General features: G+C 46.8%; 48 protein-coding genes (2 of these 48 running past the window's edge). 29 read left to right on the top strand and 19 right to left on the bottom strand.

The genetic code is table 11. The annotated features are described in order from the left end of the window. Both ORJ00_RS06485 and ORJ00_RS06480 read left to right on the top strand, forming a co-directional pair. Nucleotides 1-77, top strand: the 3' portion of a protein-coding gene (locus ORJ00_RS06485; RefSeq protein WP_306139333.1) for a hypothetical protein. 796 nt of this gene lie to the left of the window's left edge; the window shows 77 of its 873 coding nt (coding positions 797-873); the start codon falls outside the window, past its left edge; its stop codon occupies nucleotides 75-77. A 189-nt stretch (nucleotides 78-266) separates the two neighbouring features. Further along, complete coding sequence (locus ORJ00_RS06480; protein WP_027670038.1) at nucleotides 267-1,172, top strand: hypothetical protein; 906 nt, start codon at nucleotides 267-269, stop codon at nucleotides 1,170-1,172. A 3-nt stretch (nucleotides 1,173-1,175) separates the two neighbouring features. On the opposite strand, the gene ORJ00_RS06475 is transcribed toward ORJ00_RS06480, so the two are convergent. Then, nucleotides 1,176-1,808: a trimeric intracellular cation channel family protein gene (locus ORJ00_RS06475; RefSeq protein WP_027670039.1), complete on the bottom strand. Its 633-nt coding sequence runs from the start codon at nucleotides 1,806-1,808 to the stop codon at nucleotides 1,176-1,178. Between the two features lie 158 nt (nucleotides 1,809-1,966). Here ORJ00_RS06475 and ORJ00_RS06470 point away from each other — a divergent pair, with 158 nt between their 5' ends. Both ORJ00_RS06470 and ORJ00_RS06465 read left to right on the top strand, forming a co-directional pair. After that, nucleotides 1,967-2,917, top strand: coding sequence for an aq_1923 C-terminal domain (locus tag ORJ00_RS06470; protein WP_306137149.1), 951 nt, complete (start codon nucleotides 1,967-1,969; stop codon nucleotides 2,915-2,917). Nucleotides 2,918-3,072: 155 nt separating this feature from the next. Continuing rightward, nucleotides 3,073-3,573 carry a thioredoxin family protein gene (locus ORJ00_RS06465; RefSeq protein WP_306137148.1) on the top strand — a complete coding sequence of 167 codons (501 nt, stop codon included), beginning with the start codon at nucleotides 3,073-3,075 and terminating at the stop codon, nucleotides 3,571-3,573. A 92-nt stretch (nucleotides 3,574-3,665) separates the two neighbouring features. Here ORJ00_RS06465 and ORJ00_RS06460 read toward each other — a convergent pair whose 3' ends face one another. From ORJ00_RS06460 to ORJ00_RS06450, 3 genes are all read right to left on the bottom strand, one after another. Further along, nucleotides 3,666-5,672 carry a patatin-like phospholipase family protein gene (locus ORJ00_RS06460; protein WP_306139332.1) on the bottom strand — a complete coding sequence of 669 codons (2,007 nt, stop codon included), beginning with the start codon at nucleotides 5,670-5,672 and terminating at the stop codon, nucleotides 3,666-3,668. Between the two features lie 223 nt (nucleotides 5,673-5,895). Continuing rightward, nucleotides 5,896-7,050, bottom strand: coding sequence for an iron-containing alcohol dehydrogenase (locus tag ORJ00_RS06455; RefSeq protein ID WP_027670043.1), 1,155 nt, complete (start codon nucleotides 7,048-7,050; stop codon nucleotides 5,896-5,898). Nucleotides 7,051-7,148: 98 nt separating this feature from the next. Then, nucleotides 7,149-7,991, bottom strand: coding sequence for a type 1 glutamine amidotransferase domain-containing protein (locus ORJ00_RS06450; protein ID WP_306137146.1), 843 nt, complete (start codon nucleotides 7,989-7,991; stop codon nucleotides 7,149-7,151). A 140-nt stretch (nucleotides 7,992-8,131) separates the two neighbouring features. Between ORJ00_RS06450 and ORJ00_RS06445 the strand changes: the two genes are divergently transcribed. Further along, nucleotides 8,132-9,037 carry a LysR family transcriptional regulator gene (locus tag ORJ00_RS06445; protein WP_306126408.1) on the top strand — a complete coding sequence of 302 codons (906 nt, stop codon included), beginning with the start codon at nucleotides 8,132-8,134 and terminating at the stop codon, nucleotides 9,035-9,037. 12 nt (nucleotides 9,038-9,049) lie between these two features. Here ORJ00_RS06445 and ORJ00_RS06440 read toward each other — a convergent pair whose 3' ends face one another. Beyond that, nucleotides 9,050-10,414: a M24 family metallopeptidase gene (locus ORJ00_RS06440; protein WP_306139331.1), complete on the bottom strand. Its 1,365-nt coding sequence runs from the start codon at nucleotides 10,412-10,414 to the stop codon at nucleotides 9,050-9,052. Between the two features lie 149 nt (nucleotides 10,415-10,563). Here ORJ00_RS06440 and ORJ00_RS06435 point away from each other — a divergent pair, with 149 nt between their 5' ends. From ORJ00_RS06435 to ORJ00_RS06395, 9 genes are all read left to right on the top strand, one after another. Next, nucleotides 10,564-11,790, top strand: coding sequence for an adenosine deaminase family protein (locus ORJ00_RS06435; protein ID WP_027670047.1), 1,227 nt, complete (start codon nucleotides 10,564-10,566; stop codon nucleotides 11,788-11,790). A gap of 350 nt (nucleotides 11,791-12,140) precedes the next feature. Further along, nucleotides 12,141-12,329: a hypothetical protein gene (locus ORJ00_RS06430; protein WP_027670048.1), complete on the top strand. Its 189-nt coding sequence runs from the start codon at nucleotides 12,141-12,143 to the stop codon at nucleotides 12,327-12,329. A 132-nt stretch (nucleotides 12,330-12,461) separates the two neighbouring features. Next, nucleotides 12,462-13,880 carry a sensor histidine kinase gene (locus ORJ00_RS06425; protein ID WP_306139330.1) on the top strand — a complete coding sequence of 473 codons (1,419 nt, stop codon included), beginning with the start codon at nucleotides 12,462-12,464 and terminating at the stop codon, nucleotides 13,878-13,880. After that, nucleotides 13,877-14,479 (top strand): hypothetical protein, encoded by a 603-nt coding sequence (locus ORJ00_RS06420; protein ID WP_305974874.1) that lies wholly within the window; start codon nucleotides 13,877-13,879, stop codon nucleotides 14,477-14,479. Before ORJ00_RS06425 ends, ORJ00_RS06420 begins: the two co-directional genes overlap by 4 nt. Further along, complete coding sequence (locus ORJ00_RS06415) at nucleotides 14,466-15,815, top strand: sigma 54-interacting transcriptional regulator (protein WP_027670051.1); 1,350 nt, start codon at nucleotides 14,466-14,468, stop codon at nucleotides 15,813-15,815. Before ORJ00_RS06420 ends, ORJ00_RS06415 begins: the two co-directional genes overlap by 14 nt. Nucleotides 15,816-15,821: 6 nt before the next feature. Beyond that, on the top strand, nucleotides 15,822-16,169 hold the full coding sequence (locus ORJ00_RS06410; protein ID WP_306137928.1) for a DUF2288 domain-containing protein: 348 nt from the start codon (nucleotides 15,822-15,824) through the stop codon (nucleotides 16,167-16,169). Between the two features lie 112 nt (nucleotides 16,170-16,281). Continuing rightward, a complete protein-coding gene (locus tag ORJ00_RS06405; protein WP_306126412.1) occupies nucleotides 16,282-16,836 on the top strand; it encodes an acyl-CoA thioesterase in 555 nt (184 codons plus the stop codon). A gap of 303 nt (nucleotides 16,837-17,139) precedes the next feature. Beyond that, nucleotides 17,140-18,282 (top strand): porin, encoded by a 1,143-nt coding sequence (locus ORJ00_RS06400; protein ID WP_305974884.1) that lies wholly within the window; start codon nucleotides 17,140-17,142, stop codon nucleotides 18,280-18,282. Between the two features lie 10 nt (nucleotides 18,283-18,292). Further along, on the top strand, nucleotides 18,293-18,691 hold the full coding sequence (locus ORJ00_RS06395; RefSeq protein ID WP_027670576.1) for a type 2 periplasmic-binding domain-containing protein: 399 nt from the start codon (nucleotides 18,293-18,295) through the stop codon (nucleotides 18,689-18,691). 46 nt (nucleotides 18,692-18,737) lie between these two features. Here ORJ00_RS06395 and ggt read toward each other — a convergent pair whose 3' ends face one another. The 4 genes from ggt to ORJ00_RS06375 all read right to left on the bottom strand — a co-directional run bounded on the left by ggt (nucleotide 18,738) and on the right by ORJ00_RS06375 (nucleotide 23,996). Further along, nucleotides 18,738-20,462 carry a gamma-glutamyltransferase gene (gene ggt / locus ORJ00_RS06390; protein WP_306139329.1) on the bottom strand — a complete coding sequence of 575 codons (1,725 nt, stop codon included), beginning with the start codon at nucleotides 20,460-20,462 and terminating at the stop codon, nucleotides 18,738-18,740. A gap of 93 nt (nucleotides 20,463-20,555) precedes the next feature. Further along, nucleotides 20,556-20,951: an acyl-CoA thioesterase gene (locus ORJ00_RS06385; protein ID WP_305974886.1), complete on the bottom strand. Its 396-nt coding sequence runs from the start codon at nucleotides 20,949-20,951 to the stop codon at nucleotides 20,556-20,558. 70 nt (nucleotides 20,952-21,021) lie between these two features. Beyond that, nucleotides 21,022-21,702, bottom strand: a complete 681-nt coding sequence (locus ORJ00_RS06380) for a Fe2+-dependent dioxygenase (RefSeq protein ID WP_306126414.1) — start codon at nucleotides 21,700-21,702, stop codon at nucleotides 21,022-21,024. An 86-nt stretch (nucleotides 21,703-21,788) separates the two neighbouring features. Further along, complete coding sequence (locus ORJ00_RS06375) at nucleotides 21,789-23,996, bottom strand: TonB-dependent receptor (protein ID WP_305974890.1); 2,208 nt, start codon at nucleotides 23,994-23,996, stop codon at nucleotides 21,789-21,791. A 232-nt stretch (nucleotides 23,997-24,228) separates the two neighbouring features. Here ORJ00_RS06375 and ORJ00_RS06370 point away from each other — a divergent pair, with 232 nt between their 5' ends. The 7 genes from ORJ00_RS06370 (at nucleotide 24,229) to ORJ00_RS06340 (ending at nucleotide 29,975) form a co-directional block, all read left to right on the top strand. Next, nucleotides 24,229-25,047, top strand: coding sequence for a DUF3450 family protein (locus ORJ00_RS06370; RefSeq protein ID WP_306126415.1), 819 nt, complete (start codon nucleotides 24,229-24,231; stop codon nucleotides 25,045-25,047). After that, nucleotides 25,044-26,354 (top strand): MotA/TolQ/ExbB proton channel family protein, encoded by a 1,311-nt coding sequence (locus ORJ00_RS06365; protein WP_306126416.1) that lies wholly within the window; start codon nucleotides 25,044-25,046, stop codon nucleotides 26,352-26,354. Before ORJ00_RS06370 ends, ORJ00_RS06365 begins: the two co-directional genes overlap by 4 nt. Next, nucleotides 26,351-26,752 (top strand): MotA/TolQ/ExbB proton channel family protein, encoded by a 402-nt coding sequence (locus tag ORJ00_RS06360; protein WP_027670581.1) that lies wholly within the window; start codon nucleotides 26,351-26,353, stop codon nucleotides 26,750-26,752. Before ORJ00_RS06365 ends, ORJ00_RS06360 begins: the two co-directional genes overlap by 4 nt. After that, complete coding sequence (locus ORJ00_RS06355; RefSeq protein WP_027670582.1) at nucleotides 26,737-27,141, top strand: ExbD/TolR family protein; 405 nt, start codon at nucleotides 26,737-26,739, stop codon at nucleotides 27,139-27,141. The genes ORJ00_RS06360 and ORJ00_RS06355 overlap by 16 nt, the downstream gene beginning before the upstream one ends. Before the next feature lies 1 nt (nucleotide 27,142). Beyond that, entirely contained in the window at nucleotides 27,143-27,772 is a 630-nt protein-coding gene (locus tag ORJ00_RS06350) for an energy transducer TonB (protein ID WP_306126417.1), read from the top strand. A 17-nt stretch (nucleotides 27,773-27,789) separates the two neighbouring features. Beyond that, a complete protein-coding gene (locus ORJ00_RS06345; protein ID WP_306126418.1) occupies nucleotides 27,790-29,145 on the top strand; it encodes a tetratricopeptide repeat protein in 1,356 nt (451 codons plus the stop codon). Between the two features lie 125 nt (nucleotides 29,146-29,270). After that, a complete protein-coding gene (locus tag ORJ00_RS06340; protein ID WP_306126419.1) occupies nucleotides 29,271-29,975 on the top strand; it encodes a 2OG-Fe(II) oxygenase in 705 nt (234 codons plus the stop codon). Nucleotides 29,976-30,114: 139 nt separating this feature from the next. Here the strand turns inward: ORJ00_RS06340 and ORJ00_RS06335 are convergent, their stop codons facing one another. Further along, entirely contained in the window at nucleotides 30,115-30,570 is a 456-nt protein-coding gene (locus ORJ00_RS06335) for a GNAT family N-acetyltransferase (RefSeq protein ID WP_306126420.1), read from the bottom strand. A 269-nt stretch (nucleotides 30,571-30,839) separates the two neighbouring features. Between ORJ00_RS06335 and ORJ00_RS06330 the strand changes: the two genes are divergently transcribed. Beyond that, nucleotides 30,840-32,849, top strand: coding sequence for a PhoX family protein (locus tag ORJ00_RS06330; RefSeq protein WP_306126421.1), 2,010 nt, complete (start codon nucleotides 30,840-30,842; stop codon nucleotides 32,847-32,849). Nucleotides 32,850-32,852: 3 nt separating this feature from the next. Here the strand turns inward: ORJ00_RS06330 and ORJ00_RS06325 are convergent, their stop codons facing one another. The 4 genes from ORJ00_RS06325 to ORJ00_RS06310 form a co-directional block, all read right to left on the bottom strand. Further along, a complete protein-coding gene (locus ORJ00_RS06325; RefSeq protein WP_305974903.1) occupies nucleotides 32,853-35,291 on the bottom strand; it encodes a putative bifunctional diguanylate cyclase/phosphodiesterase in 2,439 nt (812 codons plus the stop codon). A gap of 5 nt (nucleotides 35,292-35,296) precedes the next feature. Continuing rightward, nucleotides 35,297-36,445, bottom strand: coding sequence for a hypothetical protein (locus ORJ00_RS06320; protein WP_306139328.1), 1,149 nt, complete (start codon nucleotides 36,443-36,445; stop codon nucleotides 35,297-35,299). 31 nt (nucleotides 36,446-36,476) lie between these two features. Then, nucleotides 36,477-36,884, bottom strand: a complete 408-nt coding sequence (locus ORJ00_RS06315) for a type 2 periplasmic-binding domain-containing protein (RefSeq protein WP_306126423.1) — start codon at nucleotides 36,882-36,884, stop codon at nucleotides 36,477-36,479. A gap of 162 nt (nucleotides 36,885-37,046) precedes the next feature. Next, the gene (locus ORJ00_RS06310) at nucleotides 37,047-38,303 is read right to left on the bottom strand and encodes a DEAD/DEAH box helicase (RefSeq protein ID WP_027670590.1); all 1,257 of its coding nucleotides are present in this window, start codon (nucleotides 38,301-38,303) and stop codon (nucleotides 37,047-37,049) included. A gap of 278 nt (nucleotides 38,304-38,581) precedes the next feature. On the opposite strand from ORJ00_RS06310, the gene ORJ00_RS06305 reads away from it, so the two are divergent. The 3 genes from ORJ00_RS06305 to ORJ00_RS06295 all read left to right on the top strand — a co-directional run bounded on the left by ORJ00_RS06305 (nucleotide 38,582) and on the right by ORJ00_RS06295 (nucleotide 42,169). After that, complete coding sequence (locus ORJ00_RS06305; protein ID WP_305974907.1) at nucleotides 38,582-39,397, top strand: Npun_F0296 family exosortase-dependent surface protein; 816 nt, start codon at nucleotides 38,582-38,584, stop codon at nucleotides 39,395-39,397. A gap of 181 nt (nucleotides 39,398-39,578) precedes the next feature. Beyond that, nucleotides 39,579-40,667 (top strand): methyl-accepting chemotaxis protein, encoded by a 1,089-nt coding sequence (locus tag ORJ00_RS06300; protein WP_027670592.1) that lies wholly within the window; start codon nucleotides 39,579-39,581, stop codon nucleotides 40,665-40,667. Between the two features lie 128 nt (nucleotides 40,668-40,795). After that, complete coding sequence (locus ORJ00_RS06295) at nucleotides 40,796-42,169, top strand: hypothetical protein (RefSeq protein WP_306139327.1); 1,374 nt, start codon at nucleotides 40,796-40,798, stop codon at nucleotides 42,167-42,169. Nucleotide 42,170: 1 nt separating this feature from the next. Here ORJ00_RS06295 and ORJ00_RS06290 read toward each other — a convergent pair whose 3' ends face one another. Genes ORJ00_RS06290 through ORJ00_RS06280 form a run of 3 tightly spaced genes read right to left on the bottom strand, consistent with a single transcriptional unit; the run spans nucleotide 42,171 to nucleotide 44,575 of the window. Then, nucleotides 42,171-42,323, bottom strand: coding sequence for a DUF5989 family protein (locus ORJ00_RS06290; RefSeq protein ID WP_169338543.1), 153 nt, complete (start codon nucleotides 42,321-42,323; stop codon nucleotides 42,171-42,173). Continuing rightward, on the bottom strand, nucleotides 42,323-42,721 hold the full coding sequence (locus ORJ00_RS06285; protein WP_027670594.1) for an SxtJ family membrane protein: 399 nt from the start codon (nucleotides 42,719-42,721) through the stop codon (nucleotides 42,323-42,325). The genes ORJ00_RS06290 and ORJ00_RS06285 overlap by 1 nt, the downstream gene beginning before the upstream one ends. Nucleotides 42,722-42,730: 9 nt before the next feature. After that, nucleotides 42,731-44,575: a carbamoyltransferase family protein gene (locus tag ORJ00_RS06280; protein ID WP_306139326.1), complete on the bottom strand. Its 1,845-nt coding sequence runs from the start codon at nucleotides 44,573-44,575 to the stop codon at nucleotides 42,731-42,733. Nucleotides 44,576-44,675: 100 nt separating this feature from the next. Between ORJ00_RS06280 and ORJ00_RS06275 the strand changes: the two genes are divergently transcribed. Further along, a complete protein-coding gene (locus tag ORJ00_RS06275) occupies nucleotides 44,676-46,394 on the top strand; it encodes an SGNH/GDSL hydrolase family protein (protein ID WP_306139325.1) in 1,719 nt (572 codons plus the stop codon). Here the strand turns inward: ORJ00_RS06275 and ORJ00_RS06270 are convergent. Both ORJ00_RS06270 and ORJ00_RS06265 read right to left on the bottom strand, forming a co-directional pair. Next, on the bottom strand, nucleotides 46,391-47,899 hold the full coding sequence (locus ORJ00_RS06270) for a tryptophan halogenase family protein (protein ID WP_305974914.1): 1,509 nt from the start codon (nucleotides 47,897-47,899) through the stop codon (nucleotides 46,391-46,393). The genes ORJ00_RS06275 and ORJ00_RS06270 overlap by 4 nt on opposite strands. Nucleotides 47,900-47,977: 78 nt before the next feature. Next, the gene (locus tag ORJ00_RS06265) at nucleotides 47,978-50,992 is read right to left on the bottom strand and encodes a TonB-dependent receptor (RefSeq protein ID WP_306139324.1); all 3,015 of its coding nucleotides are present in this window, start codon (nucleotides 50,990-50,992) and stop codon (nucleotides 47,978-47,980) included. A gap of 447 nt (nucleotides 50,993-51,439) precedes the next feature. Here ORJ00_RS06265 and ORJ00_RS06260 point away from each other — a divergent pair, with 447 nt between their 5' ends. The 3 genes from ORJ00_RS06260 to ORJ00_RS06250 form a co-directional block, all read left to right on the top strand. Continuing rightward, entirely contained in the window at nucleotides 51,440-54,010 is a 2,571-nt protein-coding gene (locus tag ORJ00_RS06260; RefSeq protein ID WP_306139323.1) for an early set domain-containing protein, read from the top strand. A gap of 121 nt (nucleotides 54,011-54,131) precedes the next feature. Beyond that, a complete protein-coding gene (locus ORJ00_RS06255; protein WP_306139322.1) occupies nucleotides 54,132-55,934 on the top strand; it encodes a tetratricopeptide repeat protein in 1,803 nt (600 codons plus the stop codon). Between the two features lie 105 nt (nucleotides 55,935-56,039). After that, a protein-coding gene (locus ORJ00_RS06250) for an alpha-1,6-glucosidase domain-containing protein (RefSeq protein ID WP_306139321.1) crosses the window boundary here: on the top strand, nucleotides 56,040-57,671 show its beginning. The gene runs 2,553 nt beyond the window's last position; only the first 1,632 of its 4,185 coding nucleotides appear in the window; the start codon lies at nucleotides 56,040-56,042; its stop codon lies off the right edge, out of view.

Raw genomic sequence — 57,671 nt, 5'->3', positions numbered from 1 at the left:
ATGCGGTATCTGCGCCTGCAACCTTAGGTATGTTTGCATTGGGTTTATTGATGCTAGCCCGTAGACGGATCAAGTAAATCGCTATCATCAATTTAGCTATTATCGCAGTATTGCACCGCGATAATAGCTGCTAGCGCCCCATTGTATTATCGTTATCGCTTCGCAAAATCAATCTGTAAATTACTCAGATATATTTATCACCATTCACTTTTGATTAAGCAAAAATATATTAACTTCATGTTTTATTTATTAAATCGGAGAGAATTGTGGCAACAAACCTAAGCATTTCAAGGCCACTTTGGCGCAGCACGTTATTACTGGGTTTGATTGCAACCTTATCTTCTTGCCAGTCAGTGCAGGACCATACCATCCCGCTTTCTGCAGATTTCAGTGCGGCGAGTGAATTATATCAAGCCAATAAACCCAGTTGGCGGCTAAGCTCTTCTGCTTACCAACAACAATTTGGTGCCTTTACCATACAAGGTGCAGATGTAAGCTGGAAAACGTCTATTAAAGCTAACTTGTGGTTTGCTCAAACGGGTTTACTGGACAAAGATGAAGTAGCCGACAGTTGGCTGAAGTTTATTGCTGCAGATATTTTAAATCGTCGTGGACGCAGTGTAGAAAACTATAAAATAGTTAAGCATCAAGATTTTGCTTTTAATTTGCTACAAGGTGGCCAGCACGCTGTGCATTCACAGTGCCGAATAATGGCGCTAGATGAAGGAACGGAGATCCGCTCTCTGGACAATAGCAGCAGCCAACATGATAGTACCACCCGTAAGCATAGCTATATGGGTTGTCTGGTTTCACAGGGTAATCAGGTATGGCAGCTTATTGCAGATAGTCGTAAAGGCGAAGCAAATTACTTTGCTATGACATCTGGCGATTTACAGCTGCAATTTAAGCCGGTAAATGAAAAGCTTATGTTGGTTAATCAGCAATATATTTCCATGCCAGAGTGGTTTAAGCAGCAATCTGGCCTCACCATACACCAACAAGGTTTACAATTGTCAGCATTATCGTTTGACGGAGACAAACCGAAAATCTGGTTGCGCAAGGTCTTACCCACCAACCAACAGGCGTTACTGCTGACAGCAAGCTATAGCTTGCTAATGTATGACTGGTTAGATGAGGAATGGCGTAGCCCCTCGCTAAAAATACCTAACTAATTATTACGGTTCGTTAAGATCACTATGGTGTTTTGAAAATACCGGAATGGTAATTTGCCATTTTATGGCCGCTAATCGCAGTACCAGCAGGGCTGCCATACCGCATAGCATTGCAAAAAGCTGTGCGGTGCCCAACGCTAATAACGCCGTGTACACTGCGCCACCAACAATGCAGGTAACTGCATAAAGCTCGCCACGAAATACCATGGGGACTTCACGGCACAATACATCACGTATCATACCACCACACACACCGCTCATGGTGCCCAACATAATGGCTACCATTACCGAGGTGCCGTTATCCAGGCCCTTTTGCGTACCCATAACAACAAAAAACGCTAAGCCAATGGCATCAAGTATTTGTAAGGTATTATGCGGCACAGTAAGCCGATTTCGCACCAGTAAAATGGTGCCTATGGCAGCAATAAAAATGGCATAAAAATAGCTGTTGTCATTAATCCAGATTACCGGCACATCCAGGATTAAATCACGCAGCGTACCGCCGCCAATCGCAGTAACACTGGCCAACACAATAACGCCAAAGCCGTCCATCTGATTACGCCACGCTGCCAACGTGCCTGAAATAGCAAACACCGCAATGCCCAGTAAATCAAACCAATGAAAATAATGTTCCATCTCAAGCTCCAGCACGGCAATACCGGCCAAATTAGCAGGCTTTAGCTAAAGCGTAAATAGTGCAATCAAGCATAAAAACATCAATGACTAACTATGTCAGCGGACAGCGCCATGTTAACATTTGCATGTTTTGTTAACATTTTTAATAAAGGATTAGTATGAATAAGTCAGTGATAGCTTTAATTGTGATTGCCGCAGCGGCAGGTGGGGGTCTGTATTATGCCAATATGCAGGCAGAAAATGCCATCAAGCAACAAGTTGAGCAGGCAAATCAAAGCTACCGCGATTTGGCCGGCACAGGCGAAATGCCATCAATTTCACTGAGCTATAGCGACGTATCAGCCAATGTACTAACGTCCAGTTACAGTATTAGTGGTTTAGAAGTATCAATCGCTGAACTAGGTAAAATTGCTACCGTAGAGCGTATTACTGCTAAGGGTATTAAACCACAAAGCCTTGCTGACAAAGGCAGTATGCAAATGGTTGGGGCAAAAGCCACGCCGGCAATACTGCAAATGCTACCCCCACAGACTGCAGAATTTGTAGAAAGTTTGGCGCTTCATAGCGATTACAGCTATGAATACAAAGACAACGGCGAACTGCTATTTCGTCAGGATATGCGAATTAATGACGAGTTTAGTCTTAATTACAATTTCACACTGGCACAGATGCAACAATTTTGGCAGTACGCTAAAGAAATCAGTGCTAAATCTGCGGAAGAACAACAAGCTCTTGTTAATAGCCCTGAATATATCGAACAAATGCTGGCTAAATTAGTGAGTGGCGCGCTAAGTAATGGCGCTGTTGTAATCGAAAATAAAGGCTTTATTGAACGCGTTTTAGCCATGACATCACAACAGGGCCAAACACCTGACTTTAAAACAGTGCAAGGCATGGCGTTAATGAACATCTCGATGCTGGAGCCGTTGCCACAACAAATGAAAGACAGCCTGACCACCTTTGTGCAACAGCCAGAAAAACTGCGTTTAGACTTTGGTTTCAAGCAGCCGTTAAAATTTGAAGAAGTGCAAAGCGGTGCCATTGTTGCAGAGCTGGGTTCACCAGAAGAGATGATTGAGTTTGCCAATATAAAACTCACCGCAAATTAACAGCCAGTAACGAGCGTCAACACGCCATCTAAACAGCCGGTAATGTTACCTAATGCCATATAGTTAAGGTTTAAGGTGTTATCGGCTGTTTGTATATTGTTGCAACATTGCCTAAGATAGCCTGCTAATCTCCTTGCTGATGCAGAGCCTACCGCATGAAATTTATCGTTTTTGCCTCATTATTGTCGCTTACTGCCTGTCAGGCGATATCAGCACAGCCAGAAGTAACGCAAACGCTACAAGCAGACGATACGAATGGCAGTATTAGCGCTCAAGCGTTATTACAACAGTTTCCTGTGTTTGCGAAGGAATATGCTGCTTACAAGGTGTCATCTAAAGACGTCTACCAAATGCAAAGCTTACAAGGGTTAAGCCTTGTCGTATTATTTGGCAGCTGGTGTCATGACAGCGAGCGCGAAGTGCCACGCTTACTTAAACTGCTGGATCAATCCGCGGTGCAACTAAACACTTTGCAGCTTGAGGCAGTAGATCAAAACAAAATACACCCGCAGAATCTGCATCAAACATACAACTTACAATACACCTCTACCATTATTGTGCTGGAAAATGGTGAAGAGATAGGCAGAATAGTAGAGCGCCCAACCGCATCACTGGCTGATGATTTAGCGCAAATAGTGCTTTCAAACACTAGGTAAAATCACTTGAGGCAACACTTTTTTGCCGCAATGTTGGGGTTAGAGAATGCCTTTACATTACAACTCTCCAACCCAACTGAAGGTTTGTTGTGCTAAATTCGCTTTAAATTGCCAGGATCAAGTGCAAATTGCTCATCAATAATAAATATTTTTTTATTAATAATTTTTTTCTTTTTAGGCTTAATTGGCTTAGCTTGAAACGGGTTGGCATCAAGATCACGATGATAACGTTGCTTTAACTCAGCTAGCTCATCTAATTTTTCCTGCGGGATTGAATTATTGGGCGCTGATTTTTTCAACTTAGAAATAGCGTTTATCAAGGCATTATATTTTTTATCAAATTCAATTTCTGTTGTGCTGGGGATCCGATCTAATAAAGCTGCTTTAACGGGTCCATTTTTGCTTATTGCCTGGTGAGTCCAGGCCCAACCATACGACGCAATTATTTTCGAGGCGTCACTGTTTCGGTTTAATTCAAAGTTTAACCAATCAAAAGCACCAGTCTTTATGTTGATAGGGGTAATACGACTATGCGAGTCCAGCAAGTGCTGCATAACAGTTGCGTCCATGCCATAGACACCGCGAGATAAAGCACGCTGCACGATATCAAGTATGTAAATGATGGTTCTAAATTCAATACTGCTAGTGATAGCCACAACCGGATTCAATCGTTCAGGCAACTGGTTTAAAGCAGCTAATGGCATATCCAGCAAACTGCCTTCTGAGTTAAGTTTGTTAAGTGCAGCTTGCTCAATACGATTAAGCGACCGGCCAAGTAATTTACGCAGAAATATATCAATGAATGGTTTACCCGTGGGTGCAGCTCGCAATGCCAATGCCGTATTGTCATTTTCACCACCTTCAGTAAGCGTGAAGATAAGTATTTGCCTGCTATTGTCTTGCTTTGAATTGTTAGCTGGATCTAAAAATAAGTGCAGAGGCAAATTGCTAGTAAGGCCTCCATCTACAATAGTTCTGTTACCCTCTTTGTTTTGACAGGGTTCGAATACAATAGGAATGGACATGGATTCACGAACCGCTACAGCCACCTCCTTGTTTACAGAGCCTGCATCACGTGAGCTATACACAATATGCGACAGCCCGTCTTTTGCTGGTTTAGATGAGTCTGTAGCGGTAATATAAAGCTCTATTTTATCGGCATTGGCTTTATTCAACACCCCAAACGTAACAGGTTGTCTAATATCTGTAATCAATTTGCGTTGCAAAGCTTTTGCTTGCATAAGTTGTCGCATCTTTGCCAGAAATGCATCGCCTTTAAATAAGCGTTTCAATCCTACAAAGTTAATGTAAATTCTTAGCAAAGGATAGGCATTAATTATCTCGAGGATAATGGCATCGGCGAGCGCCATTCTTTGTTTGTCTATGCTGGCAAAAACCGTGTTTAGCACCGTCATAAACGCTTGCGTCAACTGGCTGATAATTTTTCGGGTAAGAGCAGACGTAGATTTAACGCCAGATTTGATTTGTCCAATCACAAAGTTTGCCGTTGCCGATATACTGCTTCTCATTTGTCTCATGACAGGATCAACCAGCTTGTTAAACCTTAACTGAGTGAGTAACGCCTTCCTGACCAGGTCATCGAGTTTTTTATTTAACACATCTGGTTTTAAAAGGTTGTCATACCCCTCTAATACCGCGCCAATCAAGTTTGTTAGCTCAGATTTTAACGCGTTAACTTGCTGCTTGAATTCTGCCGTTAATTGGCTGATAACCTCTCCAGAAATCGTCAACCAAAGTACGTTATTACGCCGTAAATTCAGCGGGATGTCTTTTGCATCAAGGGGGGCATCAAGAAAACTATCAAAGTAAATTTTACTGATGTGCTCTTCAGGTGGCAACGCAGCTGGACGCGAAGTTACGTCGTCCCGCATTAACCATTCAAATTCTTCCGGTGTGTAACCAACCGCAATTAAAGACGCGATGATCGCCCCCGCGGAAGAGCCTGCGACGCGCTGAAACCAATAACCTTTATCCCTTAAACAGCGCAGCGCACCAACGTAAGCCCCACCTAAACAACCGCCACCTTCGAAAACAGCATCAACCTGTGTTAACGGGTAATGTATTGTTGCCATACTCATAAAATTTCCTTTTAATGTTTTGTCCTAATCGACATTGAGCGTTTATCAACGGAAGCAAAATTAATGCAACCCAAGCTTAAAACCAAATAATTTACATTAGTTAAAATTAAGTTTAACTTTAGCGTCTGTTTCGAATTATTCAAGGCCGAATATTTAGCAAATACGATAAAAAAACAGCGACTGATAAGGTCGCTGTTTAGGTTGGGAGAGGGAGGGGTTGTGGCTACAATGCCAGCGTTAAAATTTGCCGCGCTTTGGCCAAGTCGATATCATTATGCTCGCCAAGTGCAGTCATGCCATTACGCTCAAGGTTAGCCACTAACTTGCCTATGTCAGCTTCGCTTAAACCATAATCAGACAAGCGGGTTTTCACGCCCATATGCTCGAAAAAGTCTTGGGTGGCTTTAATGGTTTTATCTATTACTTCATCTTCAGATGCGCTGCTAATGTTAAATACCCGTTGGCCAAATTGCAGTAGTTTTTGGCGTTTTTTCTCGCGCTGCACATACATTAAGGTGGGCAATACTATAGCCAGAGTTTGTGCGTGATCCAGCCCAAATAACGCGGTTAGTTCGTGCCCAATCATATGCGTTGCCCAATCTTGTGGCACCCCTTTACCAATTAACCCATTTAACGCCATAGTTGCAGACCACATGACATTGGCACGCACGTCGTAATCTTGTGGTGTGGCAAGTGCTTTGGGGCCTTCTGTGATCAGTGTTTGTAATATGCCTTCGGCGAAACGATCTTGTAGCGGTGCATTGACCGGGTAAGTAAGATACTGCTCGATAACGTGAACAAAGGCATCAACAACGCCGTTACCCACTTGCTTCACCGGCAATGAAAAAGTGTATGCCGGATCAAGCACGGCAAATACCGGCTGCACTAGATCAGAACCAAAAGCACGTTTTTGCGCAGTCGCTTTATTCGTTACCACCGAATTACCGTTACTTTCAGAGCCTGTCGCAGGCAGGGTTAATACAGCACCAATCGGCAGGGCACTTTTAAACGGCGCTCCTTTGGCCAAAATATCCCAGGGCTCGCCTTCAAAGTGCGCTGCAGCAGCAACAAACTTGGCTCCATCAATTACACTGCCACCACCAACAGCCATAATAAAATTAATACCTTTTGCACGTACTAATTCGACAGCTTGCATTAAAGTTTCGAGTGTCGGGTTAGGTTCGACACCGCCAAACTCATGGTAGCTAACTTCACTAAGTAATGTGACCACATCGTCATACACACCATTACGCTTAATTGAACCGCCACCGTATAAAAAAAGCACCTTAGCATTAGCGGGTAAACGACTTTTCGCCTCTTTTATTTGGCCTTTACCAAAGAGGATTTCAGTTTGATTTTTAAAATTAAAATTTAACATTACAACTCCAATATGTGGTTTAAACAACACTGGCTAAGCTGTGTTTGCTTAGCAGTGTTGGTTTAATTGTGTTGCGATAGCCCGGTTAATAAAAATACCTAAGGCTTGGCGGCTAACTGCTGCAACATTGCCGCAGCAAGCGCTTTGTCTGAAAACGGGTTTTGTCCGGTAATAAGCTCGCGGTCTACCACTACATTTGGCGTCCACGCCTCGCTATACTGCATATCACCACCGGCTTGCTGCATAGCTTTACCTGGATAATACTGCAGCTTTGCACCGTTTAATGAGGCTTCAAATACCGCTTCTTCTTCGTTCGAAAAAATTGTCATCCGGTAGCCGTCATAAATCCAGTTACTTGCTTCTGCCGGGCTTTGACTTACTAACGCTTGCTCAAACTGCGCAGGGTGCTGCTGCGCAGACAATAACGTAATAGGCCCATGGCAAATAGCCGCTGTCGGTTTAGCTTCAGCATTAAAATGCGACAAGATCTTACCCACTTCAGGGTTGTTGGCTAAGTCAATTAGTGGTGCATGCCCACCCGGAATAAATACCGCTTCATACTGCGCTAAACCACCTTGCAGCACCTCTTGCAATGACAAGGTGTCATTAATACCGTCAATATTGGCAATAACAGTGCTAATTCGCTGCATTTCCTCAGCGCTACCACCGAAAAAATCAACCGTTACCGACTTTTGATCAACCACAGGCGCATTGCCTTTGGGCGTAGCCAGTACCAACTCATAGCCCGCCTTGATAAAAGCATCGGCTGGTACGCCAAATTCATTCAGGTAATAGCCAGTGGGCTCGGTTTTACCTTCTTGCAACTGCATTTGGCTTTCACTGGATAACAACACCAGGATTTGCCCTTTGCTTTGTGACGCCAAAACGTGCTGGCTAAATAATGTGAGTAAGGCTAAAGAAATTGCCGTTCGCTTAATCATAAAAGCTCCTATTCGGTACATTGTCGCCATCACCATGATGACGATAAGTGTTCAGTAGATGTAGCTTAAGGGGTTTTACTTGAGCTTAGAACTCAGCTATTTTATCATCAGCCATCATATTTCTGATGGCTAGAGTTTTTATGTCTTACTTTGTGCAATTACGCACCTTTGTTGAAGTATATCGCTGTGGCACTATCACTAAAGCTGCTGCTAACTTGGGGCTGTCGCAGCCCGCAGCTACGGCGCATATTCAAAGTATTGAATCATTAGTCGGCTTCGCCCTGTTTGAGCGCAAAGCAAGAGGCGTCGAGCCCACTGCTGCTGCGCATGATTTAGCGTTACAGGTTTCAACGCATTTAGATGCTGTTGAGCACAAACTTGCCTCAGTGCGGAACCGCAACAATGCCGTATATGGCACATTGAACATTGCAGGCCCGGCTGAATATATTAGCCAAATTGCCGGTGCACAGTTTGCCAACTTGCTCCAGGCGGGGGAAGTGAATCTGGTTGTACACATTGGCAATAAAGACCGCATCTACCAGCTACTGGAAGACGGTACTGCTGAGTTGGCTATTACTGCATCAACCCCTAATGCTAGCGTATACGACTACCAAATCATCGACAGCGAGCGCCTGATGCTGGTCGCTAATCGTTTAACCGGCAGTTATTTGTCTAAACAAGCTCTCAGTGCCGATAGGCTGAGGCTATATCCGGTAGTAAGTTATGATCAAACCCTGCCGCTTATTCGGCATTACTTTAATACGGTTTTTAATGAAAACTGCCAGTCGCCCATCGCAGCTATTTGCCCGGATATTCGTGCTATTGCCGGGATTGTGAAAGCGGGTATCGGTTACAGTGTGTTGCCAGACTATTTATGTCGAGATGCAATTAAAAATGGTGAGCTTATGCAATTAGGTGAACCTGGCCCAGAGAACTTTATATATCTGGTATGGCGTAAAGGCGCATTAAAACACCCTCGCATCAGTTATGCGCGGGATATTTTAATGGCCTTTGCCAATTTAAATAAATATGCAGCAGCGATTTAGCCCGCACGAATTCTAGCGAATTAAATGCCACTTTAACTGCCTGCCGGCTAAATAAATAACCTGCTTTCCATCAAAATACGCACTTTGCTCCAACTTAATTTGTACATGTTGGTCACGCCATTCAGGCAGCTGATGTTTAATATTGCCTTCTATGGCATAGGCTGTATTGGCATACAAAGGCCAATCACCTTGCACTGCTGTAGGCCCTTGGTTGTCCCACATACCAATTGTCGGCCCAGGTGCATGACCAACAAACCCCAGTGGATGAGAATAAATACTGGCGTTAATACCCGCTCTTTTTGTAACAGCCAATGCCGCAGCTAACACTTCGTTGCCACTGCGTTGTACTTTAAACTCTGCGGTTAAGATGTCCTGCCAACGGTTTCCTTTAGCCAGAGCCGCTTTTAACCCATCAGGTACGGTCGCTTCATCATTTTGCATGACATAAGCCATTTCCTGGGTATCAGTGCACAGTTTCAAGTAGCAAATACCCACATCGGTATGCAGCACATCGCCACGCTGAATAATACCGCTAATGCCGCAATAGGGGCTATCGGCATCGCACGCCACACCTGCCCGCTGTAAGTTCACGTAAGGCATAAACCAGACCGGCAAATCTAGCTGCTCAAAACGCTCTCGGAGATACCAGGCGACATCATCAGTAGTGGTCACGCCTGGCGTGATAACTTTGTTACTAAAAGCCTCTGCAATAACAGACCGTGCCAGACTGACAATCTGCGGGTATACAGCAAGTTCCGCTGCAGTGCGCTGTTCTAACCAGCGAATAACCAGCGGCTCAGCAGGGGTTAAACGCGCATGGTACTCTTTTGGCAATACATCCAATAAACGCTGGTGCAAACCAGAACTTAAGCCATCGGCTACCGGCCAATGTTTGGATACATTAATACCAATTTTATTAGGCTGCCGTTTAACAATTTCCTGCGCCAGGGCTTGCCATTGCTGGTCAAGATCACCGCCAGACCAAACAGATTCATATGGCGCACTTAGTGGGTAACGGTTAATAGACAGTTTTTCTACACTGCCATCTGCTTTGCGGTGAAATACCAGCATAGTGGTGCGTCTTGCCGCAAAGGTAGGCTGCGGTACCAAGGTAAAGTACACCGGGTCCTCGGCATATTCGCGATTAATAACCAGCCACATGTCCAGACCAGACTCGGCCATCAACGTCGGTAACAATGAAGCTAAGCGCTCATTTAAAATCGTGTTTTCCGGTGCAACCCGCTGCCTCAGCGAAAGCACCTGATAATCGTTAGCTGATGTAAACTCTCGCCCCTGAGTGAAGCTTGGCGTATCGGCTAAAGTGCATTGAGTGGTAAACAAAAGCCCCAACGAAGCGGCTAATAAAAAACGTTTCATAACGTGACCTTAGTTAACTCTTAATGTGTTTGTTTTAAGCCAGTTATACACAGTACACAACCCCAATGCAGGACGAATAACTCGTTTTGCCGACGAAATGCGCAAAAATTGCGATACACTATGCACAGTGCTAAGTAAAAGGAGCTGTTATGCCGCGTTATTCCGCTGAATTTATCAAAGAAATGCCCAAGTCTGATTTACACCTGCATTTAGACGGTAGCTTGCGACTCGACAGCTTAATTGACATGGCAAAGCGCACAGGCACGACTTTGCCATCGGATACTGTTGAAGGTTTAAAGCAGTTGGTTTTTAAAGATAAATATCAAAATCTGGGTGAATACCTGCACTGTTTTCAATACACCTGCGCAGTGCTGCGTGATATGGAAAATTTAGAGCGCGCTGCCTATGAGCTTGCCATCGATAATCAGCTGGAAGGCGTAAATTATATTGAAGTGCGTTTTGCACCGCAGTTACTCATAGACTTACCCAATGGCATCGATTTCGATCGCGTTATGCACGCAGTTAATAATGGTTTAAAACGAGCTATGGCCGAATATAACCGCAGCGAAGCGGTGCTAAGCCACCAAAAACCACCGTTTGCCTACGGTATTATTAACTGTGCCATGCGCATGTTTGGCGACAAAGGCTTTTCCCCCTACTACACCAACCTATTTCAGCTAATGCGCGATTTCGCCCCAATAGATGTCATCAAGCTGGCCGCCATGGAGCTAGTGCGTGCAAGCGTAAGGCTGCGGGATGAAGAAGGTATTCCAATTGTCGGGCTGGATTTAGCCGGGCAAGAAAGCGGCTACCCCGCTAGCAAGTTTAAAGAAGTATACGAATACGCCCACCAGCATTTTTTGCTGAAAACCTTACACGCTGGTGAAGCATATGGCGCCGAAAGCGTATTTGAAGCCATTACTGAGTGCTACGCCGATCGCATTGGCCATGGTTACTCGATGTTTATTCCCGATATGATTCAGCATGCTGATATTACCGACAGAGCCGCGTATATTCGCAATTTAGCATCTTACATTGCCGATAAACGTATTGCGATTGAAGTGTGCTTAACCAGCAACTTACAAACCAACCCGGCACTGACCGACATTAAGCAGCATAAGTTTAAAGACATGTTAGAAAACCGCATGGCTACCGTCATCTGTACTGACAACCGCTTGGTCTCGAACACGACGGTGAGTAAAGAATACCAGCTAGCACTGGATAACTTTGACATACCATTAAAGCGCTTAAAAGACATGGTGGCCTATGGCTTTAAAAAGAGCTTCTTCCCCGGTAGCTATGTTGAGAAACGTGAATACGCCAAACAATGTCTTGAGTACTTTGACCACGTAGCCAAACGTTATGGTTTTATTTAGTAAAATCAAACAGATAAATAGAGTGTCGCCAAAGGGAGACACATTAAGCAACTGAATTAAATGGCTATTTTATTTTAACCCGTTTAGCTGTCGCCAAATGGCAACAGCTAAACAGCCCCCCTCAGATTCTCTCTCACATCAAAAACACATATCTGATTGTTTATAAACAATAAAAATATATTTCTACATGTTGGCACAAGGCTTGTATTAGTTACGCTAAGTGACGTTCAGGAGAATGTCGCAAGTGCAAGTCTCAGAGTAACTACAGCTCAGGTGCCTTTGCCACATTCTCCTTTAAACCGTCTTAACGCAGCGCACAGATGTAAAAGCTGCACCTAAAGGAGGTTGTTATGGACTTATTTTTACTGAGTATCATGCTGTTCTTACTGGCTAATGTGGCAGTGGTTTTTAGTATGCTGCGCCGTGTTAATTTGAATAATGACAGTGTAATGGCTTGGGAGCAGGCTCAAGTTGCCGCCGTAAATACCGCCACACCCATTATTGCCTATACACCTGATTATTTGGCAAAGGCAGCATAACCCACATTAGTGACATTCCCATCAATTCAGCGGACACGCTGGATTTTTTATCAGGCCAGCACCCCACTGGCCTTTTTTTTTTGCGATTAAAATAAGGTATGCTTAACCACCTTGGGCTTAAAATCAGACATTATGCGCTTCTCACTGCAGACAGCTTCATTACGACAATTAGTTTTACTAAGCTTTTTTCTGGCATTAATTCCTGTCGCCGTATTAATGTGGCAAAGCCATAAAGCACTCAGTGGTGTTAGTAAGCATGCCGTTACAGAAGCCGAATCGTCGATTAGCAGCGTCCGCCGTGCAGAGAACATGCAAAACCTCGTGGTGGATATTGAGCGTGCCGTCCGTCAGTACGCCGTGATTAAAACAGATGCGCTGGCGCGTGTTGCCAGCTCACACCTCAATAATTATCAGTCACTACTGCCTTTGGTATGCAACAATATCGGCCAGCCGCAACTGTGCCAGCAGCAGCAACTTCAGCTGGCCACCATTATGAGTGATTTTCGCAGCCTTTCCAGCGCCCAACTAGAACCGATACTGCAACAATTTCGCTTTCAACAACAGCAACTTACGCAACAAATATGGCTAATGTTAGAGAAAAACCTGCAGGCGCAACAACGGTTTGTCGTGGATAGCCAGCAGCAACTGGCTTGGCAAACAGTTGCCCTGGTTTTTTTAACCTTGCTGCTCGTTATGTGGGCGTCAGGCCGAATTACTGCACCGGTGCGAAAGTTGGATAAGATGATCCGGGCCATTGGTCAACAGCATCAGTTCCCGGATGAAAAGCTTACCGGGCCACGCGAGCTGACAGAGCTGGGCGAGCAATTACGTTGGCTTAGTTCGCGCCTGCAACAATTAGAAGCCTTAAGGCTCATCCTGCTAAGGCACGCCTCCCATGAACTTAAAACTCCTTTATCCAGCATCCGCGAAGGCTGCTCTTTATTGAGCGAACAGCTTGTTGGGCCGCTGAATCCGCAACAACTTGAAGTGGTTGGTTTGTTAAATGGCAGTGCTGACCGCTTAAGTGTACTTACCGAACAATTACTGGATTACAACCGCTTGTTGCAACAAGCCAAACCGGAACCAGACTGGCACTCGCCGCAACAATTACTGAGTGAGTGCTTTAATGATCATGCCTTATCCTTGCAGCAGCGCGGTCAAATTATCGAACTGCACTGTCCGCTAGACACAATTTATACCGATGCCACCCTCTTCCGGCGTATACTGGACAACCTAATTAACAATGCGCAGGCATACGGCAGTCAAAATAGCCCAGTGTGGGTAAAATTGTACCAACAAGAGCATCAGCTGGTTTTAGATGTTGGTAACAATGGTAATCCTATACCTACAGCACTGCGCGAAAAGCTGTTTGAACCCTTTCAGCGCGGCACCACCCCAAGATTTGATGCTGTGCAAGGCTCTGGATTAGGGCTATCTATCGTGGCAGACTGCGCCCGTTTACTCGGTGGTCATGCTGATATTGTTGATGTTATTTATGCCGACGTCTGTATCCGTGTAAGGTTACCGTTGTTAGAGGAAAAACCAGCATGAAAACTGGATTAATCATATTACTAAGCTTTGCCCTAGCTGGCTGTCAACTGACCCCAGCTCCAGAATCTGCAACACCAACACAGCCAATAGCCGAAATGCTGCCAGAGCAAACCATTGCCCCCGAACCCGAGCAACCCAGCCCGGCGATGAGTATTAATGACGATGCCACAACACTGCAAGTCTGGGTAAACTATAGGGCGGACATGCTGCAGCAAGTTGACGACGAACGTGAACGACTTAACCAACAGCCCGAGCAAGATGCTATTTGGCAACTAAAACGCACCATATTACAGTTGCACCCTGACACCCCTTACTTAACAAGGCTCCGAGTGCAAATGCAGTTATCTGACCAACTGGCAACATTGCCCACTTCACTTGCTGCACTTTTTAGCTGGGATCTGGCGTTTAACCAAAAACTGTTGGAAGCCGAATCCGCAGTGAGTGCGTTAACCCGGCTCAACTCACAGCAACATGACAACATTGAACGCCTGCAACGCACTAATAAAGAGTTGCAAAAGAAGATTGATGCTTTAACCCAAATTGAAGCCCAGTTAAACCAACCTGCCACAGTGCAAGAGGATAACAATGGCAAGTTCTAAGCCTCGCATACTCCTTGTTGATGACGACCCAAGCCTGTTACGGTTGCTGACGCTGCGGCTTGAGGGGGAAGGCTATCAGGTGATATCAGCAGACAGCGCCGAAGCCGCACTGCCGCTGTTGGGTAAAAATAGCGTCGATGTTGTGCTAAGTGATTTACGTATGCCAGGTTTAGATGGCATGAGCCTGTTTGATGAAATTGCTAAACGTTACCCTGGCTTACCGGTGGTACTGATGACGGCCCATGGCTCTATTCCTGAAGCCGTAGCCGCAACCCAACGTGGTGTTTTTGGCTTTTTAACTAAACCTCTGAACACCAGTGAGCTGCGCGATATTTTGCAAAATGCGGTGCATCAGTCCGTGCCGGAACAAGCTGAATGGCGGGCAGAAATAATAACCCGCTCCCGTGTAATGGAAGAGGTATTAGAACAAAGCTATCGCGTAGCGCAGCGTGATGTCAGCGTATTAATCACCGGTGCCAGCGGTACCGGTAAAGAGCTACTGGCCAAAGCGATTCATAAGGCCAGCCCGCGAGGGACAAAGGCCTTTGTCGCCATCAACTGCGGTGCCTTACCAGAGCATTTGTTAGAATCAGAATTATTTGGCCATACTAAAGGCGCATTTACCGGCGCGGTAACAGAACACGGCGGTTTGTTTCGCGAAGCCGATGGCGGGACCTTATTTTTGGACGAGATAGGCGATATGCCGGTCTCGTTGCAGGTGAAATTGTTACGAGCACTACAAGAACGTCAAATCAGACCGGTTGGCAGCAGTAAAACACTGGCGATAAATGTCCGTGTACTGTCGGCAACTCATCGTGACCTGCAACAGGCCATGTTAGATGGCAGCTTCCGAGAAGATCTATACTACCGGCTTAACGTAGTTAACCTGCAATTACCCGGGCTGGCACAGCGGCCAGAAGATATACCGCTACTGGCACGGCATGTACTGCAGCAAAGTGTGCAGCGGCATCAGGTCGATGTTACCCGCTTTTCTGACGATGCAATGCAATTACTCGCCACAGCAAAGTGGCCAGGAAATGTGCGCCAACTGGTAAACGTGGTAGAACAATGTGTTGCGTTAACACATAGTCCGGTGATTGGTGCAGCCCAAGTTGAGCAGGCTTTATCACAAAACAGCAGCTATTGGCCGACACTAACCGAAGCGAGAGATCAATTTGAACGCCAGTATCTTATACGTGTATTGCAAATGACAGAAGGCAATGTCACCCGTGCAGCGGAGCTGGCTGGGCGCAATCGTACCGACTTATATAAATTATTAAAAAAGCATGAGCTTAGTGCCGCCCAGGTAACTGATCATAGCGATGAACACGAGTAACCCATTATGACCACTACACCACCCGATGCTCATCTGATAGATGACGAGCATAACCCTGAACTGATTAAAGCTAAAATTATCAGTGAAACAGCCCGTATTAGCTGGTTAGAGCTGCAAAAGTTCTATGCTGCTGGTTCAGTGATCACCGTAGCGCCAGTGCTGGATTTGGTTGACGTGGCATTTGCGTTTAGCCAGGACGACAACCTTACCGTTGCCGACTGGTTAGCCAGCGGCGCAGTTGAGCGCACCACGGAGCATCAAGCCTCTGAGTGGTACTCTCAGCAAGCAGAATTATGGGCCGTGGTTATATCACCTTGGGTACTGGTGCAAGATAAATCTGTTGCGCCGCACTAACTGTGATACCGAATGCACTGGCGTGCTTGAGGTTATTAACACAGCAGAGCAGTATCTGGAACGTGGTTTGCTACACTAAGAAACATCACTCTTTATCTGGTAATTAGAGCCCATGAGCGACGACTATAAAAAAGGCAGTACTTCCCGCGTTACCTTATCGCAATTGATGCTGCCGTCACATTCTAATTTCAGTGGCAAAATTCATGGCGGGCACTTGTTGTCGCTTATGGATCAAATCGCGTTTGCCAGTGGCTCTAAATTTAGTGGTAAATACTGCGTTACGGCATCCGTTGACCGGGTAGACTTTCTTAACCCTATTGAAGTTGGCGAACTGGTTACGTTAAAGGCGTCCGTTAACTTTGTCGGCAATAGTTCGATGGTGGTTGGTATTCGGGTAGAGGCACAAAACATTCAAACCGGCAAAGTAAAGCACTGCAACTCGTCTTACTTCACAATGATCGCCAAAGATGAGCAGGGCAACAATGTGCGGGTACCGCGGCTGATATTAACCAGTAAAGAAGAAATTTTACGATTTGTGAAAACGACTCAGCGCTTAAAACTGCGCCACAACTATGCCGAATTGTGTGCAGACTTTGACGGCGATATGCATCAAGCAATTCATAATATACAACAGCACTTTGAAGTTAAATTTGAACTCCCCAGTTAACAGCACTTTAATAAATCTGAAATCTTAGCTATACCTAGTTGCAGGTTCTTTAAACTATTCAAGTCAAAATAGCTTTCGACGACAGCTGGCCTATTTTTTCAAGAAAAACAGAACTTTAATTTTAAGTTGGCCTTGGGCATGCCCGTTTTATTGCTCTGAGTACTTTTACTATCCCAACATATAACCATACCAAGACCCATGTCTCAAATGAAACAAATGTCGCATATGTCTTGATGTGTTTAAAAAATGCGCTATACTGTGCTCAAATTAAGTTTCAAATAACACAACCGAACTGAGGTCAAGATGAAAAAAACCTTACTAACCATTGCAATGGTGACTGCATTAAGCACAACCTTTGCACATGCAGACACAACGATTAATGGCTTCGCGTCAATAAAAGCGGGGATGACGACATCTTCAGATGAAAGTTTGTATGAATACTCTGATGAACTGGACTTTAAAACCGGCAGTTTATTTGCACTACAAATTAAATCAGACCTGGGTGAAAAATTATCGGTTACCGGTCAGCTACTTGGTCGAGGCTCAGATGACTTTGATGTCCAGTTTGAATGGCTATATCTGTCCTATCAACTTAGCGACAATTTAACCTTGAACGCTGGCCGTATTGGTGTGCCATTTTTTAAATACTCTGATTTTAAAGATGTAGGTTATGCCTATGCATGGAATATCGCGCCACAGAGCGTCTATTCGGGTGTAGGCTTTACCAATGTTGAGGGTATTTCATTGTACTACACCACAGCACTGGGTGATTTTGACACTTCTATTCAAGTTCTCTATGGTTCGTCGTCAAATAACGATCCTATCTTTGATCAGCCTGCATCAACAGACCAGAACAACGTTGTTTCAGTCAACGTAGAGTTAAGCCGTGATTGGTATTCGTTCCGTGCAGCCTATGTTCAAGGTGATATTTCTGTAACATCAAACGCTTTTAGTCCATTGACGGCAGCATTATTTAACACCAATGTCCCTGGTTTTCAAGCGCTGGCTTCAGAGCTTGATTTTGATGAAGACAAAGGCACTTTTTATGGCGTCGGCGTTACACTTGAACCTGGCAATTGGAATATTGTATTTGAATACAATGATATAGGCATAGAAAATTCTTTTTACTCAGACAGAACAAACTATTACTTATCAGCAGGCTACAGACTAGACAACATTCAACCTTATGTTGTGTTCGAACGCGAAGACCATAAAAGTAAAGACAGTATTTATCAGCCTTACATCGATATATTACCACCGCAGTTACTGCAACCCGTTATCGGTATTGTAGCAGGGCAAGAATTTGATGCAACGACCGTAAGTGCTGGATTACGTTATGATTTTCATCCGTCAGCGGCCTTCAAAGTCCAATACAGTTCACAGAACAACAAAACTACCGACAATCGCATTGGCTTGATCACTGTTGGCGTTGATTTAGTATTCTAGGAGAAGCAACATGAAAAAATTAACACTCTTTTTAGCGACAACCAGCATGATGTGTTTTTCAACCATCGCACAGGTAGTCGTTGTGGTAAATCCGGCGATGAATGAAACTATTACTAATGATGAAATCGCCCGCATTTATACGGGACGGTCGTCAGCATTGACCCCAGTAAACCTTCGTGATTCCGACACTAAACGGGCAATATTTGATGAAAAAGCAGTGGGTCGCTCATCTTCACAATTAAAAGCCTATTGGTCAAAGCTGGTTTTCACAGGCAAAGGCAATCCACCAAAAGAGCTAGCCAGCGATGCTGATGTTGTCTCTTTTGTTGGCTCAAATGAATATGCTATCGGTTACATTGACGCAGCCAATGTAACTGATCAGGTAAAGGTTATACACACAATAAACTGATAAACGAAAAGGTATACCTGTTTTCACGGGTATACCTTTAATCTGTCTAGTACCCTGCAGCCTGACCATCTTTACGAGATTCTGACGCACCAATCCAAACGCCGTTTTTATGATCTCGCATGATAGCCTGATAGCCGCCGTAGCCACCTAAGCCATAACGTACATCATGCCCTTTTTGCATCAGCGCGCGCACAGTGTCATAAGGCACACCACGTTCCACTTCAGTATAACCCCCGTTCTGCAGATACATCTCGCTACCGTCAGTGGGCTCAGTGCTACCTAAGTGTTGCCAACGTGCCGCGTCACCGGCTTCTTGCAGGTTCATACCATAGTCGACCATATTAACCAGAATTTGCACATGACCTTGTGGCTGCATTGCACCACCCATGACACCAAAACTGATTAAAGGCTGATTATCTTTTGTCACGAAGGCGGGAATAATAGTTTGAAACGGCCGCTTACCGGGGGCATAAACATTGGCGTGCTTTTTATCTAAAGAAAACAATTCGCCACGGTCCTGAAACACAAAACCTAACCCCGGCACAACAACGCCTGAACCCATACCCCGGTAGTTACTTTGGATCAGTGACACCATGTTGCCGTCTTTATCGGCAGTGGTCATATAAATGGTATCGCCTTGGTATAACGCCGGATTGCCGGCATCAACCCGTTTTGCCGCCTTTTCACCGATTAACTTTGCGCGTTCACGGCCATACTCTGCAGAAATAAGACCGGCAACAGGGGCTTTATTAAAATCTTGATCGGCATAAAATTTTGCCCGGTCTTCAAATGCCAGCTTTTTAGCTTCAATAAGCCAATGCAGGCTTTGTGGTGTATTAAAACCAGCGGCTTTTAAATCGAAATTTTTCAGAATCTGTAACATTTGCAGTGCTGCAATACCCTGGCCGTTGGGTGGCAATTCCCATAATGTATAACCTTTGTAGTCTACCCCAACCGGCTCAACCCAGTCAGAGCGGTGTTTGGCAAAGTCGTCATAGCGCAAGTAACCACCATTCTCGCGCATAAAACTATCAATCTGTTTAGTAAGTTCACCCCGATAAAATGCATCTCGCCCATCTTTCGCTAACATCTTTAATGTATTCGCCAACGCCGGATTTTTAAAAATTTCGCCCTTTGCCGGGGCCTTGCCGTTGATGGTAAAAGTACCGATAAAGCCACCAGGTTGTTTGCTTAATACAGGGACACTGCGATCCCAGTAATAGGCGATTAACTCACTTACTGGAAAACCAGTTTCGGCATAACCAATTGCTGGCTGCAAAATGTCGCGCATTGGCAAACGACCAAATTTGCTGTGTAGCTCAAACCAGCCATCCACGGCGCCAGGCACACTAATAGGCAGCATGCCGTGTGGCGGCAGGTCTTTACGGCCAAGTTTGTCTAACTCTGCTTGTAGGGTGTCGTAACTTAAACCTAACGGTGAGCGGCCCGACGCATTTAAACCATGCAGTTTCTGGCTTTTTGCATCCCAGACAATGGCATACAAGTCACCGCCAATACCATTGCCCGTTGGTTCCATCAGACCCAGTGCTGCATTCGCCGCAATAGCCGCGTCAATGGCATTGCCACCTTGCTTCATTATATCCAATGCAATTTGCGTTGCTAACGGCTGGCTGGTTGCGGCCATCGCTGAAGGCGCTATCACTTCGGAGCGGCTGGCGAAATCCTCTCCGGTTATCCGGTCAAAACTGTAGACGGCACCAGAAAATGCCAGGCTAACGCCTGCAGCAACTGCAACTATAAGGCTTTTCATTACACACTCCATACTTTGGGTTTAGTACGACCTTACGCAGACGGCAATATATCTGCCATCGCTTTACGACCAGACTCATTCTGGTTGCGATGGTTATGTCGGCACCGCGTGCAAACTAAGCTGATGTTTTTGCTCTGCAGAGATTGGCACAGCAGCGCTTGTGGCGTAGTTAAAGTGCACCATTACCGCGGTGCCCGATACCGTTTTCACGCCGTTCTGCCAGGCTTCTTGGTACACATCAAACGAACTATTTCCCATACGGCTGATATAAGTCCGTAGTTCAACTTCAGCGCCGAAGTGGGTTTGTGCATGATAATCGAGCTTAATACTGGCAATAATCAGAGGCCATTGCTGCAAATTTAGCGCTGGGCTAAAAATTTTAAAAACGTTCTGCCTTGCCCCTTCAAACCAGACAGCAAACACTGTGTTATTGATATGGCCCAGCGCATCGGTATCAGAAAAACGTGGGTAGAAACATTCGCTAAACATAAACAGTTCCCTGAAAAAAACAGGCTGGTATCATGCTTCAGCGTGTTAAGGGATACAAGCAGCCTGTTTTTTAAGTTTGTGCCCATTGACGTAGCAAATTGTGATATACGCCGGTCAATTGTACAATTTCGTTACTGTCCGCAACTTTTTGTCGCAACGCTTGAATAGCCATGTCCATATCAAACAACAAACTGCGCTTCTCATCACTGGCAACCATACTTTGAAGCCAAAAAAACGATGCTAGCCGCCTACCACGGGTAACCGGGGTAACTTTATGCAAGCTGGTTGACGGGTACAGCACCATATCTCCTGCCGCCAACTTAACCTTATGGGCACCAAAGGTGTCTTCTATTACCAGCTCACCACCGTCGTAGTCTTGCGGTTCTGATATAAACAATGTCATCGACAAATCTGTCCGCACCTTTACCGGTGTCCCCGGAACTTGACGAATTGCATTATCGACATGCACGCCAAACGACTGCCCACCCTGATAACAGTTAAATAAAGGCGGGAAGATTTTCAATGGCAACGCCGCTGACATAAACAGCTTGTTACCAGACAATGCCTGCAACACAAGTTCGCCCAGTTGCAGCGCATCCTGGCTCTGCTCAGGCAGCTGCAAATTGTGTTTAGCCTGTGCTGATTGATACCCGGCTGTACTGCTTCCATCTGCCCAATCGGCAGCCAGTAATACATCTCTACAGGCCGCAACCTGCGCCTTGTTTAATACTTGTGGAATTTTTAACAGCATAATGAGTCCTGTGCAATTTAACCTTACCTAAGGCTAAAAGCCCCGCCGGCATTGCTGCTAGCGGGGGGCTTTATCTATTTAATTTATCAGAAGTTGTAGTGTGCCGTTACGCTAACGTGCCGGCCTTCACCAGGGATAAAATGTCCACCGCCAAGCTGTTCAATGTAACGTTTATCGCTTAGGTTTATACCGTTTAACTGCATTCCAATTTTGTCTGTAAGCTGGTACGCCAGCATCAGGTCGTACGTGGTGTACCCCGCAGCGGTTTTACGGTTTGCTGACGAGCTATTGAAACGCTCTCCCACATACTGCGCTCCTGCACCAAACGCCAGCTGATCGTTAAAATCATACCGGGTCCAAACACTGGCTGAGTGCTCAGGCGTTCCAGACAACGGCATACCAATTTGGCTGGCATCATCGCCCTCGGCATGAGTAATTTCGCTGTCTTGATAAGTGTAAGCGGCAATCAGCGTCCAGTTCGGCTTAATATAACCCACTGCACTTAGCTCCAGCCCCTGTACCCGCTGTTCACCGTTTAAGGTATCAAAACTGCTCTGATCGCCAGAAAAATCCGGGTCATCAGTGCGGGCATGATTTTTTTCAGTACGAAATATTGCCGCACTGGCGAGCAGCCGACTGTCAAATAAATCCCACTTTGTACCAAACTCATAACTTAGTGTTTCTTCCGGCTCCAAGTCCACCAGATTACTATTGCTGTTGGTCGACACGGTTAACCCCTCTGCTGACGGGTTAAAGGAGTTACCCAAAGCAAAGTAAATGCTGCCATTGCTGGCTGGTTTAAACACCAATCCTGCATTCCAGCTAAACACGCTATCGCGGGTGTCTGCTACTAAGGCAGCATCGGTGTAGCTATATTGGTAATCTGTTTCAAACTTGTCCCAGCGCCCACCCAAGGTTAATTCCCACTGCGGGGTTAACGTCAACGTATCAAACAAATACACCGCGATGTTCTTACCTTCAGCTTTGATACTGTTACCATCACGGCCATATTGGCCGGTAAACGGCACATGCGCGTCGGGGTGATACAAATCGACCAGTGACGGTGTACTGTCCAGATTATCGTCTACCAGATCGACCATGTTCCAGCGTTTGAAGGTTTCAGCTGCCCATTCAATACCGCTGACAACATTGTGCTTAACACCACCGGTTTGATATTCGCCAATCAGATCCAGCTGCACAGCCTGAAGCGAGTTTTTGCTGTCGCGGGTTTTCTCATCGCTTTGACGCACTTCGGTGCCGGTTTTTTGATTGTAGAAACGTGGCGCAGTTACCACCCCTTCACGTGCCACCGATCCTAACCGAGCCTGCATCCGCAATGTTGTTGTATCACTGATATCCTGCTCAAAACGGCCGGTTAATGACTGCGCGCTAATGTCTTCGTAATCACGAAATACATTGCCATAAAAATTGTCAAAGCTAACCGGCGGCGCCTGATAAAGGTAATCTGTCAGTTCCGGCACCGCGGCCGGATCGGACACCCAAGGAATACCGTAGTCTGGCATATTGTCTTGTTTTTGGTATTCCGCATTCAGGCTAAAACGTTGGGCCGAGCCAATACCGGTAGCCAGTGACATCGCAGCAGCATTTTTACTGTTGAACACGTTATCACGCCCGGCGACATCGGCATCATCAGTGAGTAAGTTAAGCCGCAACGCCGTGCTATCCCCCAGGGAAATATTGCTATCTAGCGTAGCGCGGTAATCAGACTCCGAACCAATACGCAAGCTAACATCAGTAAACTGATCCAGCTTTGCAGTCTTCGACTGTAAATTGATACTGCCGCCAGTCGCACCTCGGCCAGATACTGCAGATCCCGGGCCTTTGGCCACTTCAATGCTTTCCAAATTGTAAGTATCGCGGCTGTAACCCGCGATATCGCGAATACCATCCACAAAAATATCCGTTGCAGCCTTGAAGCCTCGAATTGACATACTGTCACCACTAGGGGCACCACCTTCGCCAGCCGCCAGAGAAATACCAGAGACATTACGCAAGGCATCACGCAGGCTATCAACAGCCCGATCTTTCATTACCGCTTGTGGAATGACCGTAATAGTTTTAGCCGTGTCTAATAAGGGCTGCGTAAATTTGATATTGGCCGATTGTTCAACTTTTACATCATCCTCAGTAGTCGTTTTCGCTTTCGCAACCGCCAACTCCTGAACGGCTGTTGTTTGCTGTGCAACGGCGTGGCCGGTCCAAACAGCACATGCCATTGTTACTGCTAACGCTAGTGGGGCTTTGTGAAAGGCATTATCCACAACTCGAGTCATTTTCTGCTCCATAGTATTGTCCGGCGCACTAGCAACTCATGGCTTAGCTATCAGCCATATACATCAGCTTTAACCATCAGTGCTGTAGTCTGCTGGAAATTAAAAATTCGGCCAAATGCTAGCACCACATAAAAGCAATGTAAATGATAATAGTTATCAGTTGTATTTAATGTATTGATTTGCCATAATGCACTCACCGTTAATGTTGTGAACTTCCAAATTTTGGCGAAGCATGAAAAAACGATCTTCTCACTTCACTACTTTGATTTTAACGCTGGGTTGTATGGCGTTTTCTGCGTTGGTAAATGCCACTTCTGAGCAACCTTCTGCGCAGCAGCTTGACGCTTTGGTGCAGCAATGGCTGGCGCTTGAGCAACAGCAGTTAAACCAACAAAAAGACTGGCAACTACGCAAGCAAAGCCTGCAGCAGGGTATTAGTTTATTACAGGCTGAAATTAAACAATTACAGCAACTTCAAACGCAAAACACACAGCAACACAATGCTGTTGATGAGCAGCGAACGGCTCTGCTGGCACAGCAGCAGCAACTAGAACAACAGCAACAACAAGGCGCAGAGTTTATTGACACCTTGCTGTTGCAGTTAAGTAGCATGCAGTCTCAGTTACCACCACCATTGCAGCAGCTGTGGCAGCAAGAACTCGCTAGCTTGCCAGAGCAAGCTGAACCGTCAGTAACATTGCAACGCGCACTACTACTGCTAAGCAAGCTGGCAGAATTTCAGCACAGGCTAAGCCTGGATGAAATGACACTTACTACAGATCAAGGCCAGCTGGTTAGAGTTCGTCAATTGTATTTAGGCGCAAGCCAGGCTTGGTTTAGCAGTGCCGATGGCAGTTATGCCGGTATCGGCCTCCCTGACAGCAACGGCTGGCAATGGCAGTTCGACAGCAATATTGCTGGTGTGCACGTGCTACAGGCTATCTCTATGGTAGAAAAAAAGGTGCAAGCTGAGCTGATTAGTCTGCCAATACAGCTTTCTGTGCAAATTGCTGCAAGTTCTGCCTCAGCAATGCAGGAGCCATTGCCATGAAGCCCAGCTACACAGCGTACCCATTTATGCTACGATTATTAGCCGCTTTTGGGTTGCTGATATTACCCGCATCAATGGCATTCGCGGCCGATGTGCAAACGTCGGTACTACAGGACATTAAACAGGCGCAGCAGGCATTAAAAGCCAGCGAGCAACAGATTAGCCAACAGCAACAACAGTTGGTCACCCAATATCAAACCTTGCAACAACAAGTGCAGCAGTTACGCCATCAAACGGCAATATCGCGTCGTGCTGAAGATGAAAGCACATTAGGCCTAACACAATTAACTGAACGGCTGAAAAGCTGGCAAGATCAACAACAGTATCAGCAAAACCAACTGGCAAGTTTTATTCGTCAACATAAGTTAAGTGCCAGTAGCAATACGCTTACCGCACAACTTAAGGCCGCAACCGGTTTTGCCAGCAGCCTGCAACGCAACCTTTACCCGCAATGGCACACGCAGGATATTATTCAACAAAATGGTGAGCTGACGAAGGCGCAAGTGCTTAGCGCCGGCCCAGTTAGCTGGTATTGGTTAGCACAGCAGCAGCAAGGCGGCTTATTACAGCATCGTCAGGACACAACAGACACCTGGAGCGTTGCACTGCCGTTTACTGACAGCAGTTCGCTGGCACAACTACAGCAACAGCAACGAGCAGAGCTACTGTTCGATCCTAGCCTGAGCAAAGCGTTGCTGCGCAGCAACCAAGATGAGTCAGCATTGCATCACATTAGTAAAGGCGGTATCTGGGCACTACCTATTCTGGTATTTGCCTTGGTTGCATTGGCCATTGCATTGCACAAAGCCTGGCAACTGTGGCGCCTACCCCCGGTGCACGTCGCTAAGTTGCCGCAAGCGCGTATGGCAAAGCACAGCGGTTATGCGCGGGAACTGGCCGCTTGCAGCGTAAGCTTTGCGATTGGTCAGCAGCGTGATGACGCACTATTTGCTGTGCTGCAGCAGAGTAAACTTGCCCTTGAGGCCCGTCTTGGCGCCATAGCGGTAACAGCCGCCGTTGCCCCGTTACTTGGTTTGTTAGGTACGGTTAGTGGCATGATTGAAACCTTTAACATGATGACCTTGTTTGGTTCCGGCGACCCACAAGTGGTGTCTGGCGGTATTGCACAAGCATTAATTACCACCGAACTTGGGCTAGTAGTGGCAATACCCGCTTTGGTACTGCACGCGTTATTATCACGCCAAGCACGTCGCTATTATCACCAGTTGGAAGCACTCGCCCTAAGCTTATCACAAAGCGTTACCGGAGAAGCCGCACCAGGCTTCACTACGGAGCATGCCGCATGATCAACCTGCTACTGGACAATGTCGTGTGCTGGCTGATACTAGCCGCCGCTTTGGGTAGTTATCAGCTGCTACTGCAGGAATGGTTACTACTGCGATCTGGACACTGGCAGCAATGTGGTCAATGGCAGCCATTTAACACAGTCTTGATTGCCAGTATGCCACTGTGTGGCTTGCTGGGCACCATTATCGGCTTGTTAAGTGTATTCGCCAACCTGGCCTCTGGAAGCAATGGCGCGGCAGAACTTAGCAATGGTATTGGCCAAGCTCTTTTTACCACCCAATTGGGGTTGACCTGTGCTATACCCGCCTGGCTGTTGCAGTCGATGGTTAACAGCAAGCTGACACGTGCACGCGTTAACGACATGGCAGTGCAGGAGGCCGCATGCAGCAACGTTTAAGCCAACGAATTGAACAACAGCAGCAAACTATAGATATGTCACCGCTGTTGGATGTGGTGTTTATTCTACTTATTTTCTTTATTGTCACCACGGTGTTTGTGCGTGAAACCGGGGTTGAAGTTGATAAACCACAGGCCGTATCAGCCAACCAGCTACAGCAAATGGTCATTCTGCTGGCAATTACGGATCAGGGTAGTGTGTATTACGATAACAGCAATATCGGTGTGGCAGGTGTCAGACCTACGGTTGAACAATTGCTACGCGAGCGCAGCCGCCCCGTGGTGTTGCAGGTTGATAAAAATGTATCAGCTGAACTGTTGGTCAGCGTGTTGGATGCGGCTAAACTCGCCGGTGCTCCCCAAGTTAGCCTGGCGACGGTAGCACAATAATATGCATTCACGCCTGCGCTTACTTGCATTCGCTTTAAGTTTACTTTTACTCGCTGCAGCACTGGGTATGATGTGGTACGCCCGCCAGTTTGAACCACAACAAGCGCAATTGCTGGTGCGGCCATTAGATGTCGCGATGTTGCCGTTACCGCCGCCACCTCCACCGCCCAGTCCGCCTCAACCCGTTACCCATGCCGCGGCGCTGGATGTAAAGATCAGTCACTCTGCTGCAGTGAAAATACCCACCCCCCAGATCAAGGTGCCGCAGCCGAAACTCAGCATAAATGCACCGCAACCGCAGATAAAGCAGCTTCAGTGGCAATCACTGGATTTGCAGATCACCGCGTTTAGCTTAGCGCAATTAGACACCTTGCCTGTGTTGCAAACACCGTTAAACGTCACATTCCCCAGAAGCTTAACTCGCCAAGGTGTGACAAACGTGTTGGTAAAACTCGACATTCTGATTAATGAGCAAGGCCGGCTTACGCTGCTTGATGTATTGGAAAACCCTTACCCTGAACTACGACCAGAAATAGAACGCCTTGTCCGCAACAGTCGCTTTAGTATGCCAACCAAAGGCAATGCTGCGGTAAGTGCACGTTTTATCTGGCCAATAGAATTTAAACCCTGATGCGGAAGTGTGACGCGATGAACCCTTTGTTAAAAACAACCTTAGCCGGATTAATCTTGTTTAGTGGCGTCAGCACTGCCGATACCTTGCAGGTTAAGTTGGCGGATCCAACATGGCAGGTTGTGCTAAACAACAACGCCATTGCCCAGCGCACAACTGCCATTTCACCCACAGAGGCCAGTTTTGCCCGTCAGTTACAGCCGTTACTGCAGCAAAAAGACTATAACGCCATTGCAGATTTATTTGCTAAGCGCCCATTAGCGCAAGATAGTAGTGCGTTACAGGTATTACGTGGCCAGGTGCTGCTGTCATTACAACATTACGAACAGGCCGCTACCGCATTGCAGGCGGCGTTGAGACAGCAGCCCGACCTGGCATTAGCGCATCAGGCTATTAGCTTAGTCTTTATGCAGCAACAACAGTATCAGAAAGCCAGGCCACATTTGGTTGCCGCGATTAATTTGGGCGTTGCCGATGCACAAACCTATGGCCAACTGGCCTTTATTAACTTGCAAGCATCACAAGCCGCCAGCGCCATAGCAGGGTATCAGCAGGCCTTGTTACTTGAGCCCGATAATATGCAGTGGCAACAAGGCTTACTGTATGCGCTAATTCAAAGTCAGGCCTGGCCACAAGCTCAGGCTATGCTAGAGCAGTTACTGCAACAGCAGCCAGATAACAAAGCACTATGGCTGCAGCGCAGTCAGTTGGCTTTAAGCCAAGAGCACCAGCAACAAGCACTAGCAAGTATCGAAGTGGCGCTGCGCCTGGGTGAAACCGCTGCAGAAAACCTCTTGCTCGCAGCACAGTTACATTTTGCCAACGGTAGTGCCGAGCGTGGCGCCAGCCTGCTACAACAGGTTATCGTCAGCAACAAAGACAGTACTGCCTGGCATGCCCCCTTGGTGCAAGCAGCACGTTATTTAAGCTATAAGCAACAATGGGCAGCTCTGCGACGCTTATTACAACAAGCTGAACTGCCTAAGCAGCAATTAACACCGCAACAGCAATCGCAACTTGAGCTGGTCAAGGCCGAACTGGCTAATGCAGATAACAAACCCAAGCTAGCTCTTAATGCATTGCAACAGGCCGTCGCACTGGATCCCTTAGCGGGTGATGCACTGCTGGCATTGGCACTATGGTATGAAAATAAGAATAATGTTGAATTGGCTAGCCTCACTTACAGCCGTGCTGCCACCATTAAAAACGTGCAAATACCGGCGTTGCAGGCACAAGCACAGCTGGAAATAAACCGTCAGCAATATCAAGTGGCGCTGCAATTGTTGCAACAGGTGCAGCAACTGGCCCCACATCGGCAGGACATTTTGGACAATATCCGTAGCCTACAGCAACTCGTTCGTCAGCAACGCTAAACCGATGCGGGTTTACCGGTTTTGCTGCTTTTACCTCAGGGCAGAATGCAGTAAGGTAATTAGCATTCTTATAAAAGATACCTAAACAGGTATTTGACAGACTTCTTGCTGACTGAGTGACAAACATGACTGACTTTATTGAAATTTACGACGATGCTTTATCAGCAGAGTTTTGCCAGCAACTTATTAAGACGTTTGATAGCAGTCCGCACACCACGCAAGGACGCACCGGTGGCGGCATTGATTTGACAAAGAAAAACAGTACCGACTTATACCTTTATCAGCATGCCGAATACCAGCCGTTGCTGCAGGTGATCTGGCAGGCAACCACGTATTATGCCGCAGAGTATTTCAAAAAATACCATTTTGCGTTAATTGGCCCGGTTGGCTTAACCATAGCGCACCCACAAACTGGCCAGCCAGTTGCCATTACCCAAGACAACTATGCTGAGCTGGGTGCAAATAAAGCAGTAGATTTTATGCGTACGCTTTATCGGTTAGGGCCAATACAAGCGCAGAAATACCAAGCAGGGGTTGGCAACTACGGTTATTGGCACAGCGAAGTTTACCCACAACAAGGCAGCACAGAGCCATTGCATCGCACATTACTATTTATGTTTTATTTAAATGATGTCGCTGAAGGCGGCCAGACCGAGTTTTATTATCAGCAAAAAAGCATTCAACCCAAAGCGGGCCGCATGGTGATTGCCCCAGGCTATTTTACGCATACACATCGCGGTTGCGTGCCGGTATCAAATGACAAATACATTCTTACCAGTTGGATATTATTTAACAGCGCAGAGCAGATCTACGGCCCAGCTGTACGCTGACCATAATGCTAACCAATAAAACGCCTCTATTGCAGTACAAAGCGTTTTTTAGACAACGTGTAGGGCGATAGAACTAATACTGTGCGCCGGCTGCAAACGATTCAGTTAACAAAGCCGCATACATCGCGGCTTTGTTGGTTTATTGCACCGGTTTAATCATTTTCAAATGCGGAATATCATCTTCTAGGTAAGGTTCACTTGCCGGTTTAAAACCTAAATCCTGATAAAATTGCTGTAAATAGCACTGGGCAGAAATGTGAATGTCGGTATCTGGCCATAACTCTGATGCAACCGATAACGTTCTTTCAACCAATACTTGCCCCAGCCCTAAACGACGTGCCGTTTGCGATACACATACCCGCCCTACTCCAGGGAAGCCATCAAAACTTACGCCCGGCGCCAACACGCGTGAATAGGCAATCACCTTATCTCCCTTCTTCAAAATGATATGACGGGTTTGTGGGTGTAAATCTTTGTCATCCAATTCCGGATAAGGGCAATTCTGCTCCACTACAAACACATCTACCCGCAACTGTAACAGCGAATATAAGGTTAAGGTGTCCAGCTCGGCAAAGGTCTGCACTTGCCATTGCATAGTTATTTATCCCTTTTAGTCAACTTTAACAGCACTATAACAGAGCCGGGTAAGGCTTCGCCAGAGGCAGACTAAGAGCTCGCATTGCCCCTTCGTATTTCCCTTCAAAATTAAGGTTTGATTGATTTAACCAACGTACCCAAAATAAAAGAAAGCAGTGCAAAAACGCATCACAAATCACAAAAATGCTATTTTACTGTAACTAAACTGCCATTAATTACCGGTTAAATGGGGCCACCTAATAATCCGTTTTATTCCGGAGCATAATAATGTCAGACCAAAGCAAGCACGTAAGCATCGACAACTCAGGCGTGGACCCACAAACAAACTTCTCACTAAACCCTACTTTTGCCGCCATTGTTGACAGCCGCATGGCGCGTCGCAATTTTTTAAAAGGTAGCGTTGGTGCTGCCGTTGCGGCCTTTATCGGCGGTTCGCTAGTGGGTTGCAGCAGCGATAATGATGATGAACCGGTTGCCGTTGTACCACCGGTGACAGCAGCCCCCTTACTGGGTTTTACAGCCATTGCCACGGGCCGCGCCGACAGCATAGTAGTACCAGAAGGCTACACCGCGCGTGCATTTTTACCCTGGGGTACCCCGCTAACTGGCAGCTACCCCGCGTTTTTAGCTGACGCCAGCAACACAGGCGAAGATCAAGAGCAACAAGTAGGTATGCATCATGATGGCATGCACTTTTTCCCAATTGATGCGCGCAGTAACGGTGAAAGCTCAACAGAAGGCTTGTTGGTATTCAATCACGAGTACATCGATAACAACCTGGTACACACTAACGGTATTGAAACTGTGCCGCGTATTGCCGATGAAGCACGCAAAGAAATTGCTGCTCACGGCGTGTCTGTTGCTCACATACAACAGCAAGCAGATAGCAGCTGGGCGTTAGTAAATAACAGCCCATTTAACCGCCGTATTACCGGAGCCACACCAATGGAACTGGCTGGCCCCGTGCGTGGAAGTGCTAACGTAGTCACTAAATACAGCCCTGATGGCAGCCGTACCCGTGGCACGCTAAATAACTGCGGTAATGGCTATACGCCTTGGGGCACCTATTTAACGTGTGAAGAAAATTGGGCTGGGTATTTTGTCAATACCGACGCTGATAAGCCTCGTGAGCATAGCCGCTATGGCGTATCTGGTAGCAACGGTCGCTATTTCTGGGAAACCGCAACTCCCACGGCAGATCAGTACCAACGCTTTAATGCCAGCAAGGTTGGTGCAGATGCTACAGAAGACTATCGCAACGAACCCAATACCTTTGGCTGGATAGTGGAAATTGACCCGTTTAACCCAGACAGCGTACCTCAAAAACGTACAGCATTAGGTCGCTTTGGCCATGAAGGTGTTATTTTTGGTAAGTTGGAAGAGGGTAAACCGGTTGTTGTATACTCTGGAGATGACTCTACCTTTGAATATATCTACAAGTTCGTTTCCAACGCGCCGTATTACAAAACTACTGCCGGTGGCCACTTACTAAATGATGGCACCTTGTATGTCGCACGCTTTAATGACGACGGCAGTGGCGAATGGCTACCACTTGATATCAATAATACCGACTTTGCGACTAAAGCGGCTGAGGCTGGCGTGAACTTTAACGATCAAGCCGATGTGTTGCTTAATACCCGTTTAGCCGCAGATATAAGCGGTGCAACCAAGATGGACAGACCTGAATGGGGTGCCGTTCACCCAGAAACCGGCGAAGTATACTTCACCTTAACTAATAACAGCCGTCGTACCGAGGAGCAAACCGATGCGGCTAACCCTCGCGCTGCCAATGTGACTGGCCATATTATTCGTTGGAATGAACGTGATACGCAAGCAGCGACCACATTTGACTGGGATATATTCCTATTAGCCGGTGACGTAGGTACCGCAACACCCGGCACCGAATTAACATTAACGGCTGACAACCACCTGGCTAGCCCCGATGGCCTATGGTTTGATAAAAATGGTTTGCTGTGGATCCAAACGGACATGAGCGGTTCGCAACAAGGTGAAGGCCCTTACGGCAATAACCAAATGTTGGTTGCCGACCCGGTAACACGTAACATTAAGCGTTTTCTGGTAGGCCCTACTGATTGTGAAGTTACGGGTATCAGTGCCACGCCGGACATGAAAACACTGTTTGTTAATATTCAACACCCAGGTGACAGGTCCAAGCCCGACAATTTCACCAGTCACTGGCCAGATGGTGGTAACAGCCGCCCACGTTCAGCCACTGTTATTGTGACAAAAGATGATGGTGGAGTTATTGGTAGTTAATGCCTAATGTTCTGGCCGGCGCAATAACGCTGCCGGCCAATTTTGTTGCAGTACCTGTTCACGCACAAAGTCGGCTAACTGCGTTTCGGGTATCGGCCTGGATAAATAATAGCCTTGAGCTAAATCGCAGTGATATTGCTGCAATAACTGTAAATGCGCTAAGCTCTCTACGCCCTCAGCCACCACCTGCAAGCCAAGCTTTTGAACCATAGCAATAGTTGACACAATGATCTGATAGTCTGACGAGCTTTCAAGCATGGCCATCACAAAACTTTTATCAATTTTTATAGTATCAACTGGCATTTGCTTGATGTAGTTTAACGACGAGTAACCGGTGCCAAAATCATCAATAGCAAAACGAAAACCCATTAATTTTAACTGATGCATCGCATCCAGCGTTTGACTGACATGGCTGACTAACGTACTTTCGGTCAGCTCCAGCTCAAAATGTGAAGCGCTTAACTGATACTTCTGCAAAATATCCGCTAACCGAAGCGCGAAATCAGGCTGCAAAAACTGATCAGCTGCAACGTTTACGGCAATAATCACGTCATGCAATCCCAGTCCCATTAGATCGAGATAACGCTGACAGCTGCGTTCAAATACCCAATACCCTACATCAACAATAAGCTGGGTTTGCTCCAGAACACTAATAAATTCGTCTGGTGGCACCAAACCTCGCGTCGGATGCTGCCAGCGTAACAATGCTTCAAAACCAAACAAACGTCCACTGCGTAAGTCGACTTGCGGCTGCAAACTCAAACTAAACTGCTGCTGCGAAATGGCCTGACGTAACTCGACCTCTAACTGCAAGCGGGCAGCCAAATCCGACGACATTTTTTCATTAAAAACAACGTAACAGTTTCGACCATTATTTTTTGCCTGATACATCGCCAAATCAGCCTGACGAATCAGCTCATCCCCGCCGTACTGCGGATTATTGGTATAGCTAATGCCAATACTGGCACTCAGTGTCACCGCAACATGTTCAAGGGTAAAGGGAGTGGTAAATTGCGCCATCACACTAACTGCCAATTCTTCAATCTGGCTTGGTGAATCAAGGTGAGATAACACAATAACAAACTCATCGCCACCAAAGCGACACACCACCTCAGCCGCAGACGTTACAGCGCGCAGCCTCTGGCTGGTTTCAATTAACAACTGGTCGCCAATGGCATGACTTCGACTGTTATTAACCGTTTTAAATTTATCCAGATCAAGAAAAAGCAAGCCGACATAACCGGTGCGTTGCGCTAACGATGCCAGCGCCTGCTGGATCTGATACTGCAGCATATTGCGATTTGCCAAGCCGGTTAACGTATCGAACATCGCCATCCGTTCCAAACTTGCCGTATTGTCAGCCAACTGCAAATCAAGGTGTTCAAGTTCGTGACTTAATCTCAGCACCGAGTCATTAAATGTATTGAGTTCATCCTGAAACATACCCGGTTTACCAAGGCTTTGCTGCCTAAACTCTGCGTAACGCCGTTGTGCTAGCAAAGGTAGTGCAGCGGCGAGCTTCAATATCCGGCGGCTGATACGCCGCGTGATATACAAAATCAGTAATAGCACGGCAATAAAGCAACTACCGGCAACAGTGAAAATTTGTTGCTCATAGCGTTGTTTGTCTTGCATTCCCTGAGTAACATCTTCAACCATCAGTAAAAAATGCGTCTCTTCAGCTTGTTGATTTAGTGGAATAAGATGCAAAAAATAACTACTGTTATCGAAAAAGATAATAACGCCATCACGTAAAATCGTGTCAACGCTCATATCATCTGGCACATATTGCGCAATACGTCTCATCTGCTCATGATCGGAAGCCTGCAACACTGCGAATTGCTGCGCCAAAGTATCACCTGGTCGACGTTTTAGTATTGCCACTTCAGTGCTTAGCGTTCGATGCAAGCTAAACAGGACATCCGTTAACGTGGTTTCCAGTACCAAAATAGCAACATCACCGTGGCTATTGAGTAAAGGTAAGCTAAGCGATTTAGTACAATGCTTATCGCAATGGATGTTAGATATTGGCCTCTGTTCAAGCAGGGTTTGTTGCACCAACGCGTGCGCATCATCTTGTGCTATATCGCCTTGACGCAGCTGTACTTGCCCATCGTAAAATAGACTAAACCCTTGAACGGCATAATTCATTTGTAAAGAGTCAGCTTGCAAAGCTAAAGCGTGCGAAAAGTCGCCGAAATGTGCTGCTTCATGTAAATTCTGTAAATCAGCAAAGCTTTGCATCCAGCTTAACAACTGCTGGTCAACTGACTGATTATAAAGTTGGAAGTACTGCTGTCCTTGAGCTTTACGCTGCGCTTGCTGCCGGTTAAACTGCTGATTCATATGTAGTAATGACAAACTGGTAAACCAAGTAATCAATACCAGCAAAATACTCAGCAGCAAAATGAGCATTTTCCACGACAAGCTTAGATAGCGCATCGCTGCTAGAACCTATACATCAACTGCACAGCATACAGCTGCCAGTACTCTCGGGTGTTCACCGCTAAGTTTGGTATCACTACCGGGGCAACACGGCCAGTCCCTTCCATCCAATGTATTTCGGCACTTAGCTGTAGCGTCGGGGTGAAGTCGTAACTTAAACCTGTCCCTACAGAATACTGATAGGCAAAATAAGCCGGTACTGTTCCACCGCTGTTTTGACTAAACAGGGTTCCACGACGGTCATCTTTATTGAGCACCATATAATCCAGCGCCATAAACCACTTTAACTGTGAAGTATGGCGATACTGAGCCAACAAGTACGCCCCCTGCCCCATTTGATCTTGATGAAATTGAGGTGCAAAAAAACCATCAATCAGCAAACGTTCTTGCTGAAGCTCAGTGGAGAACTCCCATTTTTCTAACTGGTAGCGCACATTTGCCATGACACGCTGCACTGTAAAATCTGCTGGCGCAAAAACATCATCAACAAGCGCTGTATAGCTAAAATTTGAATCTAACAAAGACACACCAAAAGTAAGTCGGCTCATAGCAGGCTGCCAATACATGCTAGCTTGATGTACAAAATCTTGTTTAACTGATCCCCGTACCGCAGCCCCTAATAAAGTTCGGGTTTGTTGATCAGAAATAGGTGCAGAACCCCAACTCCAGTTGAACGTAACGTCACCTACATCGCCGTTATGGCGGGCTTGCATGGCAATACCATCACTACCAACGGCAATATCGCGAAAACCATCAAAGTAAACTGATTGTGGCAAAACAATTGAAGGGCGGGTAAAAGGGACATCGCGTGTACTGGAATATAACCAATGCTGATTTTTAAACCGACCTATATAAATATTAGCTTGCCAATCTAACGAGTTATACAGGTTCCAATCGGCAAATAAATAATCTAACCGCATCCCTGGCGGATAGCGGTTACCGCCATTTAAATACACTACCTGACCAGCAAGGTTAAACGATGGCGACAACGAAATGCGACTATTTAGACCCAGCTCTGTCAATTCCGCCGACCAGCCTTCATCGTTATTTACAAAACTACTGTGCTTAGCATTAATGAGCCCTTGGGCAACAAAACCATTCCATTCAACATTGGTATCTTGAGCCCAGCTCAATTGCAATAATAAAGACATGCAACTGGCCACTGCAGTTGCAAAAGCATACTTAGTAGTCAATGCGAAGCTCCTTTAATCCAGCGTCTGGGCTTTGTTGCTCAATGTAGCCAATGCTACCCGGTGTGTTGGACAAGATACGCAGCATGGCATCGAAGTCTTCGGCGACTACAGGGCGATTACCGATGCCAGAAAAACTCAATTTGTCCCAGATATTGTTCAGCTGATAAGGAAATAGTCGAAGTTGCTCCCGACTAAAGCGCTGATGAAGTTCATTGGAAGCTGGCAGGATAACAACCGTGATTGGCGAGCCATCCGGCCATTGCGTCTGGCGCATAGTAAAAATACCACGGAGCTGCGGTTGAGTAAGCGCATCCAGCGGTACTGACGTATTGACAACAACCGAAGCGGCGCTAAGCCAACACGGTGTTAAAAGGCATAATAACAGCCAACTCTTCATGTTTTTACCAAGGTAACTTGGTTAAAACGCTGTATACAGTGCGCTTCATCGTTAATATGATACTCGAATTAACGCCCACGAAAACCGCAGGCACTTTTACGAAATATCATTCTAGCAGAGCTACTTAGATTATGCCGTGCTAATGCTGAAACAAATTAATGATTATTTTACGCGCTGTTGCAACCGGCCATTTACAGGACGCTGCCCATCGCGGTGTCCAGTCTTAGCAATCTTTGGTTTTTTGGGCTTGTAAGGTTTAGCATTCGGCTGTGATTGTACCAAAGCATTTACTGGTGCAAAGCCTTCCATCACTTGCCGCGGGATCTGTTGTTTAATCAGGCGCTCAATACCTATCAGCTCTTTGGCTTCGTCAGCACACACCAGTGAAATGGCATGCCCGGCGGCACCCGCGCGTCCGGTACGGCCGATACGGTGCACATAATCTTCGGCTACATTAGGCAATTCAAAATTTACTACCTGTGGCAATTGATCGATATCCAAACCTCTGGCGGCAATATCGGTAGCAACTAAAGCTCTGATTGTACCGGCTTTAAAGTCCGCTAATGCTTTAGTGCGAGCGTTCTGGCTTTTGTTACCGTGAATAGGGGCAGATTTAATTCCTGCGGCATCCAGGTGCAAGCTCAACTTATTCGCCATATGCTTTGTTTTAGTAAAAATAAGCACTTGCTGCCAATTATTGTCACTTATCAGCTTAGTGACTAAAGCCGCTTTACGGTTTTTATCAACCGGGTATATCAGCTGCTCAACACGCTCAGCGGTGGTATTAGCCGGACTTACTGATACCTCTAGAGGGTCATTCACCAAGCCTTTCGCTAATTTGCGGATATCATCAGAAAAAGTGGCTGAAAACAGCAAGTTTTGCCGTTTCTTTGGCAGCAAGGCCAGCACTTTTTTAATGTCATTAATAAAGCCCATATCAAGCATACGGTCGGCTTCATCCAAAACCAGCACTTCAAGCTGGGTAAAACGCACCGCATTTTGCTGATACAAATCTAACAAGCGCCCTGGCGTTGCAACTAAAATATCTACACCGCGACGCAGTGCCATCATTTGGGGGTTAATTTTTACACCACCAAAAACAACAGCACTTTTTAATGTTAAATACTTACCGTACATGGCAACACTTTCAGCCACTTGCGCCGCCAACTCTCGTGTTGGCGTTAAAATAAGTGCCCGCGCCTGATTGGGTTGTACTTTAGGGCCATCTGTTAGCATGTGTAGCAGCGGTAAGGTAAAGCCAGCCGTTTTGCCGGTTCCTGTCTGCGCTGCCGCCATAAGATCGCGCCCAGCCAGTACGGCAGGAATAGCTTGTTGTTGAATAGGAGACGGCGTGGTGTAGCCTTTGTCAGCAATGGCCTTTAACAGCGCCGGTGCCAGGTTTAAATCAGTAAATTGCATGCGATATCCCGCAGTTATTGCTGCGAGCGAAACCTGCCGCAGCTGCAGTTGCCTCCTGTACGAAGGGCCGCGCAGCTTACAGCAAATACCCTATTACTGCGAGAGATAATCGCTTTTGCCGTTGATTTTGTGTCAGATTTGTTTACAGCCACAACGCAGTCAATCGCTTAAAAATTGACCATTTCTCGTATATCCATGCACTTATAGACACTGGCACCCTTTATGCTTTCTCAAATTGGTAAAGTTGTAAATTCGATCTAAAAATTGAGGTGGTTCTTATGAAATACTTTAAACGGATTTTACTTTCATCCGCTGTTTTTGCCTGTTTTTCGTCACAGGCAGCACTCATCGTAAGCTACGGTGGTCAAGCTGCTACTGATGGTTCCGGTCTTACCAGTAATCTGATCGATCCCTCTAACTTGCTTAATCCCGCTAACGGTTTCTTTATTGAAACCTTTGATAATGCTACACAAATGATTGGATTTGGCGTTGGCAGCTCTGCATACAATGACCCAACACAAAACAATCAAATGGGCTGCACCGTTAATGCTCTGTTTGCTGGTTCTGCTATTCAGGTTAACACGTCAGGTTCTGATGCTTTTAACGTTAGAAAAGGCAGTGCTGGTTATGCTGCAACCCCGGCCAATGATACAACATGCTTTGGTTATACCCCGGCACAAGGCGGCACACTGCCATCTTGGATCACCATTGACTACAGTAATATCCTAACTGCAGGTGTTGGTATTAATTACCTTGGCGTTTATTTCGGGTCCATTGATACCTATAACTATATCGAATTTTTTGATGCCGAAGGTAACCTGATAGAAACGTTAACCGGCCCACAAATCTTAGGCAACAATGGTGGTAGCAGCGGTAATCAGGTGCAACCAGGGTCAAACGTCTACGTTAACATTTCTAATTTTGCCGGCACTGGCTTCTCCAGTTTTCGCTTTACATCAACAGGGGTAGCCGCTGAGTTTGATAACATTGTTGTAGGCTTATCTAACCGGCCGTCTCAAGTACCAGAACCAGCTAGCTTGTTGCTGTTAGGTTTAGGTTTACTTGGGTTAAATCGCAGAAAAATCAAACATTAAGCAAAAAGCCTAAAGTAACAAAAAGCCAGCACCGCTGGTTTTTTTGTTTCTGGATATCGACCACCGTAATGAATAATGTAAAACATTAATTTCGTTCGCTATTATCAATACGAGTATGGCAGGATAAGCTATGTTTTATCATCCGCAGTATTTAGTCAACGCGAGTAGTTGAGGTGCTTTTATGTTTGGAATAACCACTGGTCTAAAAACCAGAATAGAACAATTAGAACAGCAGTTAGTGCAACAACAAACACTGCATCAACAGGACAAACAACAATGGCAGCAAGAGCTTAACACTTTACAGCAACATATCACCGAGAATGAGGCAGCATATACGTTAAATGTTGAACGCTCGAAGATACAGCTATTAGGTGGCAATATGCTTAATGCTATCCGCGACGCCATCCTGGAAAATTCCGGCGAGTTGGACAACGAAAAACTCGTTTTATCTGAATTGGACGGCTTATTTAACCAAACTCGGTCAGCAATTGGCAATTTGAAAAATCGAGCCAGTCATTTAAACGACCATGCTGAAAAAAGCATGGCAACAGCAGATGCACTTAATGAGTCAGCAACAGGCATCAGCCAGTTAGTTTCCTCAATTCAACAAATTTCAGAGCAAACTAACTTATTAGCACTAAACGCTGCGATTGAAGCGGCAAGAGCAGGAGATGCAGGTAGAGGCTTTGCCGTTGTTGCCAGTGAAGTGCGACAGCTTGCCATTAATGCACATGATGCCAGTGCAAACATTGAACAACTCGTTGCAAAGGTCATCGCTCAGACCGAGCAAATAAAGCAAGTCGTGCTAACCAATCAGCAATGCTCATCAGACATTGGTACATCTTCTGAACAAATAGACCAAGTAGTGTCCCATGTACTAAAAAGTTCCGGCAACATGCAACATGTTATTGGTAATGCCGCTGTCACAGCATTCTTAACTACCGTCAAGCTTGATCATGCAGTATGGAAAAATAACGTGTACCGTATTATCGATAGTAACGACCACACCGCCACCATTGACAGCCATACAGAATGCCGTTTAGGTCGTTGGTATCAAAGTGAAGGCCAGAAATTTGCCAGCCTACCCGCATTTCGTTACATTGAGGAACCCCATAAAGCAGTGCACATAGCGGGTAAAGCAGCTGTACAAGCACTAATGAATAATGACAACGTAAGTATGATTGGTGCTTTACAGCAGATGGAGCAAGCCAGTTTAAATGTGGTGCAAGCCATCGATAACTTGCTACAACAAACTAACAATTCAATTTAGCAGTTTAAACCAAATAGCTTAGGCAATGTCGTTCACGGTTATTGATCGACATTTTTGCTATGTCAGTTTTTATACTCCATCACTCTAGCTTGCGCGGAAGTCACTTTATTCATTATAAAGAATCAGGTATGGTAAAATGTTTTTATTTGGGAGAATTACGCTTGCGCACGTCAAAGTTGTCCGCTGATAGCAGTTTTATGCGCGAATTAAAACGCCTGCTGCAAGCATTAACCTCGGTATCTGCCTCTGACAGTCTGGTTAGTCTCCTTAGTGACACCCACCGTTTTTTGCGTTTTGCCAATAATACGCCTGATAGTAATGCGGTAACAACCAAACCAGACTTAATGCAGCAACTTTGGTTTCTGGCCGAGAAGATATTGCGCCTCACTGAAGGCAATAACCCAGCAGATAGCTTGATCCGCTCAGCACGGGTGCTGGGCAGTTTACAACTTACTTCGCCTGAATCGCCCAGACGTTGGCGCGAATTGCAATTTGGCTACAAACTACTCTATCGTGCCGCACTGAGTCTGCGGTTACTTGATCATGCAATACAACACAAGCTATTAACTGACCCTGAGCTTTACCAGCATGAGGCTTTTCGTCGCTATGCCGATGACAACTGCCCTTATCGCTTAAATGTACAAATGCCGTTGGTCGTAGCAGTAATGTTACTGGATAGCGGCCAACTTGATGCTGATGCTATTGTGTTGCTTACCGGCAATGCCGGAGAGCAAGATGCCAGCCGGAGTATGCAACCGAATGAGCGCCAGCAATACCTTAGTTTAAGTGGCGCAGCAATGCACCAGCTGGTTAATGGTGCCTTGCAACTGATACCTTATCGTGGCAATAGCCGGGAGGAAAAACAACAACACCAGTTGCAACAACAAAACAAGATAAATCTTATTAAACAACTACTTAAAGCAAAGAAAACCGGAGATATAACACTTTCTCCCTTATTGGGTTTGCCACAAGTGTACAGCTCTATGGTGTTACCTGGTAGACAACGTTACCAATATGAAGCCCTGCCTAAAGCCAGTTTGTTGCTTAGAGACAGTGTAAATCGTGGACAATTCCCAGCCATCTGGGTAAAGCATTTTTTAACCATTACCGGCATTTTCCCACAAGGTTTTGGTATTACTTTTATACCGATGCAGCACGACAATGCCTTTGCCGGTAAGTACGAGTTAGCCATTGTTAACCAACTCTATCCGCCTACCCCGGCACAGCCACTATGCCGTATTGTTAGCCGTAACTTACAGTATCGCCGAGGCGGTAATAACTGCCATGTAAGCATAGAGCATAACCTGTATTTTAAACCCGCGCGCGTACGCCTATCGGTGATTCCAGAGCAACGCCTGCAGGCGATTCTTGCTCAGCTTAGCGCAGACTGGGAGCCGGGTCAGGTACGCCGCTTTATACCGCGTTGTTGGCAACCACAGCAGTTTTTTAGTCAAAGCGAGCACCAAAACTTGTGGAACAACGCGCTAAATCAAACGTACTGAACTAGAACAGGGTATAAATAAACCCTGCCAGCGCCGATTGCTGACTGGCAACCACTAAGGCGCCCAGTAACGCCAGCAGCACAAACACCGGCAACAGCCAGATTTTTTTCCGCACACGTAAAAATGCCCATAAATCCTGTAAAAATTCACCCATTAAAACGGATCCTTCATATTATCAGCCGAAATATCTTCACTTTGCCGCCAATAGGTATCGGCATTAGATAGCTGAGGTTTGTAATCCAGCTTACCTAACAGACGCAGCACCAGCCCAAGCGGAGTAATAACAACGAAAAATAGCAATGCCAAAATCAGCCGGGTGTTAACCCAACCCATAATATGCGCAAAGCTAAACCAGAGTCGCGCAGGCCAATACAACAACTGAGGTACTAAAATAGCAAAAACAGCAAAAACTCCACCGAGCAACCAAGGCCAAAGTGGCCAGTCGGCGTTAAAAAGCCATGGTAGCACTAAGCCAAACATAACAGGCCAGGCACACATCATTTGCCAGCCAAAACGGCGTAGTGCTTGCGTATCGTTAGCGGCAATAGACATTGTCATTCCTTAATCCGGGCTAAACTGACGCTGCAGAGCCTGTGCGATGGCGTCCTTTGGCTGATCAGCTTTGTTTAACAAGAAATCTTCTAACAATAAATAATCCATATCGGTAGCTAAAAAGCCCGCAATAGCATCAGCTGGCGAACATACCGGCGGCTCGCCACGCACATTAAATGAGGTATTGATCAGCACCGGGCAACTCGTTAGTTGGTAAAACGCTTGCAGCAAGGCATAGAATGCAGGCTGTTGCTTTGCGTCTACCGTTTGCACTCTTGCGCTATAATCGACATGCGTAATGGCAGGCAATGTTGATCTGATCTGGTTGCGCTTCGCTAAACCGGCAATCGTGTCGTTAACCGGCAGGCGTTGTCCCTCGGCAATTGCCGCTACCAACAGCATATAGGGGCTTTGCTGACGCAGGTTAAAATAGCGCGCTGCATGTTCTGCCATCACCGCAGGTGCAAAAGGTCGAAACGACTCCCGCTGCTTTATCTTTACATTTAACACGCGCTGCATATCGATGCTACGCGCATCAGCTAAAATTGAGCGGTTTCCCAGTGCGCGAGGGCCAAATTCCATCCTTCCCTGAAAACAGCCAACTACTGCGCCTTGTGCCAATAACTTAGCGACAATATCATTGCGTGTGTCTGCTGCAAGTTGTTGATACGGCAATTGCTGCCGTTGCAGCTCCTGTTCGATTTGCTTATTACTAAACGCAGGCCCTAACATAGCGCCTTGCATCTGATCAGGTAACATAGCCGCAGAACGCGGCTGTTGATAATACTGATGCCATGCCAACATTGCCGCGCCCAAGGCACCACCGGCATCACCTGCTGCAGGTTGGATCCATAGCGCGTCACACGCCTGCTCGTCGACAATACGGCCGTTGGCGACGCAGTTTAGCGCAACACCGCCGGCTAAACAGACATTACGACAGCCGGTAAGTGACGTGGCATGACGGACAATTTTTAACACCACCTCTTCGACAACCTGCTGTACCGAGCGAGCTAAATCTAGGTGCTTCTGTGCTGGCTCTGTATCAAATGGCAAAGCTGGGCCATCAAACAACGCCTCAAAGCGCCGGTTAATCATGCGCTTACCAACCGGGTAATCAAAATAGCTCATATTCAGGCTAAAACTGCCATCGGCTTTAACGTCAATTAACTCACGGTAGATAACATCCACGTAACGCGGCTCACCATAGGGCGCTAAACCCATCAGCTTATATTCACCTGAGTTAACTTTAAAACCACAGTACTGCGTAAAAGCGGAATACAGCAAACCGAGAGAATGCGGGAAATGAATTTGCTGTAACGGGGTTAATGCCTTACCTTCGCCAAGCCATACCGAACTGGTGACCCACTCCCCCACACCATCCAGACAAAGCACCACGGCTTTATCAAACGGCGAAGGAAAGAACGCTGAAGCAGCATGGGCCTGATGATGCTGACTAAACAGCAATTGTGGCAGCGCGACTTTTTTACTTTCATCATCGTCAAGCAAAGCACGTAGTTCGCGGCGCAGCACCGACTTTAAAAACAACTTTTCTTTTAACCACACCGGCATCGCACGCACAAACGCAGCAAAACCGCGCGGGGCATGCGCCATAAACGTTTCTAACAGCCGCTCAAACTTCAGCAACGGTTTGTCGTAATACACCACGGCAGATACATCAGCCAAACGGATACCAGCCTCAGCCAGGCAATATCGAATAGCGTCGGCGGGAAAACCAGCATCATGTTTTTGCCGGCTAAAACGCTCTTGTTGTGCCGCAGCCACAATAACGCCATCGGCTAACAGCGTGGCGGCACTGTCGTGGTAATAGCTAGAGATCCCGAGAATATATTTCATACAGCAAACAAATCATTTAGTCATGGCTTAACTTAGCGAAAATCCCTAGTATTGGGTAGCTTTTGTTATTGCTAAAACGCTGTTTTGGAAGGGCATACGTATGCAGGTTTGGTTGTTCCGCTTTATTGCTGTGTTATTACCGCTATTATTGCTATTAACTGCAGAATGGCTATTGCGACTCACCTTACCCACTCAAGCGGTACCCCTGTTTATCGAAAACCCGGCACTGCCAGCCTATTGGGTAACAGAACCCGATATTACCCGGCGCTATTTTGCCAAAGACGCGCCGCGCCCACCGGTTAAAATGGAGCCCGGCTTTGTACTACGTGATAAACCTGCCAACAGCATACGGTTAGTGGTTCAGGGTGGCTCTACCGCAGCTGGATTCCCTTACGGCGTAGGGGCTTCATTGGCGGGTATGTTAGAACAACGGCTTAAACGAACTTTACCGAATAAACATATCGAAGTGGTTAACACTGCGCTGTCGGCTGTAAACAGCTATACCTTGCTGGACTTATCTGACGATATTCTTGCTATTGAGCCTGACGCTGTACTGATTTACGCTGGCCATAATGAATATCTTGGTATTTTGGGGGTAGGTTCAAGTTACCTTACCTCGCAGTCTCCCGGCGCTACGTTGTTATGGTTGAAACTACGGAAACTTTACCTGTATCAGTTGTTAGAGCGTGGTTATCAGGCGTTTTTTAGCGCAGCAGAAGCTAAACCAAAACAGCGACGTACAGTAATGGCCACAGTTGCCCGGCACAAGGATATTGCGCTTAATTCTGCACGTTACGAGGCGGGCCTGGCACAATTTGAACAAAATATGCGACTGTTACTGGGCCGTTATCAGCGCGCTGGCGTTAAGGTATATCTGGCGACGATTGCCAGTAACCTGGCCAATCAAGCCCCGTTTAATTCAACGTCTGCCAGCACTGAACAGCTGGCTAAACTGCAGACGTTAACCCAGCAGCTAAGCCAACAACCTGATAACCGCCAGGCGTTACAACAACTGGCTGCGCTAAGTAAAGAACCACAAGCTAGCGCCAGTTGGCACTATCAACTCGGCCAGCTCTATCTGCAATTAGCACAGTACGACAATGCAAAACAACAGCTGACACTGGCACGCGATCTGGACTTACTGCGCTTTCGCGCGCCATCCGCTATCAATAATATTATTCGCCAGCTTGCTCAAGAGTTTAACGCCGTATTGGTCGACAGCGAGCAGGCTTTGGCGGCGCACTCTGCGCATGGCATTATTGGTAAAGACATGATGTTGGAACACCTGCATCCTACCATCAAAGGGTATTTTGTCTTAGCGGATAGCTTTTATCAGGCGCTGTACCAACAACGCCAGTTTGGTCAGTGGCCTAAACCGGTACCCGCGGCGCTTGCCTGGCAAGAACGGCCGATATTGCCAGCAGAAGAGTTTGCCGGGCAACTGCGAATTTTGCAGCTAACCGCAGACTACCCTTTTACTGACGCGCCAATAGCCGTGCAGTTTCCACCTGCACAAAACGTGCAGCAGCAACTGGGCCGGCGCTACATTGATGATAGTATTGACTGGCTCGGCATGCTGCAACAGAGCATTCGCCAGTATCATCAGCAAAAAGACGGCGATATGCTACTTAAAAGCCTGAAAATTGTCGCCGATGCGTTACCACACGATGGTGTCGCCAATTTTCAAGCGGCACAAATTCTCATGCAGGCCAGGCGCTACGGCGAGGCTAAAAGCTACTTGCAACGTAGCCTGCTAACACCAACAGCGCCTGCTGAGGCTAAAACCTTGCAGCAACAGCTTAACTCGCTAACACCTTAGTCAGGTTTAAACCGGCAGTGTTGCATCAGGTACTGCTCGTGTCCGGTTAACGTGCTGGCAGTATCAGCCAGATGGCGTTGCATCGCTGCCAAGGTGCGCTGCAGGTCTAGTTCAGTTTTAAATTGTGTCACCGGGGCGGCCTTTGCGGGCACAATATGCTGTCCTAGCAATACTGCTAACCAGCTGTCTTGTTTAAATAAGGCTTTATCGTCGATGCGTAAATGCCCATGGCGTTTAAATAATGCCAATTTTTGCTGCAAACTATCGGGTATTGCCATGTGCTTGCAGTACTGCCAATAAGGGCTGTCATCTCGCGTAGTGGCATGATAATGCAACACAATAAAATCACGGATTTGTTCATATTCCAGCTGGGTTGTTGCATTGTATTCGTCAATATCTTCCTGTTCACAGCTGCTATCCGGAAACAGGCTAACCAGACGCATAATGCCGCGCTGAATAAGATGCAGACTAGTCGACTCCAATGGCTCTAAAAAGCCAGCCGATAAACCAATAGCGACACAGTTTTTCTGCCAGAACTGTTGCCGGTGACCAGTTTGAAAACGAATAAAACGAGGATCTGTTAGAGGTTTACCTTCAACAGTTTGCTGCAATAATGTACCGGCTTCATCATCAGCCATAAAACGGCTGCTATAAACATTGCCGTTACCCATGCGGGTTTGCAGTGGAATACGCCACTGCCAGCCAGCATGATGCGCAATAGAGCGGGTATAAGGCCGCAATGAGGGATCCGCCGAGGTTTGCATAGCAACGGCACGGTCATTTAACAAATAATCAGCCCAATCGGTAAAACCCACCCCCAGCGTTTGACCCAGCAATACGCTGCGCAAACCGGTGCAATCAATAAAAAAGTCACCGCTAATTACCTGACCGTCATCCAATAGCAGGTCTTTTATAAACCCATTGTGCGCATGCTGTTGCACGCTGGCAATACGGCCTTCTATCCGCACCACGCCACGCTGCTGAGCATAGTCACGTAAAAAAAGTGCGTAGCGGCCAGCATCAAAATGGTAGGCATAGTCGTAACCGGAAAATAGTGAACGCGAGTCGGTATTGGGTGGCACAAACTTATTACGTTTAGCCAGTTGCCAGGCAGCGGAGAACTCCTGTATTGGCAATGCAAGCCCTTCTTGTTGAGCTTTAAGGTAAAAATAAGGAAACGGAATATAGTCAAAATCGGCACCAAAGCGGCCAAACTGATGAAAATAACTATCGCCCTGCGCGCCCCAGTTTTCAAACTGGATACCTAACTTAATACTGCCATTGCAACGACGGATAAAATCATGTTCATCTATTCCCAGCATGGCATTAAAGCGCTTTATTGGCGGTATGGTGGCTTCGCCCACACCTATGGTGCCAATGTCGTCTGACTCTACCAGTGTTATCTGCACATTACCCTGTAACTGCGATGCCAGCATGGCTGCGGTCATCCAGCCGGCAGAGCCGCCGCCGGCGATAACAATATGCTGTAACGGTTGTGATGTCATAAAATGCCTCAAAATCTAAACGCTTAGAAAGCAAAAAGCTGCCGCACAGGCGACAGCTTTTACAGGTTAACGCAACGATTAGAACTTAGCGTTTACACCAACATAGTACTGACGGCCATAATACTGAATGGTACCCGTATTATATTCTTCACCGAAATAAGACATATTCGGTTCGTCGGTAATGTTACTAACCGAGAACACGCCCTGAAAGGTGTCATTAAACTGGTACGATGCCTGATAGTCAACAATCAGCTCTTCCTTAAAGAAAGCCTGCTGGCTTTGCCCTAATGAAATCTGATTGCCAATATTGTCATCACGGTAACGCACGTTTACACGCGTTGAGAAAACATCGTTGTAGTCGTAGAACACAGCAGCCGACCACACCACCTTAGATAAGCCTGGTAACGGAGACGATTCCGGCGCGCCACCCTGTACTGCCGTAAACTCGTTTTTTAACTCGCTTTCGGTATAAGACACGTTACCGGTGAAGCCTAAACCATTAAACGGCTCTGGTAAAAAACCAAAAGTTTGCGTGTAAGCCAGTTCTACACCTCGGATGTAACCGCCCTCAGCGTTATTAAACTTAGCACTGTAGTTACCTGATGTAACCGGCACGCCCGTTTCAGGGTTTACCGCCGGCACGTCGATACCAACACTGGCAAAGTTAAAGTCTTGCTGAGACGTCTGCTGTACAGTAGACTTGATATCTTTATAGAACAATGCAGCAACAATAGCGCCTTCGGTTTCAGTAAAGTAATGCTCGTATGACAAATCATACTGCACGGCATAAAACGGTTTTAACGCCGGGCTGGTATTAGCATTTAAATCGGCATAGCGAATGCCTTGCTCAACGCGGGTAAAGTCCCATGAACCACCAACCCGCATATCCGGCATTTCAGGCCGCGCCATAACACGGGCAACCGCAAACCGCAGCTGGTCTTCATCGGTCATTTTAAGGTTAAGGTTCATAGAAGGTAAAACATCAGTATAATCAATACCTTGCTCTACCGCATCATAATTGCAACTTTCAACACCGAAGTCATCTGTAATGCAATCACCTGTACCTGGCTCTGGCGAAGACTGCAAACCTGTGCTGCGCTGCTCAGAGCGGATAACACGTACACCCACATTACCGTAAAGCTGCATATTACCCACAGCCATATCTAAATTGGCTTGAGCATAACCGGCAAAGGTGGTTTCGGTAACTATATTGGATTCAAGGAAGCTCCAGGCGTTCGCCCAGCTTTTACCAGCTGAAGTATCAACACCATTAGAAAGTAACCAGGCGTTTTCGATTTGTTGGTTATTCACCGCCAGAAAATCACCGTACTGCGCCATCTCGCCACCAATATTCATTATGCTGTAGTCACCTGGCTGCAACAGGTAAGGCGCAAATGCCTGACGAATTACCGGGTTGTCCGGGTCAGTTAAATCCCAGCTAGATACCCATTTACCGTTACGACGGTCCAGGAAGTCACCATCAGAACCATAGCGATACATTTTACGGTCAAAATCGTGGGTACGCTCAGCCCAACGAACACCAGCTTCAATTGAACTGATATAGTCGCCATCAATAGCATAGTTAAAGTCCAGCTTGGCTGAAGTCGCCTCGTTTTTCTCCCGGTTCGGGTATCTTTCTAAAGCAGTTACCATCATCCGGTTCGGGTCAGACAAGCCAGCAAGGCTGGCAGCATCGATTGCTATCGTTGGCAGGTTAAGCCCGTTCAGCTCGTACTGCACCGAATAATCATTGGTCGCCAACGGGAAATCGGCACGGGCATCATCAAATAACGCCATCCGCACCACGCTATCGAGGTAAATAGATTTACCTGTGGAGTGCGACACGTCAAACGACACCGACAAATCGTCAAAGACCAGGTTAAGGTTAGAGCCGACCGACAACACTTCACTGTTTACAGTACGGTCATCTGATGTCAGCTGAAAACCCATCGGAATACGACCGCCTGGCAAAGGTGCCTGAACTGCATTGCCCGTCGGGTTGCCGCTATATATGCCACCGACAATAACGTCGTTATTGGCACCGGATAATACCGGCTTAGTAAAACCAAAGTTAGGGCCATCAATCAGCGCACCTAAACCATCAAAGAAAATACCGCGGTCTTTGCGCTCAGAATCAAACTTAGAATAAAACGCATCACCCGACCAAGTCAGGGTCTGGGTTGGCATAAAGGTAAACGTCCCTACATAGCCATCACGCAATTCTTTACCGCCACGGGCGTTAAGGTTAAAGCTGGTCGGTACGATATATTTTTTGGCGCCGCCTGCAACCGCATTGCCATCACAATCGACGTCTGAAGTGACTGCTGGGCCGTCATAAGGCAACAGGCCGCAACGTGGTTGAGAATTAACAAACTGGGTAGAAATATTCGGCTGATCAAGTCGGGCATAGCCAAAACCCAGCCCCAGAGTATTATCGAGAAATTTGCCTTGATAGGCGAAACTTAGCCGCGAACCGAATTCATCGGCATCCGGGTGTTCAGAGGCGGTATCGTTATAGCTACCACGCACCTGTACGTTAAAGGTATGTTCTTTGTCGTTCAACAACGGGTTAGCGGTTTTCAGCTCAATGGTACCGGCCACACCGCCTTCAATCAGGCTGGCTTTTTGTGACTTGTACACCTGCGCCGAGTTAATCAGTTCAGACGGATATTGGTCAAACTGTACAGAACGTCCGCCCTGGTTAGAAACCAGCTCGCGGCCGTTTAAGGTAGCAAAGACGAAGTTACCAGATAAACCGCGGATATTCAGCTCGCTTGACTGTCCGCCGGTACGCACAGCGGTAACACCGGGCAAACGCGAAATAGAATCTGCAATGGAAACATCAGGCAGCGCCCCCATATCGTCTGCTGAGACCGCTTCAACCACCGTATCAGCAAACCGTTTAACATTTAGGGATTCAATTAAACTGCGACGAAAGCCTTTTATTTGGATGACTTCAATATCAGCTGTTTCAACTTCTTGCGCGGGAGCTTGCGGTGCTTCTTGCGCCATTACCAGAGATGAAAAAACTGATAACTGCATTCCCCCGACCAGTAACGCTGCAGTTAGCGCGCTAGGTTTGAACGTTTTCATGTGTGTTCCTCAAACGATAATAGTTATTTTTTGAAGAGTTTCCTTTACAGACTACCGGACAACGCGACATTTATTATTATTAACACCGGTCTATAATCAGTTAAGCACTACTGAGAATAGTCCTATTTTACAAGGCAACACATACACGCATTAAACTTAATGCACAGGGGCATGCTGTGACAACCAGATGCATACGTATTCATGCATAATAACTTTCTTATTTACTATACAAGGTTCGGAGTGTTGATTAGATTTACACCGTTGATGTTTCAATCAACAGCGTTGGACCGTTTTTTGTAAACCCATACAGGCACCAAACACACACACACTCGACAGGGTTACAAAGGACTAGCAAAACCGGTTTGGAGGACAAGGCCAGACTGGACATTTATTTAAAATAGCACCTGAAAATAACCAAAAAAAGAAAGTTTTAAGGAGTTATTTGCTATGAGTTTACAATATAAGCCGCTTTCTCTTGTGGCTTTGGCGACTACTGCTGTGCTGTACGGCTGCGGTAGCGACGATTCCGTAGAGAAAACTTACGTCTACGACGACGCCACGAAAACGGGGTTGTGGTGTCCGTTGCCGCAAATCGTGCAAACGGTTGATGCAGACTATTATCCATTAAGCGCAGATGAAATTGCCGCGCTTAAAGCTGCCGCTATGGCTCGTGACGGTGCCGCCTTTGATGCTGCCGAGTTCAATGCTTACACTTACGACTACGACGGCATTAATCTATTTGATGTGTTAGGCCTAACACTGGCAGAGAAAGCGCGTCAGGTTACTGCTAAAGCAGAAGCCCGTGCATTCAAAGTGTCACAAGGACAGCAGGACATCTTTGGTGATGGTTTCGACGCCTGGTTTGACAGCTGGTTTGCCTCAGTACCCCTTACAGATTATCTGGGTAAGTCTGAGCGTTTAAGCAAAGCGAGCCGTGGTAATGAACTGAGTTTAAGTTCAGCTAATAACAGCGAAGAAATTTGTTATACCCCCCCTGCCGCTTGCCCTAACTACTTAGTACCGGATGAGTCAGGCACGTTCACCTGTATTACGCCACTGGATAACCCGTTGGCAGAAGAACAACCAACCGTAGGCTATATGGCGCCAGCTGGCAAAGCCGCTATTTTCTACCGCAGTGCCCAACATATTACCGACGGTGATAACACTGAGGTTTATAAAGACCTAACCATACACACCTGGAACGACCCAGACTGTACTGCCTATCAAGACGAAAGCACCACTGACTGGGGCGTTGGTAAACCTGCCGCGGGTATAGACCCGAATTACGGTATGTACTGGACGATGGATCTGCTGGATTCGCCGGATCAGTGCGGCAATATGATTGTTTATAACAGAGTATCTGGCGCCAAACGGATTTCTGAAGCCGATTTACGTGTGCCGCTGGCCAATTCCGGTCATTTAGCCAACCTGGACAAAATGTCTTACCTGCAAGATGGTATTACAGCAAACAACTACGACGGTAGACTTTATGCCAACCCACATCCACTGCTGGGTGCTGCTGCTGGCGGTAGCAAAGCTTGTGGTTGGGGTTTAGAGCTGGATGTTACCGGCGAAGTCTGTGTTGGTCAGGCCTTGGCCGCTCAATGCCCGGTAGGCACCATAGCTGTAGGTGAAGGCCAGGAAGAAATTGCATCAAAATGTATTCTTGAGTTCGATCCTACCGCAACCACATTGTATTTACGCGGCGGTTTTAATGACTGGGGTACCGCCAACCCAATGAGTTACGCCAACAGCAAATTCCGGCTCAACTTCAGTTATGGTTCACACCCAGAAAGTGCCACACCGGCAGAAGACGGCACGGTAAACTATGGCTTTAAAGTGGCAGACGCTGACTGGGCGGAAGCATCATCCTTTGGTGCAATCAAAGGGGGTGATAGCCCGGCAGTGGGTAGTGAAGTCGCCCTGACAGCCGGAAACGGTGTTGGCCAGGATATGTTTATTGGCTTAAAAGAAGATACCATTTATCAATATGTGCTAAATGCTACTAACCCGGCGGCTGTCACGCTTAAAATCAATGAAGTGCCATTAGCGGTATTCCCGGTAATGACTATTGACGGTGAAATGGTTGAACTGGAATATAGCGGCGCTGGCCAATTTAGTAGCCGGATGACGTTAGCTCCAGATACCTATAGCATTAGTATCGCAGATATGGATGCCGGTTTTGCTGTTGGTGCAGGCACTGATACCACTGTGGTATTAAACCAGCCTTATCCATTGGTTGCAGCAGGTTCAGCACTTAGCCTGACGGTAGGTCAACAGAATGAGTATGACTTTATTCTGGACTTATCAACACCTGATATGCCAACACTGGAAGTGAAACCGGGTAAACCACTGGGTAACACCGCAGTATTTATCCGCGGTTCATTAAATGACTGGCTTGCACCAGCATCTGATGAAATCGTATTTGACGATGCCAGTCGTTCTTATTCGGTTATCTATGGCCTGGAAGCGTCTGAGAATGCGTATCAATTTAAATTTGCCAGTGAAGATTGGTCAACGGTTGACATGGGCTATAGCGCCTTTGATATGTCAGCAGATGCGGATGCTATTCCATTAACTGATGTTGGCGGCAATATTGGTATTAAAGTGGATAAATCAAGCTCTTACCTGTTTAAACTGGATTTTAACGGCGCGAAGCCTGTGCTGAAAGTGTCAGAACTGCCAATATACATACGTGGTGGTATGAATGACTGGCTTGAAGAGGACCAGTTGGCATTTAACGCGACTAATGCGGCTAACAGCAACGAAGCTGGCCATGTTTATGTTAGGACCATAGCGTTAACCACTGACAATGTGTTCTTTAAAGTGGCTACCGCAGATTGGTCGACCGTTAACTTGGGTGCGCCAACTGATGATGGCTTGGCTGTTGAAATTGGCCAAGAAGTATCACTGGCTGCGTCTAACGGCAATCTGGCCATTATGCCGTCTGTGGCAGGCGATTATAAGTTCAGCTTCGACCTGACCAACAAAACGCTGGTAATTACCGGCCCTAACTAAGGCCAGCTAGCGCAATAATAAAGGCCAGAGCGCGAATATGCCTCTGGCCTTTTTTCTGTCTGTAACGTTTTGCCGTCCATATGCCGGCAGGTAACGGTGCAATTCTATAGCGCAGGAGCTAATGATGCATTATAAACGGCCACTGTTTTACTTTATTGCCCTGCTGCTGCCAATACTTATACTGGGGTTGGCTGAGCTTGGCTTGCGTGCAACAGGCTACGGCAACAGCTACCCGTTATTTATTCCAAGCCAGCATTCGAGTGGCTACATCGAACCCAATCAGCAGTTAATACAACGCTATTTTGCACCTGGTAAGGCGCCGAAACTAAGCATAGATACCCAGCTGGTGCTAGCCACAAAGCCAGCGGACAGCTTTCGCATTGTGGTACAAGGCGGCTCTACCGCTGCAGGCTTTCCTTATGGTCGCTGGGGTTCCCTGCAGGCCCTGCTGCAGCAACGCTTTAAACGCAGTTATCCTGAAAAAAATATCGAAGTGATCAATACCGCTATGGCGGCAATAAACAGTTACAGCCTGCTGGACTTTCAAGCCGAAATTGTCGCATTGCAACCCGATTTGGTATTGGTGTACACCGGACATAATGAATTTTTGGGCCTACTGGGTGCAGGCTCTGCTTTAAGCGTCGCCAGCAGCCGTGGCGGTACCTTGCTGTATTTAAAACTTCGAAACTTGCGGCTATTTCAGCTGATGCAGTCTCTATTGCAAACGTTTTCACCCACTGCTACCGCCGACACCGATCAGCGTAGCCTGATGGCAAAGATTGCCCAAGGGGCTGACATTGCAAGCGAAAGCCCGCTGTATCAGGAAACACTAAAGCAGTTTCAGCAAAATTTAGCTCTATTACTTCAAGGCTATCAGCAAGCACAGATACCGGTAATGCTCAGTACGCTGGTGAGCAATGAACGCGATTTAGTTCCGTTCTCTGCAATTGGCATCACAGACTGGCAGGCATTAACGCAACAACTCAGTACATCAGCAACTCTACCGAGCGCCGTGTTACAACACAAAGCCGCTTATGCTTTTGTCCAGGGTCTACAGGCGCTGCAACAAGACGATGCTGTTGCCGCACTGGCCTGGTTAAAACAGGCTCGCGATGATGACAGCCTACGCTTTCGGGCGCCGTCGGCCTTTAACAGCATAATACGTTCGGCAGCCCACACGTATCACGCCACTCTGGTTGATACCGAGCAGTTGTTTCGCCAGCACAGCACTAACGGTATTGTCGGCAATAGCTTGCTGCTTGAACATGTCCATCCTACTGCGCAAGGTTATAGCTTATTGGCTGAAGCGTTTTACCAAGCAATCCGCCAGAGCAATATGTTAGGCGGCGCCATCAGCGCAAACCATGCCGCTATACCAGAAGTGGATATTCCGCTAACCGAATTGGATCAACGATATGCTGCGCTGAAAATAACCAACTTGATGCGTCAGTACCCATTTCGCCAGCCCGACCTACCGCCAGTACCATTCGAAGCACGCGATGCGTTGGACAAATTAGTGCAACAAAGGTTGGCGGGGGTCGACTGGCTAAGCACGCAGCAGGCACTTATCGAGCATTATCTGCGCCAGCAAGATATCGTCAATGCCAGCAAAGCGATGGCGATGCTGGCTGATGCCCTACCGTTTGATGCTTTGCTGTGGCGAGACACCGGCATGTACTACATGCAACTGCAGCAACTGCAGCTGGCAAATTACTACCTGCACCATGCGCTACAACTGGCGCCTGGCAATGTGCGGTTTCTACTACCTTTGGCGCAGTTGTATTTTATGCAGCAACGTTTGGATGACAGCTTATTCTTGCTGCAACAGGCAAAAAAACTGGCACCTACAGACCCACGTATTCAGCGCTTTACCGACAAAGTCACTCAAGCAAAGGTGGCAACCTTAAGTACGCATAAAAAATGACCGGCTACATACGTATTCATCACCAGTTGAATGCCGACTGGCTCTATAGTCTTAATCACAACTGGCATTAGCCAGACATAAAAAGAAAAAAGACAGGGTAAACATATGAACGCAATCTTTCTCGCTCAACCCGCCTGGCGTGGGACAGTGCTGCTCCTGGGCACCTTACTTACAGCCTGCGGCGGAGGCTCAAGTGACACAACCACTACACCAAGCTGCCCGACAGGACAAATCTATGACAACCAGCAAGAGCGCTGTGTTGTTGTTAATACAGCCCCCCAAATTACGTCTGCGGCTACCCTTAGCATTGCCGCTGAACAAGTCAACGGTACTGTGGTGTATACCGCAACAGCCACTGATGCACAAAGCCAAACTATCAGCTGGCAACTTACCGATAGTAAGGCGATTTTTAGCCTGAATGCCAGCAGCGGTGCTTTAACCATTAACAGTGCTGCAAATGCATTGGCTGCGGCAGGCAGTAGTTACAGTATTACGCTAAAAGCAACTGATAGTGTGGGCGCTAGTAGCAACCTTAATGTAGAAGTGACTATTGCCGCCGCGGTAGTCGCTACAGGTCCATCAGTGGTGCCCAGTGCTAGCCAGGGTGTAATCTATTACTTTCGCCCCGATGGCAACTATGACGGCTGGATCCTGCATGCGTGGAATAATAGCAGCTGCAATGCTTACGCAAGCCTGGGTGATGATGAAGGCACCGAGTGGACAACCGGACTAACGCCCGATGGTGTTGATGATATGTACGGCGCTTATTGGCTATTTGATACCAAAGCCGGTGCCAGCTGTGCAAACTTTATTGTGCATAAAGGCGATGCCAAAGAACCTGACAACAATGACCAGAAACTGACTTTCAGCACCGCACGTTGGGCCTTTGTTGTCGCCGGCGTAGGTATTTTTACTGATCCTGCCGATGTGGTATTTGAGCCTGGCTTTAGCATTACTAACGCTGCAGGACACTGGCTGGACAGCGAAACACTGTTATGGAACCAAGACAGCAGCAGCGTTAAGTTGTTAGCGTCTGGCACAGGCAACTTAGATGACAGCTTTACCGCAGATTTAACCTTGCCGTTAAGCCCCACCAGCTTGACTGCGCAACAACGTGCCCGGGTACCTCATTTGGCCGACTGGCATGCTTACGCGTTAAACGCTACCCCTGAGCAGCTAACACAATTAGTAAAATCACAGCTGGTCATTGCGGCTTTCGACAACGAAGATCAACCGATTACTGCCAGCTACGTACAGCAGGCTAAAGCGCTTGATAGCCTGTACACTTCAGGCAGTAATGATGCTGACGAGCAAACGCTGGGGTTGAGCTATCAGACCGATACCATAGTGGTAAAAACCTGGGCACCAACGGCTCAGCAACTGCAACTGAAGGTCTATAACGCTGACAAAACGCAATTTGCCAGTTACCCGATGCAAGAAGGTGCCGACGGCGTATGGCAGTATGCTGCGCCAATTAGTGTTGATCGCAAATACTATCAGTTTGAGGTGGCCGCTTATCATCCGTTGACCCGCCGATTAGAAGTAATGACAGCCACCGATCCCTATTCGGTTAATACGTCTGCCAATGGTCGTTATTCACAGTTTGTAAACCTGACCGATGCCGATTTGTACCCTGCAGGTTGGAATGGTCGGGCAGTACCTACCGTCGATGCGCCAGAAGATGCGGTAATACTGGAAGCTCACCTACGTGACCTTACCATTTTAGACGATACCACC

It is taken from the genome of Rheinheimera baltica (genome assembly GCF_030731985.1).
In the GTDB taxonomy this organism is placed as follows: Bacteria; Pseudomonadota; Gammaproteobacteria; order Enterobacterales; family Alteromonadaceae; genus Alishewanella; species Alishewanella baltica.
Note: the sequence above shows the minus strand (reverse complement) of the source record. Positions and strands in the feature narration are given on the sequence as shown.

Excerpts from the sequence above, each read along its gene's own strand:
- ORJ00_RS06475 (WP_027670039.1), bottom strand. The coding sequence starts at position 1,808 with ATGGAACATTATTTTCATTGGTTTGATTTACTGGGCATTGCGGTGTTT.
- ORJ00_RS06470 (WP_306137149.1), top strand. The coding sequence starts at position 1,967 with ATGAATAAGTCAGTGATAGCTTTAATTGTGATTGCCGCAGCGGCAGGT.
- ORJ00_RS06465 (WP_306137148.1), top strand. The coding sequence starts at position 3,073 with ATGAAATTTATCGTTTTTGCCTCATTATTGTCGCTTACTGCCTGTCAG.
- ORJ00_RS06460 (WP_306139332.1), bottom strand. The coding sequence starts at position 5,672 with ATGAGTATGGCAACAATACATTACCCGTTAACACAGGTTGATGCTGTT.
- ORJ00_RS06455 (WP_027670043.1), bottom strand. The coding sequence starts at position 7,050 with ATGTTAAATTTTAATTTTAAAAATCAAACTGAAATCCTCTTTGGTAAA.
- ORJ00_RS06450 (WP_306137146.1), bottom strand. The coding sequence starts at position 7,991 with ATGATTAAGCGAACGGCAATTTCTTTAGCCTTACTCACATTATTTAGC.
- ORJ00_RS06445 (WP_306126408.1), top strand. The coding sequence starts at position 8,132 with ATGTCTTACTTTGTGCAATTACGCACCTTTGTTGAAGTATATCGCTGT.
- ORJ00_RS06440 (WP_306139331.1), bottom strand. The coding sequence starts at position 10,414 with ATGAAACGTTTTTTATTAGCCGCTTCGTTGGGGCTTTTGTTTACCACT.
- ORJ00_RS06435 (WP_027670047.1), top strand. The coding sequence starts at position 10,564 with ATGCCGCGTTATTCCGCTGAATTTATCAAAGAAATGCCCAAGTCTGAT.
- ORJ00_RS06430 (WP_027670048.1), top strand. The coding sequence starts at position 12,141 with ATGGACTTATTTTTACTGAGTATCATGCTGTTCTTACTGGCTAATGTG.
- ORJ00_RS06425 (WP_306139330.1), top strand. The coding sequence starts at position 12,462 with ATGCGCTTCTCACTGCAGACAGCTTCATTACGACAATTAGTTTTACTA.
- ORJ00_RS06420 (WP_305974874.1), top strand. The coding sequence starts at position 13,877 with ATGAAAACTGGATTAATCATATTACTAAGCTTTGCCCTAGCTGGCTGT.
- ORJ00_RS06415 (WP_027670051.1), top strand. The coding sequence starts at position 14,466 with ATGGCAAGTTCTAAGCCTCGCATACTCCTTGTTGATGACGACCCAAGC.
- ORJ00_RS06410 (WP_306137928.1), top strand. The coding sequence starts at position 15,822 with ATGACCACTACACCACCCGATGCTCATCTGATAGATGACGAGCATAAC.
- ORJ00_RS06405 (WP_306126412.1), top strand. The coding sequence starts at position 16,282 with ATGAGCGACGACTATAAAAAAGGCAGTACTTCCCGCGTTACCTTATCG.
- ORJ00_RS06400 (WP_305974884.1), top strand. The coding sequence starts at position 17,140 with ATGAAAAAAACCTTACTAACCATTGCAATGGTGACTGCATTAAGCACA.
- ORJ00_RS06395 (WP_027670576.1), top strand. The coding sequence starts at position 18,293 with ATGAAAAAATTAACACTCTTTTTAGCGACAACCAGCATGATGTGTTTT.
- ggt (WP_306139329.1), bottom strand. The coding sequence starts at position 20,462 with ATGAAAAGCCTTATAGTTGCAGTTGCTGCAGGCGTTAGCCTGGCATTT.
- ORJ00_RS06385 (WP_305974886.1), bottom strand. The coding sequence starts at position 20,951 with ATGTTTAGCGAATGTTTCTACCCACGTTTTTCTGATACCGATGCGCTG.
- ORJ00_RS06380 (WP_306126414.1), bottom strand. The coding sequence starts at position 21,702 with ATGCTGTTAAAAATTCCACAAGTATTAAACAAGGCGCAGGTTGCGGCC.
- ORJ00_RS06375 (WP_305974890.1), bottom strand. The coding sequence starts at position 23,996 with ATGACTCGAGTTGTGGATAATGCCTTTCACAAAGCCCCACTAGCGTTA.
- ORJ00_RS06370 (WP_306126415.1), top strand. The coding sequence starts at position 24,229 with ATGAAAAAACGATCTTCTCACTTCACTACTTTGATTTTAACGCTGGGT.
- ORJ00_RS06365 (WP_306126416.1), top strand. The coding sequence starts at position 25,044 with ATGAAGCCCAGCTACACAGCGTACCCATTTATGCTACGATTATTAGCC.
- ORJ00_RS06360 (WP_027670581.1), top strand. The coding sequence starts at position 26,351 with ATGATCAACCTGCTACTGGACAATGTCGTGTGCTGGCTGATACTAGCC.
- ORJ00_RS06355 (WP_027670582.1), top strand. The coding sequence starts at position 26,737 with ATGCAGCAACGTTTAAGCCAACGAATTGAACAACAGCAGCAAACTATA.
- ORJ00_RS06350 (WP_306126417.1), top strand. The coding sequence starts at position 27,143 with ATGCATTCACGCCTGCGCTTACTTGCATTCGCTTTAAGTTTACTTTTA.
- ORJ00_RS06345 (WP_306126418.1), top strand. The coding sequence starts at position 27,790 with ATGAACCCTTTGTTAAAAACAACCTTAGCCGGATTAATCTTGTTTAGT.
- ORJ00_RS06340 (WP_306126419.1), top strand. The coding sequence starts at position 29,271 with ATGACTGACTTTATTGAAATTTACGACGATGCTTTATCAGCAGAGTTT.
- ORJ00_RS06335 (WP_306126420.1), bottom strand. The coding sequence starts at position 30,570 with ATGCAATGGCAAGTGCAGACCTTTGCCGAGCTGGACACCTTAACCTTA.
- ORJ00_RS06330 (WP_306126421.1), top strand. The coding sequence starts at position 30,840 with ATGTCAGACCAAAGCAAGCACGTAAGCATCGACAACTCAGGCGTGGAC.
- ORJ00_RS06325 (WP_305974903.1), bottom strand. The coding sequence starts at position 35,291 with ATGCGCTATCTAAGCTTGTCGTGGAAAATGCTCATTTTGCTGCTGAGT.
- ORJ00_RS06320 (WP_306139328.1), bottom strand. The coding sequence starts at position 36,445 with ATGTCTTTATTATTGCAATTGAGCTGGGCTCAAGATACCAATGTTGAA.
- ORJ00_RS06315 (WP_306126423.1), bottom strand. The coding sequence starts at position 36,884 with ATGAAGAGTTGGCTGTTATTATGCCTTTTAACACCGTGTTGGCTTAGC.
- ORJ00_RS06310 (WP_027670590.1), bottom strand. The coding sequence starts at position 38,303 with ATGCAATTTACTGATTTAAACCTGGCACCGGCGCTGTTAAAGGCCATT.
- ORJ00_RS06305 (WP_305974907.1), top strand. The coding sequence starts at position 38,582 with ATGAAATACTTTAAACGGATTTTACTTTCATCCGCTGTTTTTGCCTGT.
- ORJ00_RS06300 (WP_027670592.1), top strand. The coding sequence starts at position 39,579 with ATGTTTGGAATAACCACTGGTCTAAAAACCAGAATAGAACAATTAGAA.
- ORJ00_RS06295 (WP_306139327.1), top strand. The coding sequence starts at position 40,796 with ATGGTAAAATGTTTTTATTTGGGAGAATTACGCTTGCGCACGTCAAAG.
- ORJ00_RS06290 (WP_169338543.1), bottom strand. The coding sequence starts at position 42,323 with ATGGGTGAATTTTTACAGGATTTATGGGCATTTTTACGTGTGCGGAAA.
- ORJ00_RS06285 (WP_027670594.1), bottom strand. The coding sequence starts at position 42,721 with ATGTCTATTGCCGCTAACGATACGCAAGCACTACGCCGTTTTGGCTGG.
- ORJ00_RS06280 (WP_306139326.1), bottom strand. The coding sequence starts at position 44,575 with ATGAAATATATTCTCGGGATCTCTAGCTATTACCACGACAGTGCCGCC.
- ORJ00_RS06275 (WP_306139325.1), top strand. The coding sequence starts at position 44,676 with ATGCAGGTTTGGTTGTTCCGCTTTATTGCTGTGTTATTACCGCTATTA.
- ORJ00_RS06270 (WP_305974914.1), bottom strand. The coding sequence starts at position 47,899 with ATGACATCACAACCGTTACAGCATATTGTTATCGCCGGCGGCGGCTCT.
- ORJ00_RS06265 (WP_306139324.1), bottom strand. The coding sequence starts at position 50,992 with ATGAAAACGTTCAAACCTAGCGCGCTAACTGCAGCGTTACTGGTCGGG.
- ORJ00_RS06260 (WP_306139323.1), top strand. The coding sequence starts at position 51,440 with ATGAGTTTACAATATAAGCCGCTTTCTCTTGTGGCTTTGGCGACTACT.
- ORJ00_RS06255 (WP_306139322.1), top strand. The coding sequence starts at position 54,132 with ATGATGCATTATAAACGGCCACTGTTTTACTTTATTGCCCTGCTGCTG.